Genomic DNA, 56,843 nt, shown 5'->3' on the forward strand with positions numbered 1-56,843 from the left:
GTCCTGAGGACACGGGCCGCCGCGCGTCTGCCGTCAGGAGGTAGGTCGTGGATGGGAGGATGAGCGACGTGGCAACGCAGGGACCGGGGCAGCAGAGTCAGAGCAAGCGCGTACGCGGTCCTCGGGCCCCCCAGGGTCCGGGGCGACGGCCGCGTGCCCCGATCCCGGCCCGTCCGGCATCGGTCGGCGGCATCGAGGCGCTGCGCAAGCGGCTGCGCCGGCCCAGGCTGACCGGCCGGGCGATGATGATCATGGTCGTGGCCGCCGTGCTGGTGATCTCCTACGCCTCCTCGCTGCGTGCCTACCTGCAGCAGCGCCACGACATCAACGCGCTCCAGACCGAGATCGCCGAGCGCAAGGAGCACATCAAGCAGCTCGAGGAGCAGACCCGCCGCTGGGAGGACCCCGCCTACGTCCAGCAGCAGGCCCGGGAGCGGTTCGGCTTCGTGATGCCGGGCGAGACGGCGTACGTCGCCCTCGACGAGAACGGCGAGCGCATCCAGACCGAGCCGGAGCTCACCGACCCCGGCAAGGTGGGCAGTGCGGAGCATCCGAAGGCGTGGTGGGACGATGCATGGGGTTCCGTCCTGCTGGCCGGTGACCCACCGGAGCAGACAGGGAACGGGCCGGAGTCGGAGATCGACCCGCCCGGTCGAGAAGCAGAGCAGAAGAAAGACTGAAGACATGGCGATCGATCCCAAGGACGTGGCCGCGATCACGGCACAGCTGGGACGCGAGCCACGGGGGATCCACGAGATCGGGCACCGCTGCCCGTGCTCGCTGCCTGATGTGGTGACCACCGAGCCGCGGCTACCCAACGGCACGCCGTTCCCGACGACCTTCTACCTCACCTGCCCGCGTGCCGCTTCCAAGATCGGCACCCTCGAGGGCACGCACGTGATGAAGGACATGGAGGCGCGGCTGGCCACCGACGAGGAGCTCGCCGCCGCCTACGCCAAGGCCCACGAGGCCTACCTCGAGGCTCGTTACGAGCTCGGCGACCCACCCGAGATCCACGGCATCTCCGCAGGTGGGATGCCGAACCGGGTCAAGTGCCTGCACGTCCTCGCCGGTCAGGCCCTGGCCCAGGGCCCGGGCGTCAACCCGCTCGGCGACGAGGTGCTCGAGCGCCTCGGCGAGTGGTGGAAGTCCGGCCCGTGCGTCGACCTGGAGCTCGAGGACGAGGAGCAGTGACTCGGGTTGCTGCGATCGACTGCGGCACCAACACCATCAAGCTGCTGATCGCGACCGTCACCGCCGACGGCCTCACCGAGGACGTACGCGAGGCCCGCATGGTCCGCCTCGGCCAGGGTGTCGACCGGACCGGCGTGCTCGCGGAGGAGGCGCTCCAGCGCGCCTTCGGGGCCATCGACGAGTACGCGGAGCTGATCCGCGAGCACGGCGTCGAGAAGGTGCGCTTCGTGGCCACCTCGGCCACCCGGGACGCCGCCAACGCATCGACCTTCACCGACGGCGTACGGGCTCGTCTCGGGGTCACGCCCGAGGTCGTCACCGGGGCCGAGGAGGCGGCGCTCTCCTTCGGCGGCGCGGCCCGCAACCTGCGTGGCACCCCGCAGCCGCCGGTGCTGGTGATCGACATCGGGGGTGGCTCCACCGAGCTCATCCTCGGCGACGGACCGACGCTGGGTGTCAGCGAGGTGGACAGCATGGACATCGGCTCCGTGCGTCTCCACGAGCGTCACCTGCGCTCCGACCCGCCCACGCGGGAGGAGATCGAGGCCTGCGTACGTGACATCGACGCCCACCTCGACGCCTGCCCCGTCGACCCGGCGAGGGCCCGGACCGTGGTCGCCGTCGGCGGCACCATGATCCAGCTGACCATGGGGCTGCTCGAGCTGACCGCGTACGACCGCACCGCCACCGACCACGCCGAGGTGGCGCCGGACGACGTCCACCGGCTGGTCGACCGACTGCTCGCGATGACCGTCGACGAGCGGCTCGCGCTGCCCTGGATGCACCCCGGGCGGGCCGACGTGATCGCCGCCGGTGGGGTGATCCTCAGCCGGATCCTGAAGCGCTCGCGTGTCGAGTCCCTGCTCGTCTCCGAGTCCGACATCCTCGACGGAATCGCCTGGTCCGTTAGAGACTAGGCATGTCGGGGGACTTGATCTTGTGTTTGGCGCCTAGGTTTGGGTTCACCGGCGTACCCATAAAAACAGAACCAAATGCTGTCTCTCGGAAGGTCAAGAAGTGAAAAAGCTCATCCTGCTTGCCATCGCTGCCGTCGGTGTCGGCGTGCTGGTCAAGAACAAGTCTGAGCAGCTGAAGGCCGGCGCGAACAAGGTCACGAGCGACCCGCGCGTCCAGTCGGCCCTCGCGACCGCCTCGGAGAAGGCGGCGCCCATCAAGGAGAAGGCTGCTCCTTACGCCGAGGCCGCCATGGCCAAGGCCGGTCCTTACGCCGCCACGGTGAAGGAGAAGGCCGGTCCCTACGCGGAGCAGGCCAAGGAGAAGGTCACGGCTGCGGCCGGGGTCGCCTCCGAGAAGCTGCACCGCAACGGCTCGGTCCCCGAGTCCGCCCCGGAGGACGTCGCGGCGTCCACCCCTGAGCCCGCCGCCGACAGCTTCGTCGCCGAGCCGCCGGCCGCCCCGGAGGCCCCGGAGGCGACGAAGGACTCGTCCTCGGCCAGCGAGTACGGCGGCTACCCGCCCGCTCCGCCGGCACCGCCCACGCCGTCCGCTCCGCAGTCGGGCGTCACCGGTGACCCGCTGACCGACCCGATCGCGCCGGCCGACCCCTACGCGACCGAGGTCCCGGCTCCGCCGGCCGACCCCGACAAGACGTCCTACGACGACCTGGGCGGCGGCGACACCGCGGTCAAGCCCACCCCGGAGAACGCGTCGGAGAACGCATCGGAGAACGCTCCCGAGTTCGCTCCGGAGCCGGTCGATTCCCCCGAGGAGGGGAAGGACAAGTGGTTCCGCGGCTGAGCCGGAGCCAGAAGAGGTCCATCTGAGTCACCCGCGGTCCGCCATCGGCGGGCCGCGGGTGACAATGGTTCGGTGACCATCCACGCCATCACCGTCCTGGGACACGACCGCCCGGGGATCATCGCCGACACCACCGCCCGTCTCGCCGGACTCGGACTGAACCTCGAGGACTCGACGATGACCCGGCTCCGAGGTCACTTCGCGATGACGCTGCTCTGCGCGGGAGAGGCGACCACCGAGGCGATCCGCGCCGACCTCGAGCCGATCGCGTCCGACGGCACCCTGACGGTCACGGTCTACGAGCTCCCCGAGGAGCAGGCTCCCGCCGTCGCCGGCCGGCTCTTCGTACTCTCCGTGCACGGGGGTGACCGCCCCGGCATCGTCTCCACAGTGACCGCCGAGATCGCCGCCGTCGGCGGCAACATCACCGACCTGACCACCCGTCTCTCGGGTGAGCTCTACGTCGTCGTCGCCGAGCTCGAGCTGCCGGCGGACGCCGATGTCGCCGTGCTCGAGGCGTCGGTCAAGCGGGTCACCCAGGAGCTCGGCGTCGACGCCACCCTGCGGCCGATCGAGGCCGACGACCTGTGAGCATCAATGAACGGGTGCTGTCCTGGACCGAGGCGGAGCTGGGTGTCGAGGGCAAGGTCCTCGATGTCGTACGCGCCCCCGCCCACGTCCTCTCCGTGCCCGGCAAGGACGTCGACCCCGCCGCCCCCGAGACCGTCCAGCTCGCCGCCGACCTGATCGCGACCATGCGGGTCTCGCCCGGCTGTGTCGGCCTGGCCGCCGACCAGGTCGGGGTCTCGGCCCGGGTCTTCTGCGTCGACGTCTCCACCCACGTCAAGACGAGGACCCACCACGGCACGTACGTCCTGTGCAACGCCGAGGTCGTCGAGGCCAGCCGGAACGAGAAGGCCCGTGAGGGCTGCATGTCCGTCCCCGACCTGACCGGTGACGTGAAGCGTGCCTCCCGCTTGAAGGTACGCGGCCAGCTCCCGGTCACCGGCGAGACCGTCGAGATCGTCACCGACGCGTTCGAGGCCCGCTGCCTGCAGCACGAGATCGACCACACCAACGGTCTGCTCTTCATCGACCGCGTCGCCGGCGCCCACGCGCTGCATCAGCGCCAGACCTACTTGTGACGTCGGCCTTGATGGGTGGTTGGTGCGGGCGGTGGGATTCGAACCCACACATTCGACAGGACTTTTAAGGTCCCCGGCTCGCCGTTGGCCTACGCCCGCTTGCGATTCTTGCCCCGATACGTGGGTGTCTGAGCGTGACAGTTCGGACAGTGCAGTTCAAGGTTCTCGAGCTGGTTGTTCCTCGGGTTGCCATCTCGATGATCGAGTTCCAGCGGTATCGGCTCGCCCAACCATTCCATGCCGCCGCACTTGTTGCACTTCGCGGAGAAGATGCCCTCGTTGATCAGCCGCAGCCGCAGCCTGTGCGAACTGATCGGGTAGGTGTTGGACAGGTAGGCGTCAAGCGTCCGTCGGGCCCCGAGGACGACGTTCTTGCTCCACGCCTGACCGTTGAAGTGGGACGTATCCAAGCCTGCCTGAGCGATCGCGTTGCGGATCGTGGCGTAGTTGCGGCCTGCGGCCCGAAGGCCCAGGCGACGAAGTACTTCAGCGAGGGTGAACGACGCGGACACAGCGTGTTCGAGATCCGCTGCGGTCCATCCTCGGGTGCGACCCGGCATACCAATTAGTATGGGCACGCTAGACCGTCTGCCGTTTGCCCTGATTGTTGTGTCGCTTGGAACCTCCAGGGTTGTCCTGCGATGACGGACAAGGACCGTCGGCCGCCCCTTCTCAGCTCGCGACCCGTTCGGGCTGTGCCGTCAGGCGAGGGGTGCTCCTGTTTCGCTGGGCGCCGATCAGGCCGCTGCCGAGGAGCACGTGGCCGACCATGATCGGATAGATCACGCCACGCTCGAACAGGCCGACGTTCCACATCCATCCGGTGAAGACATCGGCCATGAAGACGGGGAACGTGACCAGGCCGGCGATGCCGAGCACGATGCTCGCGATCGACCGGCCGTGGCTCAGCCCGATCCGGGTGCCGTTGGCGCCGACGACGATCGCCATCACGTTCCCGGCGAGCATCACGCTCTGGGCGCCGACGGTGTGGAACGCGATGAGTCCGGTCTCGACGTTCGCGTTCGATCCTTGGAACGTGCCGACGAGTGCGACGCCGACACCGGCGATCGTCGCCAGGATCGCAACGACGATCGGGCGTGCTCCCCTGCGGACGTCGAAGACCAGGAACGTGCCGACGATGAGCAGCAGGCCGTACGTCACCCAGCCGGCGTCCATGACTGCCCCGAGCGGCGAGTTCCCGACCTGCCCGAACGCCGTCTGCGGGGCTCCTGTCAGCCCGAGATGGCTGACCCAGTTGTACAGCGGCGCGTACGGCGGGTCCTGCCAGGCAGCGGCCGTGATGAGTTCGGCGACCCACGACAGGAGCGGACCGATCAGGAGCAGGACCGCTCCGGCACGGCCTGCCGCGCCGGAGCGGACGATCGACGTCATGACAGCGCCATCCCGGGGACGCGCTGGCGGATCGCCTCGAGCTCGGCCTCGTCGGAGATGCCCTGCCAGTCGTACCGCGGGGTGTAGGGCGCCTCCAGCGCCCGCACCTCGTCGTCGGTGAGCTCCACGTCGAGCGACGCGACGGCGTCGTCGATCTGCTGGATGGAGCCGGCGCCGACCAGCGGGGCGGTCACGACCGGCTGACGGTGCAGCCAGGCGAGCGCGATCTGGGCCCGGCTGACCCCGTGGGCGTCGGCGACCCGGCCGACCGCATCGATGATGGCGCGGTTGGAGGCCTCCTGCTCCGGCGAGTAGAGCATGTCGGCGTATGCGCCGTCGGTCTCCGATCGCGCGGTCGAACGGGCGTCGTCCCAGGCGCGGGCGAGGCGGCCGCGGGCGAGCGGCGACCAGATGATCGTGCCGACGCCGTTGTCCAGGGCGAGCGGGATCATCTCCCGCTCCTCTTCGCGAGCGAGCAGGTTGTAATGATCCTGCATCGACACGAAGCGGGCCCAGCCGTTGACCTTCTGCAGGTGCAGCGCCTTCGCGAACTCCCACGCGTGCATCGAGGACGCACCGAGGTAGCGCACCTTGCCCGCCTTCACGAGGTCGTTGAGCGCTTCGAGGGTCTCCTCCCACGGCGTCGAGTGGTCGTTGCGGTGGATCTGGTAGAGGTCGATGTAGTCCGTTCCCAGCCTCCGGAGCGAGTGGTCGACCTCGGTCATGATCGCCTTGCGTGACAGCCCCCGGCCGTTGGGACCCAGGCGCATCGGGTGCCGTAGCTTCGTGGCGATCACCACCGCATCGCGGTCCGCGAAGTCCTTCAACGCGCGGCCGAGGATCTCCTCGCTGGAGCCGTTGGAATACAGGTTCGCGGTGTCGAAGAAGTTGATCCCCGCCTCCAGCGCGTGCTTGATGAGCGGGCGGGCCTCGTCCTCGCCCTTCGACCAGACCGGGTGGCCGCGATCCGGCTCGCCATAGGTCATCGCGCCGATCGCGATCGGGGACACGTCGAGGCCGGTCGTGCCGAGCTTGATGTACTGCATGATGCTCCTCTAAAGTATGTGGAGAGTTCTCCATATATGTTAGTGGAGAGTTCTCCACATAGCAAGAGGAGACGTCCATGGTCCGTTCCGACGCCCGGGAGAACCGGGCACGCATCCTCGCGGCGGCCCGCGAGGCGTTCACCGAGGACGGCGCCACGTCGATGAACCAGGTCGCACAGCGTGCCGGCGTCGGCGCCGGCACGCTCTACCGCAACTTCCCGACGCGAGAGGCGCTGGTCCTCGCGGTCTACCAGGACGAGGTCGCGCGGATCATCGAGACCGCACCCAGGCTCTTGGGTGAGATGGAACCGCTGGAGGCGCTGCGTCACTGGACGAACGATCTCGTCGAGGCGATGCGACGGAAGCACGGCCTCGGCGACGCCCTCAGCCCGAGCGCGCACCAGGCGATCACCGAGCAGACCTATGGACCCGTGGTCGCCGCGATCCGCGAGCTGTTCGACGCGGGCAAGAAGGACGGCAGCATCCGTCAAGACGCCGAGCCGGCCGACTTCCTCCAGCTCACCGGCGCGCTCTGGCGAGCTGCGCCGGGCCCGGAAGATCGCTCGCCGCACATGCTCGCTCTCATCCTCGACGGTCTCCGCGCGCAGCGACCGCGCTAGTCGCGTGCATCACGGAACCTCAGGGTTCTCCCGGACGTTGAGCGAGGTACAGGGCCGGTACGCTGGCCACAGGAGCCGCCACCGTGGCGGAACCTTTCACGTCGCTTTCGAGGAGTGACCCCCAGATGCAGAGCAACAACCCGGTGTTCCGTAGGGCAGAGGGCTTCGGGCAGCCGTCGCACAACGCCTACGGCAACGCGACCTACGGCGGCAACGGCGCTGCGTACGCCGGCTACGGGCAGGACCCGAGCCAGTGGTCGACCGGCGGCCCGCAGGCGCCCATCACGAGCGCCCCCATGACGATCGACTCGGTGGTGCAGAAGGGCGCGATCACGCTCGGCGTCGTCTTCCTCGCCGCCATCGCGACGTGGATCATGACCCCCGACATCGACTCCACCGCCAACCTCGCGCCGCTCTACCTGGCCGCGACCGTCGGCTCCGGTGCTGCCTTCATCCTGTCGCTGGTCAACTCGTTCAAGCGCGTGGTCAGCCCGGCGCTGGTGCTGGCCTTCGCGGTCGCCGAGGGCGTTGCCCTGGGTGCGCTGAGCAAGACCTTCGACGCCGTCTTCGGTGGGGGCATCGTCGTCCAGGCCGTGATCGGCACGTTCGCCGCGTTCGCGGGCACCCTGGCTGCGTACAAGTTCTTCAACATCAAGGTCGGCAACAAGTTCCGCACCTTCGTGATCGCCGCGATGTTCGGCATGGTGGGCCTGAGCCTGATGGAGCTCGTGCTCGGGTTCTTCGGCGCCAGCTTCGGCCTCTTCGGCTTCGGCACCCTCGGCCTGATCACCGCCATCATCGGCCTCGCGCTCGGTGTGTTCATGCTGATCCTCGACTTCGACCAGATCGAGCAGGGCGTACGTGCCCAGCTCCCTGAGCGTGAGTCGTGGCGCGCCGTCTTCGGCCTGACCGTCAGCCTGGTCTGGATCTACACCAACCTGCTCCGCCTCCTGGCGATCTTCCAGCAGGATTGATTGACGGCGATCAGGTCGAGCGAGCGCAGCGGGTGAGCCTGCGAACCCGCGAAGCGGGTCGAGACCTGGGTCGCTGACAATCAACAACCGCCCCGTGCCTACAAGGCGCGGGGCGGTTCTCATTTCGTCGAGGCGTCACCCCGGTCGGTCGAGGCGTCACGCCCGTCGGCCGAGATGGCAATCTGGCGCCAACTCGGCCGGCCTACGTGACGCCTCGGCCGACGTACGTGACGCCTCGGCGGGGTGGGTCAGCGCTGGGACTCGGCGAGCGGGGGAGTCTCGGCGGGGCGCTCGCCGCGGCGGGGCTCGCGCTGCTCGTTCTCGAAGGAACGGGCCCGGGCCCAGTTGCGGCCGACGCGTCCACGGGGGCGCGGGGCGGGGTCGATCTCGGTTCCTGGCCGGATGACGGCACGCAGGGAGGCGGCGGCGAGCGGCATCACGTGCTTGCCGTTGTAGGTCTCCAGGATGGCGTTCTCGTCGCCGACGAGGCCCAGCACGGTGAGCGTCGGCGGGACCAGGACCTCGCCGAGGGCGTGGTAGCCGGCAGCGGAGGGGTGGAACAGGTCGGCGCCGAACCAGAACGCGGGGGTGGCCTTGAAGGCCGGACCGAGGACGTCACCCAGGGACACGGTGTGGCCGCCGGCGCGGATGACGTGGAAGATCTGGCCGGCGGCGATGCGGATCGACCAGGCCCGCATGATCGAGCGCAGCGGCGGCAGGATCGGCGTGGCGGTGCTGAGGTCGGGGACGGTGCCGACGAGCACCTTCACGCCCGCCTCCTGGAGCCGCGTGACGGCCTGAGCGAGGTGGCTCACCGCGACCCGTGGACGCACTCGGCGGATGACATCGTTGGAACCGACCAGGATGACCGCGATGTCGGCGTCGGCGGCGATCGCCTTCTCGACCTGCGGGTGCAGGTCGGAGGACTTCGCGCCGATCTCGGAGAGGTCGTGCAGACGCACCGGCCGGTGTGCCTTCTCGGAGACGCCGGAGGCGAGGACCGCGCCAGGCGTGTCCTCGACCTCGGTCATCCCGTAGCCTGCGGCGCTCGAGTCACCGAGCAGCGCGATGTTGATCGGACGCCCCGGGTGACGCGCTCCGTACCACCCCGTCGGGGACGGTGCGACCGGCATCTTGACCTGATGGGTCGCCCGGACGGCAAGGGCCGCTTCCGCGACGAGGATCCCGGCGAACGCGACCGTCGCGGCCAGAACACCCCCGCCGGCGTACGCGGTCTTGCGAGCCAGACTCTTCTTCGCCACGGGGACCACTCTAAAGTCTTTGCCCTCATACCGGGCACTCAGTATCGGGATATAGGGGATCTCACCTAGTGGACATACGCTGTCGCCATGGAGTACGTGGACTCGCTTCTCGACCTTATCGGCAACACTCCGCTCGTGCGGCTGGGGCGTGCGCTGGACGGCGCCGGCGCCTCTGAACCCGGCCAGGGACCGCTGGTTCTGGCCAAGGTGGAATACCTCAACCCGGGCGGTTCGGTGAAGGACCGCATCGCCACCCGGATGATCGAGGCGGCCGAGGCATCGGGCGAGCTCAAGCCCGGCGGCACGATCGTCGAGCCCACCTCCGGCAACACCGGTGTCGGCCTCGCGATGGTCGCCCAGCGACGCGGTTACAAGTGCATCTTCGTCTGCCCTGACAAGGTCAGCGAGGACAAGCGCAACGTGCTGAAGGCCTACGGCGCCGAGGTCGTGGTCGCGCCCACGGCCGTGCCGCCCGAGCACCCCGACTCCTACTACAACGTCTCCGACCGGCTCGCCTCGCAGCCGGGCGCCTGGAAGCCGAACCAGTACGCCAACCCGAACAACCCGCGCTCCCACTACGAGGAGACCGGCCCCGAGATCTGGCGCCAGACCGAGGGGAAGATCACCCACTTCGTGGCCGGCGTCGGCACCGGCGGCACGATCTCCGGGATCGGCCGCTACCTCAAGGAGCAGAACCCCGACGTCCAGGTGATCGGCGCCGACCCGGCCGGCAGCGTCTACTCCGGCGGCACCGGCCGCCCCTACCTGGTCGAGGGCGTCGGCGAGGACTTCTGGCCGGACACCTACGACCGCGACATCGCCGACCGGATCATCGAGGTCTCCGACGCGGACTCCTTCGCCTACACCCGCCGGCTCGCCCGCGAGGAGCAGCTGCTCGTCGGCGGCAGCGCCGGCATGGCCGCGTACGCCGCCAAGCAGCTCGCCACCGAGCTGGCCGGCACGCCGGAGGGCGAGAACGCCGTGATCGTCGTGCTGCTGCCCGACTCGGGGCGCGGTTACCTGACCAAGGTGTTCAACGACGAGTGGCTGGCGCAGTACGGCTTCGCGACCGGTGAGGCGGCCAAGCAGACCGTCGGTGACGTGCTGCGCGGCAAGTCCGGCCGGCTGCCCGACCTGGTCCACACCCACCCCGGCGAGACGATCGCCGAGGCGGTGCACATCCTGCAGGAGTACGGCGTCTCGCAGATGCCCGTCGTGCGCGCCGAGCCGCCGATCGTGGCCGCCGAGGTCGCGGGCTCGGTCTCGGAGCGCACCCTGCTGGAGGCGCTGTTCACCGGCAAGGCCAAGCTCACCGACTCCGTCGAGGAGCACATGTCCCCGCCGCTGCCCTCGATCGGCTCCGGCGCCGATGCTCACGATGCCGCCCACACGCTCGGCGACTCCGACGCGCTGCTGGTGCACGAGGACGGCAAGCCGGTCGGTGTCCTCACCCGCCAGGACCTGCTCTTCTTCCTGACCAGCTCCTGACGAGCTGATCAGCGAGGTCGCCGATACCCTCCCCCTGGCGGGGGAGGGTGGCGTACGTCATGATGCGTGGTCATGATCGCGTACCCCCACATGCGCCGAAGCGGAGCCCGAGTCGGCCGGCATCGCCGGTCGGCCATCGCCGCGGCCCTTCTGACCACGCTGTTCTCGCTGACCGCCTGTGGTGGCGGTGACGGCGGCAGTGGGGGCGGTGATCGTCCCAGCGTCGCGGACATCAAGGGTCAGATCTCCCAGAGCAGCGGCGACCAGGTGACCGACGAGCAGGCCGTCTGCCTGGCGAAGACCTACTACGAGTCGGATCTCTCCGACGAGGCGGTACGCCTCCTGGTCGAGGCCGAGGACGTCTCCAAGATCAGCCCGGAGGATCTCTCCGAGGCGGACCAGAAGGCCAGCAAGGCGCTCTACGACCCGTTGGTGAAGTGCCTGACGCCCGCTGAGTAGTCGCCGTTCGGCACGGGCCGCAGCCAGGTGCTCGCCACCCGGGCGAGGTCCTCTCGACCGGAGACCCCGGTCTTGCGGCTGATGTTGTGCAGGTGGGTCTCGACGGTGCGGGTGCTCATCTCCAGGTCCGCGGCCAGCGAGGCCGTGGTGGGGCCGTCGGGCAGCAGCCGGAGGACCTCGCTCTCTCGTGCGGAGAGCCCGATGTGGACCGCCGCACGGCGGAACAGGCCGGATCGGCTGCCGGAGATCTCGGAGCGTTCCCAGGCGAGGTCGAGCGTCTCGGCGGCTTCGGTGAGGTCGCCCGCCTCGCGCTGCAGGATCGCCAGCGAGATGGCCGCCCGGGTCACGAACACCAGGGCCCCGGCATCGGCGAGGATCACGATCGCCTCGCGGAGGGCGTCGATGTCGCCGGCGGCGGTGGCTGCTGCGTACGCCCCCATGCCCTGCAGCAGCGGGCTCTCGGTGCCTGCCGCGAGGCTGGCGGCCCGGGTGATGTGCTTGTTCTCGTTGGCACCGCGCTCGATCGCCTCGACGGCGAGGAAGATGCCGCCGGTGACGTAGCCGGCATCGAGCCGCTGGCCGACGAGCTCGCACAGCTCCTTGAGGCTGGGCATCCGGCCGCTGGCCGGGGCCATGATGCTGGCCACCATCCCGGGCCACGGGCCGAAGGCGACCTTCGCGCCGCCGATCTGCGAGGCGAGACTGCGGGCGTACTCGGGGCGGCCCTGCGCCATCGCGATCTCGGCGCCGAGCGTCAGGATGCCGGTGTGGGCGACGTCGCGGTAGGCCGCGACGCTCGAGGAGGAGAGGCTCTGGAACGCCGCCTGGCTCGCCTCGGTCAGCCGGCCAGCGATGCTCAGGCCGAGCACGCAGAGGTAGGCGTGGGCCTGGATGAGCATGGCGCTCGAGCTCTGGTTGGCCTCCTCGAGCTGCTCGCGGGCGAAGTCGATGCCGCGGTCGAGATCGCCGCCGAGCACGTCGGCCAGCCCGACCAGGAAGGCGTGCAGGCCGGCCGGGTGCGGGTTCTGCGGGTGCTGGCTCTCCAGCAGGTTGCGCGCCTGCTCGACCATCCCGGCGGAGAGGAGGCGCTCGGCGGCGACGACGGCGAGCATCTCGGGACCGACCGTGTCACGCGGGTCCGGTTGGACGTCGGGCAGCTCGGGGACGTACTCGGTCTGGAACTGCAGGTGTGCCCGAGAGGCCTCGAGCGTCGCGGCGAAGGTGGGCAGCCGGGTCAGGCCGTCGTCGAGCACGGCCTTGGCCGCGTCCAGATCGCCCAGCTCGACCGCCTTCCAGGTGGCGAACCAGGCCAGCATCCACGCCGACTCCTGGGTGTCGGTCAGCGGGGTGCGCCGCTCGACCTCCTCGATCTGGTCGCGGGGCGCTGCGGTGTTGCGAAGTGCGATGAGGAGCGGAAGCGCGGTCTCGGGCGAGGGCATCTCGGTCCAGGAGCGGCGCGCGCGGGCGACCTCGTCGGCCATCTGACGCAGCGAGCGCTGGTGGAGCAGTGCGGCGTCGGCGCCACGTGGCCGGTGGGTGCGCTGGTCGATGAGCCGCTGGTCGGCGGCGAGGTGGTTGCGCGCGATCACCAGGCCGAACGCCGAGCCCTCGGTGATCAGGTAGTCGCCGATGAGCGGCGGGTAGAGACCCACGACGCCGCTGCCCGGGCCGTCCTCGCTGTGGCGCGCCAGTCCATGGGCGAAGAGCGCGTCGAGCACGCGGCGCTCGAGCAGCTTCTCGGCCTCGTCGAGCGGCACCGGACCCGTCACAGCGAGGGCGGTGGCGCCGTCCCAGGCGTCCTGGTCGAGCCCGGCGACGAGCGGCTCGACGGCCGAGGCCAGCTCCGGAGCCCAGCCCGTACGCCGCGGCAGCCGCCACAGCCCGTCGAGCTGCTCCAGCACCCCTGCCCGGGGCCCGACGGTGGCGATGGCCCGCACCAGCCCGAGCAGTCCGCCGGTCGCCATCGCGATCCGCGCCAGGGACCCGGCCTCCACCGGGCCGCCCAGGATCGCCCGGCACACCTCGTGCACCTGGTCGACCTCGAGCGCGGGGGAGCGCACCTGGACCGACGGGGCGATGCCGAGCATCAGCGTGTCCTCGGCGACCGGGTGCTGGTGGCGGCTGCTGGTCACGGCCAGAAGGCGTCGCTGGCGGTGGATGTTGCGCAGGGCGCCGACCGAGTAGGTGTCGAGCGCGTCGGCGTCGTCGATCACCAGGACGGTGCCGCTGCCGAGCTGCTTGCTCAGCGCGTCGGTCATCTCGCCGATGGTCCGCCGGGGCCCGGGTGGTGCCGCGCCGCCGATGCCGGCGGCGAGCAGCGCGGCGAACGGCTCGTTCTGCCAGGCGCGGTGGCCGCTGAGCTGGAAGACCGACAGACCCTCGTCCTCGAGCCGGTCGGCGACCAGGGCGCAGAGCTCGCTGCGCCCGGAGCCCCGTGGGCCGACCAGATGCACGCTCAGGCCCGCACCGACGTAGTCGGTGACCTCGTCGACCACGCGCGCGAGGACACCTTCGCGATCCGACATGGTCACCCCCCACCTCAAGGTACATCCAAATGCATACCGGATTTTCTGTGGGAGCGCTGTATCGCCCGCGTATTAGGTCTACTGATACGCAGGTTACCTGTTTACAGTACGTAAACAGTCCGTCCGCGACCGCAACCTCTGGCCGCAGATGATGAGATAGTGATCTCACGGGCTGAGGTTCGCCTCGGCCTGCACCACTGAGTGACCACCAGGTTGCCGCATCAGCTCCCCCATCTGATTGCGGCCCTGGTGGCACGAAGACCTACGGAGCCCGGCCGTCCCGGACTCGAGGTCGCGATCATCCCCCCGCGGTCGTGACCTCGAGCCCAGGGCGGCCGGGTTTCTTCTGTTCGTTCGCGAGTGTGGTTGGTGGCCCGGTTCACAAGGGACGTAAGCCACGACACACGGGACGAACGCCTACAGAGGGGGTGCTGTGGCCGCTGTGGCAGCAGTGACATAGTGACTGCCGTGGACAGCGTCCTGGAGTTAGCCAGGTGGCAGTTCGGCATCGTGACCGTCTACCACTTTCTGTTCGTCCCACTCACGGTGGGACTCACCATGCTCGTCGCCGTGCTGGAGACGATCTGGCTGCGTACGAAGAATCCTGAGTGGCTTCGGCTCACCAAGTTCTTCTCGAAGCTCTTCCTGATCAACTTCGCGCTCGGTGTGGTCACCGGGATCGTGCAGGAGTTCCAGTTCGGGATGACCTGGTCGGACTACTCCCGCTTCGTCGGGGACGTCTTCGGGGCGCCGCTGGCGATCGAGGCGCTGCTGGCGTTCTTCCTGGAGTCGACCTTCCTCGGCCTGTGGATCTTCGGCTGGGACAAGCTCCCGAGGGCGCTGCACAACGCGTGCATGTGGATCGTCCACCTCGGCACCCTGGCGTCGTCGTGGTTCATCCTGGCGGCCAACTCCTGGATGCAGCACCCGGTCGGCTACAAGTTCAACGAGGTCACCGGGCGCGCCGAGCTCACCGACTTCTGGGCGGTGATGTTCAACAAGGTGCAGCTGGGCACGTTCCCGCACGTCATCCTCGCGGCCTACCTGACCTCGGCGGCCTTCATGCTCGGCATCCTGGGCTGGCTCTACCTGCGCCGGCCGGGGCTCGACGGCGCCGACCGTCCGATGCACCGGCGCGGCATGGTGCTGGCGGCCTGGATCATGGTCGTCTCCGGTCTCGGCGTGGCCATCTCGGGTGACGTCCAGGGCAAGATCATGACCGAGGTCCAGCCGATGAAGATGGCGGCCGCGGAGGCGCTCTGGGAGACGTCCGACTCGTGCGCGCCGTTCTCGGTCCTGACCATCGGCACCCGCGACGGGAAGCACGAGAAGTGGGCCCTCGAGGTGCCCTGCGTGCTGTCCTTCCTCGGCACCGGTACGTTCGACGGCAAGGTCGAGGGCATCTACGACCTGCAGGAGAAGTACCGCGCGACGTACGGCGCGACGCCGGGGGAGACCTACTACTCACCGGGGGACTACACCCCCAACATCCCGGTCACCTACTGGACCTTCCGCTGGATGATGGGCCTCGGCGTCGTCGGTGGTCTCGTCGGCCTGGCGGTGCTGTGGCTGACCCGCCGGGGACGGACGCCCACCGGGTTCGTCGGCCGGGTGCTCCCTGCGCTGGCGATCTCGGCGCCGGTGATGGTGCTGCTGGGCAACTCGATGGGCTGGATCTTCACCGAGATGGGCCGCCAGCCGTGGGTGGTCTTCGGGGTGCTGACGACCGCTCAGGGGGTCTCGCCGGGTGTCGAGCCCTGGGAGGTGTGGATGTCGCTGCTGGGGTTCACGCTGCTCTACGCCGTGCTCGCGGTCATCGAGGTCGGGCTGCTGATGAAGTATGTGAAGAAGGCGCCGGACCCGTTCGTCGAGCCACCTTCACCGTCCCTGCGCGGCTCCGAGTCGGATGCCGACGAGCCGATGAACTTCGCGTACTGAGGAGCCTGCGATGGAACTCACGACTGTCTGGTTCTGCCTCATCGCCGTGCTGTGGATCGGCTACTTCGTCCTCGAGGGCTTCGACTTCGGCGTCGGCATGCTGCTTCCGGTCCTGGCCCGCGACGACCGCGAGCGGCGCGTCATGATCAACACGATCGGCCCGGTCTGGGACGGCAACGAGGTCTGGCTGCTGACCGCCGGGGGAGCGACGTTCGCGGCCTTCCCGGAGTGGTACGCCACCCTCTTCTCCGGCTTCTACCTGCCGCTGTTCCTCATCCTGATCGCGCTGATCGTGCGTGGCGTCGCCTTCGAGTACCGCCACCAGCGTCCCTCGGCCACCTGGGCCGGGTGGTGGGACCGCGCGGTGATCTTCGGGTCCTACGTGCCGGCGCTGCTGTGGGGTGTTGCCTTCGCCAACATCGTGCGCGGGGTGCCGATCGACGGGGACTTCGAGTTCACCGGCACGATCCTGACGCTGCTCAACCCCTACGGCCTGCTCGGCGGGCTCGTCACGCTGTCGCTGTTCGTGACCCACGGTGCGCTCTTCATCGCGCTGAAGACCGACGGGGAGATCCGCGGCCGGGCTCGTGCGCTGGCGCTCAAGGTCGGGGTCGTCGCGGCCGTGCTCGCCGTCGTGTTCCTGGTCTGGACCCAGGTGCTCACGGGCAGTGCCGCGACCGCGGTGATCTTCGTCCTGGCGGCGCTCGCGCTCGTGGGCGGGCTCGGGGCTGCGTACGTCGGGCGCGAGGGGCTCGCCTTCGCCGGAACGTTCCTCGCGATCGGGCTGGCCGTGGCCGGGCTCTTCGTGGGGCTCTTCCCCGACGTGATGCCGTCGACCACCGACGTCGCGAACTCGCTGACCACGACGAACGCGTCGGCGACGCCCTACACGCTGAAGCTGATGACGATCGTCGCGGCGGTGTTCACGCCGATCGTGGTGGGCTATCAGGCCTGGACGTACTGGATCTTCCGCAAGCGGATCTCCATCCACCACATCCCGGCCGCGCATTGATGATCCAGCTGTCCTGATGCGCCCGAACGACCCACGACTGCGTGCTCAGCTGTCGGTAGCCCGCCGGCCGCTGACCGCGGTCGTGGCCGCCGGGGTGCTGGGGGCGGTGCTGCTGATCATCCAGACGTACGCCGTCACCGGACTGCTCATCTCCGCGATCCGCGGCACCGGGTCGGTGAGCGGCTGGGCCCTGGCGGTCGTGGCCGTCTTCGCCGGGCGCGCTGTCGTCGGGGTCGTCTCGGACGTGGCCGGTGCCCGGGCCGCCGGTGTCGTCGGGGCAGACCTGCGACGCCGGGTGGTCGGGGCGATCCTGCGTGGCCGGTCGGGCGCCTCGGGTTCGCTGTCGGCCCTGGCGACCCGGGGCGTCACGGCCGCCGAGCCGTATCTGACGCGCTACGTGCCGGCGCTGGTGCTGGCCTGCGTACTGCCCGTTCTCGTGCTTGCCGTCATCGTCTGGACCGACCCGCTCAGCGGTCTCATCGTCGGGCTCACGCTCCCGTTGATCCCGGTCTTCGGAGTGCTGGTCGGGCTGGCGACGCGTGACCAGGCGGCCGGCCAGTGGCGCGCGATGTCGGCCCTGGCCGGCCACTTCCTCGACGTGATGAAGGGCCTGCCGACCCTGGTCGCCTTCGGCCGAGCTCGTGCGCAGTCGGGGGTCATCGCCACGATCACGGACCGCTACCGCCGCCGCACCCTCGAGACCCTGAAGATCGCGTTCGCGTCCTCGGCCGTGCTCGAGCTCGTCGCGACCATCTCGGTCGCCCTGGTGGCAGTCACCATCGGAGTACGCCTCGCCGCCGGCTCGGTCGACCTGCAGACCGCTCTCGTGGTCCTGCTGCTCGCTCCCGAGGCCTACTGGCCGCTGCGTCGCGTCGGGACCGAGTTCCATGCCGCCGCCGAGGGCACGGCCACTCTCGAGGCCACCGCCGACCTGAGCCGAGAGGTCACCCGCGTCGGCCGAGACGTCGCGGGCGTCGGCCGAGACGTCACCGACTGCCAACTCGACCGACGGGAGCGACGTCTCGGCGTGTCTCTCGCGGAGGTGGGGGTGACGTATCCGGGGCGGGATCGGCCGGCGCTCGCCGCGGTGAGTGGGACCATCCCGGAGCGGGGGATCACCGCGATCGTGGGCCCGAGCGGTTGTGGGAAGTCGACGTTGCTGGCGACGATCGCGGGTCTGCAGGAGACGTACGACGGTGCCGTCGAGCTCGACGGACAGACCCCGGCGACCGGCGACGAGTGGCGGCGGCGGTTCGCCTACCTTCCGCAGCGCCCGGTGTTCGTCAGCGGGACGATCGCCGACAACCTCCGGCTGGGGTCGCCGGAGGCGACCGACGGCGACCTGTGGCAGGCGTTGAAGCGGGTCGCGCTCGCCGACCGGATCGCCGAGCTCCCCGGCGGGCTCGGTGCCGACCTGGCCGAGGACGGCCGATCGCTCTCGGCCGGTGAGCGGGCCCGGCTCGCACTGGCCCGCGTCGTACTCTCCGAACGCCCGTGGGTACTCCTCGACGAACCCACTGCCCATCTCGACCCCGACACCGAACGGATCATCGCCGACACCGTCACCGACCTCGCCCGCGACCGTGCGGTCGTCCTCGTCGCCCACCGCCCGGCTCTCATCGAGATCGCCGACCAGGTCATCACCCTCTCTGCCGAGAAGTCGCCCCCGTCGGCCGAGGCGTCACCGCGGTCGGCCGAAGCGTCATCGGCGTCGGTCGAAACGTCACTGCGGTCGGTCGAGGCGTCACTGCCGTCGGCCGAGGCGTCACTGCGGTCGGTCGAGACGTCACTGCCGTCGGCCGAGAGGGCAACTGTTGACGCTTCGAACGACCTAAGTGACGCCTCGGCCAACCGACTTGACGCTTCGAGCGACGGGGGCGACGCTTCGGCCGACGGGCCTGACGCTTCGGCCGACCGGAGCGACGCCTCGGCCGACGGGCCTGACGCCTCGGCGCGGGTGGCGTTGTGGGGGTCGGCGGTGGTCGGCGGGCTGAGCTGGGCATCGGGGGTGGCGCTGACGGCGCTGGCGGGGTGGCTGATCATCAAGGCCTCGTACCATCCGGTGATCCTGACGCTGGTGGCGGCGATGGTGGGGGTGCGTACGTTCGGGATCGCGCGGCCGGTGCTGCGCTACCTGGAACGGTTGTGGTCCCACGACAGTGCGCTGCGACTGCTGGCGAAGCGCCGGGTGGAGATCTACGACGCGCTGGTGCCGCTCGTGCCGGGGGCACTCCCCGGCCGGCGGGGAGACGTGCTCGCGAGCGTCGTCGACGACGTCGACGCGGTGCTCGACGAGGAGCTGAGGGTGCGGCTGCCGGTGCGGGAGTACGCCGTCGTGGCGGCCCTCGCGGTCGTCGCGACCGCGCTCATCGACCCGGTCGCAGCGGTTCTCACCGCAGCCACGGTGCTGGCGGCGGGAGTCGCCTTCGGGATCGCGTACGCAGGAGCAGCACGCGCCGAGAACATCTCGATCACGGTGCGGGCCAGAGTGTCCGAGCAGGTGGTGGAGGCGACCCAGACGGCGACCGAGCGCCGGATGTGGCAGGCGAGCGAGCCGGTGCTGGACGCGCTCGACGACCTGGCCCGCATCGCCACCCGAGCGACCACGACCGCGGCCGTCGCCGCTTCCGCGGCCAAGGCCCTGGTGCTGGTCACCGCCGGCGCGGCGGTCGCCGCGACCGCCGCCTACACGACCGTCGGTGACGGCCCGATGCTCGCGCTCCTCACCCTGGTGCCGCTGGCACTGGCCGAGCCTGCTGCGACGCTCGCCGACGCCGGCGCAGCCAGGGCCCGGACCCGCGCCGCGCAGCGCCGTCTCGACGCCCTCACGAGCCGCCGCCCCGCGGTCACGGCCCCGGACCACCCCCAGCGACCCTCCGGCGACACCACGATCACGGTCACCGGCGTCACCGCCCACCCCGGCGGCCAGGCAGCCGCCCAGACAGCCGCCCAGAAAGCCGGCCAGAACGTCGAGATCCCCGACCTGCACCTCGAGCCCGGCGCACGGATCGGCATCGTCGGGCCCTCCGGGTCTGGCAAGAGCACCCTCGCCGCGCTGCTGCTGCGCTTCCTCGACCCGGACACCGGCACGATCACGCTCGGCGGCCGGGCGACGCGGCAGATGGATCCCCAGGACGTACGGAAGATCGTCGGTCTCGTCGACGACGACCCGCACGTCTTCGCCTCCACCCTCGTCGAGAACATTCGCCTGGCCAAGCCAGACGCCACGGATCAGGAGGTCGAGCGGGCGATCCGGCGCGCCCACCTCGGCGAGTGGCTCGACGCGCTCCCCGACGGGCTGCAGACGCGGCTCGGCGACGGCGCGGCCCAGGTCTCCGGTGGCGAACGGGCCAGGCTGGCCGTGGCGAGGTCGCTGCTGGCCGGGCACAAGGTCCTGGTTCTGGATGAACCTTTGGCTCATCTGGACACTTCGACCGCCGCGTCGCTGGCGCGTGAGGTGCTCGCGCGGGAGGATGACTCGACAGTTGAGACAGTGTTCGGCACACAACACAACGCGGAGCTTGGTCCGCATGGCGGCACGAAAACCGTAGTGTGGATGACTCACACATCGACCGGACTGGGGTTGACCGATACCGTGGTCTCCCTTCAACGAATGGGGGAAGTGAGACGGTGTTGACCGAGACAAGGACGATCCGGGTCTACCTGCTCGACGACCACGAGGTCGTGCGCCAGGGGTTGACGACGCTGCTGGACAGCCATGACGACATCGCCGTCATCGGCCAGGGTGGCACTGCCGCCCAGGCCCGCGAGGACATCGACCGTCTCCAGCCGGACGTCTGCGTGCTCGACGCCCGCCTCCCCGACGGCTCGGGGATCGAGGTCTGCCGTGAGGTCCGGGCGGCCTACCCGGACATGCTCGCGCTCATCCTGACCTCCTATGACGACGACGAGGCGCTCTTCTTGGCGATCATGGCGGGCGCCAAGGGCTATGTGCTCAAGGACATCCGCGGCAACGATCTGGTCGAGGCGATCCGCACCGTCTCCGGTGGCGGCTCGCTGCTCGACCCGCTGATGACCGCGAAGGTCATGGAGAAGATGCGCAATCCTGACGGTGAGTCGCCGCAGATGCAGGCGCTCACGCCTCAGGAGAAGCGCCTGCTCGCGCTCATCGGCGAGGGCCTGACCAACCGCGAGATCGCCGGCCGGATGTTCCTGGCCGAGAAGACGGTCAAGAACTACGTCTCCAGCATCCTGGCCAAGCTCGGCGTCCAGCGGCGCACCCAGGCGGCGCTGATGGCCAAGGAGCTCCTCCACCCCCGCCGGGGCCAGTAGGGAGCTCAGACCCCAGCGCTGATCGGCACCTGCCAGATGAGCTCGGTGCCGCTGGGGGAGCGCGGGCCGATCTCGAGCTGACCACCGAGCTGGACCGCGCGGCAGCGGGCGTTCTTCAGCCCGCTCTCCTCGGCCTCCTCCGGGACGCCGCTGCCGTCGTCGCGTACGACCAGCTTGATCTCGTCGTCATGGAGGCTCAGCTCGATCTGGGCGCTGTGAGCCTGCGCGTGCCGGGCGAGGTTGGAGACCGCCTCACGCAGGACCGGCAGCAGGTGGTTGCGCACGGAGTCGGGCACCGCCGTGTCGACCGGCCCGGTGATCTTGATCTCCGGGGTGAAGTCCATGACGCCGGCGTACTCCCGGACGACCTCGCGCACCTGCGCCCGCAGCGAGGAGGTGTCGTGGTTGCTGAGGTCGAAGATGGAGCCGCGTACGTCTTTGATGGTCTGATCCAGCGCGTCGACCTGCTCCGAGAGCCGCTTGGGCAGGTCCTCGACCCGCTGCGGGTTGCGGCCCAGGGTCTCGAGCTGGAGCCCGATGGCGAAGAGACGCTGGATGACCACATCGTGCAGGTCCCGGGCGATCCGGTCGCGGTCGGTGATGACGGCGAGGTCGGCACGGTCCTCGACCGCGCGGAGGCGGTCCAGGGCGAGGGCGGCCTGGCCGGCGAAGCCGAAGAAGAGCTCGCGCTCGTGCTCGTCGTGGGCGGCGCCGGCGCTGTCGTAGATCGCCAGCAGCGCGCCGCGGCCGGCGAGCGAGGAGCGCACCGGGGCGACCACCACGTAGAGCCCGTCGACCTCGAGGTCCAGCGGCTCGACGATGCGGCGGTCGATCAGCAGCGGGACCTTCTCGGTCACCGCCCGCACCCGCTCCTCTTCGCCGGGCGCGAAAGCGACGCCGGAGACGAGACCGTGCTCGATGCGGGTGCCGGCGCCGACCCCGATCGCGCGCATCAGCGGCAGCGCGGTCTCGCACATCCGCTCGAGGGCGACGGTGTGGTCCAGGGGCGGGGTCAGGGCCCGGCTGAGCTCGGCGCTCGCCTCGAGCCACTTGCGGCGCTGCTCGCTGAGCTCGAGCTCGCGTACCTTGTCGATCTGGGCTCCCGCGGCCCGCGCGAGGGCGACGACGAGCTGCTCGTCGTGGCTGGTGAAGTCGGCGCCGCCGACCTTCTCCGAGAGGAGAAGATGGCCGAAGTCGCGGTCGTCGATCCGCAGCGGCACCTCGATGAACTTGCGCTTGCCGGGGTCGCTCGTACGCAGCGCGTGGCTGCCACCCTCGGGTGTGCGGGGCGCGACCATCAGCAGGGGATCGGGCGCGGTGATGCCTCGGGGCCGGGTCGTCGACGCCGGCTCGTCGTCGGCCTCCGCATCGGAACCGGCATCCAGGCCCACAGCGACATCGGCGTCGACGTCGGCAGCGACATCGGTGTCGAGGCGGGCGCGACGGCCGCGGCTCCTGCCCACGACCTGCAGCGTCGGCTCCTGCTGGTGGCCGTAGGTGATCAGGTCCTGCAGCTCGCCGTCGAGGCCGAGGACGCCGAGGGCGCCGTAGCCCGCCCCGGTCAGCTCGCAGGCGGAGCGGGTGATCCGCTCCAGCATGGCGCTCAGGTCGAGCTCGCTCGACATCGCGATGACCGCGTCCAAGAGCGAGCGCGCCGATGGTTCCAGACCGGTCAGGTCCTCGGTCGCGTCAGTGGTCACTTGTCAGAGTCTGTCGTGTCGGACCCGGTTGCGTCCACATAACGGCAACAGTTTCTCTACTGTCTGCCTCAAACTCACGCGAATGTGTGCGTTTGGATCATTCTTCCGCTACCTCGCCGTCGACGTAGAGCCACCGTCCGGCACGCACCTCGAACCGGCTGCGCTCGGCGAGCACGCCGTCGCCCGACGGAGCCCGGTAGGACGCCCGGAACGCCACCCAGCCGTGGGTGTCGTCATCGAGTCCCGAGCCCTCGATCTCCAGGCCCGTCCACCTCAGCTGCTGGTCATCTCCGGCCACGCCCAGGTCGTCCGGGCGGCTCCGCGGATGCCACGTCCGGAAGATGTAGTCCCAGTCCCCGAGGGCGTACGCGGCATATCGGCTGCGCATCAGCTCCTCCGGTGTCTGGGCCAGGGCGTCCCCACGGTGCAGCCGGCGGCAGCACTGCTCATAGCGGCGCCCGCTGCCGCACGGGCACTCCTGGGGCAGGGGTGATCCGGTGGACGTGCGGCCGAACGGAGACATGGGCCCAGTGTGTATCAGACCGGTCTCTTTTCCTTCCTAGAGCACGAAGGTCACGCACTATTGTTAAGGCCAGGCTCAACTCAGGAAGGCGGGGATACGTCGGTGACGGATGTGAGCATCTGTCTTCTCGGGCCGCTGCGTGTCACCCGCGCAGGGGAGCCCATCGAGGTCCCGGGACGACGTCCGCGCACCCTGCTGGCGTTGCTCGCCATGGAGGCCGGCACTCCCGTCTCCGCCGATGTTCTCGCCGACCGGATCTGGGGCGAGGAGCTCCCCGACAACCCGCGCGGCAGCCTGCACACCTACATCGGGCGGCTGCGTCGCGTGCTCGGCAAGGAGGTCGTACGCCGCGCCGCCGGTGGCTACATCCTCGATCTGCCCCGCTCCTCGGTGGACGCGCTCGCCTTCATCGACCTGCTCGACGCGGCGCAGGGACCGGAGGCCTATGCGCGGCTCGAGGAGGCCATCGAGCTGTGGCGCGCCGAGCCGTTCGACGAGTCGGCCGGCGGGTCGCTGGCCGAACGCACCCGGCCGTGGCTGGTCGACCGCTACCTCGCCGCGCTGGAGCGTCGCGCCGAGCTCGACATCGCCGCCGGCCGGGCGACCAAGGCGGTCGCCGACGTGCGCCGCGTGGTCGGCGACCACCCGCTGCGCGAGTCCCTGTGGGTGGTGATGCTGGACGCGCTGGATGCCGCGGGACGTACGGCCGAGGCGCTGGAGGCCTATGAGGAGGTCCGCTCCCGGCTGGCCGACGAGCTCGGCGCCGACCCCGGTGCGGAGCTGCGCGCGACGTTCACCCGGCTGCTGGTCGGCTCCTCGCCGGCCGTCCCGGAGGCGGAGGCCGCGCCGGGGCAGGCGACCGTGCCGGCGCAGCGGGTCTCCGAGGAGGACCTGATCCCGAGGCAGCTCCCGGCCGACATCCCCAGCTTCTCCGGGCGCGAGGCCGAGCTGCGGCTGCTGGACGCGGTCACCGTCTCCCACGACGCCGGCTGGCCGAGCGTGGTCGCCGTGCACGGCATCGGGGCGGTGGGCAAGACCGCGTTCGCGGTGCACTGGGCGCGCACCCGGACCGAGCACTTCCCCGACGGCCAGCTCTTCATCGACCTGCGCGGCTTCGGGCCGGGCGAGCCGCTCTCGCACGCCCAGGCGCTCACGACCCTGCTGATCGGGCTCGGCGTCGACGTCGCCTCGGTGCCGGCCGAGGTGGACGCGGCATCCGCCCTGCTGCGTACGACCCTCGCGCAGCGGCGCATGCTCCTCGTGCTCGACAACGCTCGCGACTCCGCGCACGTGCGGCCGCTGCTGCCGGGTGGTGACTCGCTGGTGCTGGTGACCAGCCGTAGCCAGCTGCGCGGCCTGGCCACCCGGGAGGGGGCCCGGCGGCTCGCGCTGGACACGCTGGCCCCGGAGGAGTCGGTGGCCTTCCTCCGGCAGCGGCTGATCGACCGGCCGGCGGACGAGGAGGACGTACGCGCCCTCGCGGAGCGGTGCGGACACCTGCCGCTCGCGCTCGCCGTCGCGGCCGAGCGGTGCAGCCGCTACCCGGATCTGCCGCTGACCGACCTGCTGGCCGAGCTCGACGGCGAGACCAGCCGGCTGGCCGCGCTCGAGGCGCCGCTCGATCCCATCTCCGACCTGCGCGCGGTCTTCTCCTGGTCCTACGACTCCCTCGACGAGGAGTCGCGGCGTGCCTTCCGGCTCCTCGGCCTCCGCCCCGGCCACGAGATCGGCATGCCCGCGATGGCGGCGCTCTTCGCCGTCGACATCGCCACCGCCCGGCGCCTGGTCGACAAGCTCGTCGACGCCAACCTGGTCCGTGAGCACCGCCCGGGCCGTTTCGTGCTCCACGACCTGATCCGCGACTACGCCCTGGAGATGGGCTCCGCGGAGGAGTCCGGTGAGGCGATGCTGCGGGTCGTGAGCTGGTACACCCACTCGCTGGTCGCGGCCTCCGAGGCCGGCGGTCGCCACTTCCGGCTGATGAGCCTCGACCCCGTCGTCGACGGGGTCACGCCGTTGAGCTTCGCCACGGCGCAGCAGGCCCGCGCCTGGGGAGACCGGGAGTGGCTGACCATGGGGAGCGCCGTACGCCTCGCCGTGCGCGCCGAGCTGCTCGGCCCCGCCTACCAGCTGGTCAACAAGATGTTCACCCTCTCGATGCGGCACCCACCCGCCGAGATGCTGCCCCTCCAGGAGCTCGGTCTCGACGCCGCCCTCCGCGCCGGTCAGCAGGTCGACGCCGCCTACATCCGCAACCAGGTCGGGATCAGCCGCGCGCGGGCCGGCGACCTGAGCCGGGCGATCTCGGACTTCCGTGGCGCTGCCGCGGTGTTCCGTGAGGCCGGCACCGCCGCCGGCCTGGAGATGGCGCTGTCCAACTGCGGCCAGGCGCTGAGCATGATCGGGTCCCTCGACGAAGCTGTCGCGGTCCTCGAGGAGGCGTACGCCGTCGCGGACGCGGCCGGGATGGACGACCGTGCCCGCGGCAGTCTGATCGGGCTGGCCGAGGTCTATGTCCGGATGGAGCGCTACGAGGACGCCGTGCGGCTGATCGAGGAGGAAATCGGTCACGGGCCGGTCGACGTCGACTCCTCCGCCTCGCCCCGGCTGACCCTGGTCGACGCGCTGATCGGCCTGGGCCGCTACACCGACGCCGAGACCCACCTCCGCCCGGAGCTCGCCCACCACCTCGAGGAGCGCAACCGGTGGGGCGAGGCCAACATCCTCGTACGCCGCGCCGTGATCGAGCGCGAGACCGACCGGGTCGCCCAGGCCCGGGCGACGCTCCATGAGGTGGTCGCGATCCTCGACGAGGTGGGGGAGCTCGACCGCACCGCGCTGACCCGGGAGCGGGTCGAGGAGCTGCTCGCCAGCGTCGGCTCCTCGGCATCGGAGGGCCGGGACGTCGACGCATCGGCCGCCCAGGGGTTGGGCGGCGGCGTAGCGTTGCGTCCGTGACTGCCGCACCCACGATCAGCACCCTGGGCCAGCTCCGCGCGAGTGGCCATGTGTTCAAGTCGCTCCGCGAGGAGATCCGCGACAACCTGCTGGCCAAGCTGGCAGCCGGAGAGGACCCCTGGCCCGGGCTGCACGGGCTGGAGGACACCGTCATCCCGCAGCTCGAACGTGCCCTGATCGCCGGGCACGACGTCGTCCTGCTCGGCGAGCGCGGCCAGGGCAAGACCAGGCTGCTGCGTACGTTGGTGGGGTTGCTCGACGAGTGGACCCCGGTCATCGAGGGGTCCGAGCTCGGTGAGCACCCCTACGAGCCGGTCTCGGTCGGCTCCCAGCGGCTGGCGGCGACCGCCGGTGACGCGCTGCCGGTCGCGTGGAAGCACCGCTCCGAGCGCTACGCGGAGAAGCTGGCCACCCCCGACACCTCGGTCGCCGACCTGATCGGCGACGTCGACCCGATGAAGGTCGCCGAGGGGCGCTCGCTGGGCGACCCGGAGACGATCCACTTCGGCCTGATCCCACGCTCCCACCGCGGCATCGTCGCGATCAACGAGCTGCCCGACCTGGCCGAGCGGATCCAGGTGGCGATGCTCAACGTGATGGAGGAGCGCGACATCCAGATCCGTGGCTACGTGCTGCGGCTGCCGCTCGATCTCCTGGTCGTGGCCTCGGCGAACCCGGAGGACTACACCAACCGCGGCCGGATCATCACGCCGTTGAAGGACCGTTTCGGCGCCGAGATCCGCACCCACTACCCGCGCGAGCTCGCCGCGGAGATGGCGGTCATCCGGCAGGAGGCCGCGCTGGTCGCCGACGTACCCGACCATCTGCTCGAGATTCTCGCCGTCTTCACCCGCCACCTGCGTGCATCCTCTGCGGTCGACCAGCGTTCCGGCGTCTCGGCGCGCTTCTCGATCGCGGGCGCCGAGACGGTCGCCGCCGCGGCGCTGCACCGCGCCACCGTGGCGGGCGAGCCCGAAGCGGTCGCTCGTCTCGTCGACATCGAGACCGCCGTCGAGGTGCTCTCCGGCAAGATCGAGTTCGAGTCCGGCGAGGAGGGCCGTGAGGCCGAGATCCTCACCCACCTGCTGCGTACGGCCATCGCCGAGACCGTCCGCAAGTCCTTCCGGGGCCTCGACTTCGCGCTGCTCATCGACGCCATCGAGGACGGCCGCATGGTCACCACCGGCACCAAGGTCTCCGCCCGCGCCTTCCTGGAGGGCCTCCCCGTCCTGGGCGAGTCCGACCTCTACGACCAGATCGGCGACCGCGTCTACGAGGCCACCGGCGGCCCCCAGAACGACGGCCAGCTGGCCAGCGCCATCGAGCTCGCCCTGGAGGGCCTGTTCCTGGCCAGAAAGATCGGCAAGGACACGGCAGATGGCGAGACGATCTATGGCTGAGCCGGGAGGCGTCAGCCGCGGGTAACACGTCGTTCGTAGGACTACTCGCCCTATCAGAACGACCGGATAGACCTACGAACAGGGTGTTACACGCGTTGAGGAGCACCACGATGAGCCGCTACAAGAAGTACGCCGGGGGCGACCCGCTCGCTCCGCCGGTCGACATCGCCGAGGCGCTGGACGCGATCGGCGAGGACGTGATGTCCGGCTACTCGCCCGAGCGCGCGATGCGGGAGTTCCTGCGGCGCGGGGGACAGGACCAGCGCGGGCTCGACGACCTCGCCCGGCAGGTCGCCGAGAGGCGCCGCGAGCTGCTGCAGCGCCACAACCTCGACGGCACGCTCCAGCAGGTGCGTGAGCTGCTGGACAAGGCGGTGCTCGAGGAGCGCAAGCAGCTGGCCCGTGACGTCACCATGGACGACGGCGATCGCGCGTTCCGGGAGATGCAGATCGACAACCTCTCGCCGAACACCGCGGCGGCGGTCAGCGAGCTCTCCTCCTACGACTGGGCATCGCGCGAGGCTCGTGAGGCCTACGAGGAGATCAAGGACCTGCTCGGCCGCGAGATCCTCGACCAGCGGTTCGCCGGGATGAAGCAGGCGCTCGAAGGGGCCACCGACGAGGACCGCGAGGCGATCGCGGAGATGCTGCGCGACCTCAACGCGCTCCTCGACAAGCACAACCGCGGTGAGGACACCGACGCCGACTTCGACGAGTTCATGGCCAAGCACGGCCAGTACTTCCCCGAGAACCCGCAGAACATCGACGAGCTGCTCGACACCCTCGCGCAGCGCTCGGCGGCCGCCCAGCGGATGCTGAACTCGATGTCGGCCGAGCAGCGGCGCGAGCTGATGGAGCTCTCCGCGCAGGCGTTCGGTTCGCCCGCGCTGATGGAGCAGATGGCGCAGCTCGATGCCAACCTGCAGGCGGCGCGGCCCGGCGAGGACTGGTACGGCTCCGAGGAGTTCGGCGGCGGTGAGGGCCTCGGTCTCGGCGACGGCACCGGCGTGCTGCAGGACATCGCCGAGCTCGACCAGCTCTCCGAGCAGCTCCAGCAGTCCTACGCCGGGAGCCGGCTCGACGACATCGACCTCGACGCGCTCTCCCGCCAGCTCGGCGACCAGGCCGCGGTCGACGCGCGCACCCTGCAGGAGCTCGAGCAGGCGCTGCGCGACTCCGGCCAGCTTGAACGCGGCTCCGACGGCGATCTGCGGCTGACCCCGAAGGCGATGCGCCAGCTCGGCAAGGCCCTGCTCCGCGACGTCGCGAAGCGGCTCTCCGGCCGACAGGGCGAACGCGACCTGCAGCGCGCCGGTGCGGCGGGCGACCTCTCCGGCTCCTCACGGCCCTGGGCCTTCGGCGACACGGAACCCTGGGACGTACCTCGCACGATCACGAACGCCGTCATCCGTGAGGTCGGCGAGGGCCGCCGCGGCCCGGGTGTCCGGCTGACCGTCGACGACATCGAGGTGCAGGAGACGGAGGCGCGTACGCAGGCAGCGGTCGCCCTCCTGGTCGACACCAGCTTCTCGATGGCGATGGATGGCCGCTGGGTGCCGATGAAGCGCACCGCGCTGGCCCTGCACACCCTGATCCGGAGCCGTTTCCGCAACGACGACCTGCAGCTGATCTCGTTCGGGCGCTACGCCCAGACGATGGAGATCGAGAAGCTCACCGCCCTCGACGCGATCTGGGACAAGGGCACCAACCTGCACCACGCGCTGCTGCTGGCCAACCGGCACTTCCGCAAGCACCCCGGTGCCCAGCCGGTGCTCCTGATCGTGACCGACGGCGAGCCCACCGCCCACCTGGAGCCCGGCGGCGACGTCTGGTTCTCCTACCCGCCGCACCCGGTGACGATCGCGCGGTCCGTCGAGGAGCTGGAGAACTCCCGGCGCCTCGGCGCCCAGACGACCTTCTTCCGCCTCGGCGACGATCCCGGCCTGGCCCGCTTCATCGACTCCATGGCCCGCCGGGTCGAGGGGCGCGTCGTCGCGCCCGAGCTGGACGACCTCGGTGCCGCCGTGGTCGGCTCCTATCTGGGCGACAGGACGGCGCGGCGTACGTCGAACTCCTACGGCGGCTATCCGGACGCGTTCGGGGGTCGTGGCTGGTGGGCCGGCTGAGCGGCTGTGAACGCTCACCGAGTTAACTCGGTGAGCATCCGGCCGCGTAGCCTGCGCTCGTGCCCGAGGAGACGCTGAACGTACTTGCCCTTCTCGCCCTCGCGGCGCTGGCCGCCGGCTACGTGGACGCGGTGGTCGGCGGGGGCGGGCTGATCCAGCTGCCGGCGCTGCTGCTGTTCATGCCCGGTGCCGCGCCGGTGCAGATCCTGGCGACCAACAAGCTGGCCTCGGTCTTCGGCACCTCGATCAGCGCCGCGACCTACTACCGGCGGGTGGGGCCGGACCCGAAGACCTTCGTCCCGCTGATGATCCTCGCGTTCGCGGGCTCTGCTCTGGGGGCGGGGGTGGCGTCGTACCTGCCGGCGGAGGTCTTCGAGCCGATCGTCCTGGTCGCGCTGATCCTCGTCGGTGCGTGGGTGCTCTTCAAGCCGTCGCTGGGGGAGGCGACCGAGCTGAGGTACGACGGTCACCGGCACCTGATCGGGGCGATGGTGGTCGGGTTCGCGGTCGGCTTCTACGACGGCGCCCTCGGCCCCGGGACCGGCAGCTTCCTGGTGATCGGCCTCGTCGGCCTCCTCGGCTACTCCTTCCTCGAGGCGAGCGCGAAGGCGAAGATGGCCAACGTCGCCACCAACCTCGCCGCCCTGGTCGTCTTCGTGCCGCAGGGCGCGGTGCTGTGGAAGACCGGCCTGGTGATGGGCGTGTGCAACCTGATCGGTGGCTACCTCGGGGCACGGACGGCGGTGGCGAAGGGCGCGGGGTTCGTACGTGTCTTCTTCATCGTCGTGGTCGCCGGGTTCATCGTCCGCATCGGCGGCAGCGTGCTCGGGATCTGGTGAGATGATCGGATACCTCACCATCGCCCGCGACGGCGCCGCCGAGATCGAGGAGAAGCGCTCGCGGTTCCTGTGCACCCTCGCCCGGGTCGAGAGCGAGGGCGACGCCCGGGAGGTGGTCGAGCGGCTGCGCCGACAGCACTGGGACGCCCGCCACACCTGCTCCGCCTTCCGGATCGGTCCGCCGCCGCAGCCGGTCGAGCGCTCCAACGACGACGGCGAGCCCGCCGGCACCGCCGGCGCCCCGATGCTCGAGGTCCTTCGCGGCGCTGGGGTCTCGGACACCGTCGCCGTGGTGACCCGCTGGTTCGGCGGGACGCTGCTCGGCGCGGGCGGTCTCGTCCGGGCCTACTCCGACGCCGTCCGGACCGCGCTGGGCGAGGTCGGGACGCTCCGGCGAGAGCTCGTCCGGGAGTATTCGATCGAGGCCCCGTACGACGCCGCCGGCCGCCTCGAGACCGACCTGCGATCCTCCGGCGTGGCCGTCCTCGACACCGCCTACGGCGCCGCCGTGACCCTGCGGATCGGGGCCCCGCCAGCCCAGGAGAAACGCCTCGAAGCGCTCGTCGCGGAGCTCACCGCGGGTGCGTCTGTGCTGGTCCCGGGCACGGACCAGTGGGTCGACCTTCCCTGACGTTTGGGAGAATGGGTGGGTGAGCGACCATAGCGAGACGCCCGTGGAACTCCCTACCGGATGGACGACGAAGGTCCCCGACCTCGACGATCTACCCGCTCTTCTGAGGCTCCGAGCAGCCGACAAGACACCCTTCGAAGGGTCTGGAAAGGTCGACGCGGACGCCATCACCGGCGAGATCGCCGGCCCCGCCTCCTGGACCCGCCAGCAGCTCGTCGCGATCGACCCCGAGGGCGACATCCGCGCCTGGGCCATCGCCCACGATCGCGCCGCCGGACGCACCCTCGTCTACCTCTACGTCGACCGGACCGTCACCCAGGCGGCCGAGGTCGCGGCCGGGCTCTACGCCTGGCTCGAGGAGCAGGGCCGGGCGATGGCCGAGCTGCGCGGCATCACCGAGTCCCACCTCGACGCCAGCCCGTTCGCCGACGACACCGTGCAGCGTGAGTGGCTGGCGGCGGCCGAGTTCACCAACAGGCGCACCTGGCTGCACATGAGCCGCCCGGTGCTGCCCGACGAGACCGTGCCCCCGCTCCGCGAGGGCGTGACCATCCGGCCGGTCGAGACCCACGAGAACGGGATGCCCGTCGCAGCCGACCTGCAGACGGTCCACCAGACCCTCGAGGAGTCCTTCCAGGACCACTTCAACTCCTACCGGGAGAGCTTCCCGGAGTTCGTACAGCGCCTCCGCGAGGACCCCGGCCACCGCTGGGACCACTGGTGGCTCGCGTACGTCGACACGCCTGAGGGTGAGCTGCCGGCCGGCTCGCTGGTCGCCTCGGTGCTACCCGCCAACGCGGCCGGGGTCGAGGGGACCTACGTCGAGTACATCGGCGTCAACCGCAACGCCCGCGGCCGCGGGGTGGCCAAGGGGCTGCTCCACGCCGTCATCGGCGACGCGATCGAGCGCGGCCGGGACCGGGTTTCGCTCGAGGTCGACGCCGACAGCCCGACCGGGGCCGACGGGCTCTACAAGTCGATGGGCTGGGTGACCGACTACGTCACCGAGTCCTGGCACAAGGACGTCACCGTCTGATTGGCTGACGATCAGGCGCCGACGTCGGGGAGCTTGAGGTCCAGCGTCGGCGCCTCGGTGCCGCCGTCGACCTCGAGCAGCTTCCCGGTGACGAACTGTCCGGCCCGCGAGGTCAGGTAGACCGCCGCGGCGGCGATGTCCTCCGCCTCTCCGATCCGTCCGAGCGGAGTCTTCGCCTCGATCTCGCCGCGCATGGTCTCGTCGCCGGCGACGAACTCGAGGGCGCTGGTCAGCACCGATCCCACGAAGATGCCGTTCACCCGGATCCGCGGTGCCAGGTCGGTCGCGGCCAGCCTGGTCCAGTGCGCCAGCGCCGCCTTCGCGGTCCCGTAGGCGAGATAGCCGCGCCCGGCGGTCCGTCCCATCATCGAGCTGATCGACACCACCGACTGCTGCCCGTCCGGGCTCTTCACCATGTACGGCACCGCCGCCCGCGTCAGCGCGTGCGCCGTGGTCACGTTGAAGTGGAAGGCCTCCTCGAGATAGGCCTCGTCGGTGTCGAGGAACGTGTTCGGGATCGTCCCGCCGACGTTGTTGACCACGATGTCGAGACGCCCGAACTCCTCGTACGCCTGCTCCGCCAGCCCCGCCGTCGCAGCCGTGTCGGCCAGGTCCGCCGGCACCACCAGTGCCCGCCGCCCCGCCGCCTCGACCTTCTCGGCGACCTCGCGGAGCTGCCGCTCCGTCCGCGACGCGATCACCACGTCCGCCCCGGCCTCCGCCAGCGCCACCGCCGTCGCCGCCCCGATCCCGCGTCCCGCCCCCGTCACGACCGCCACGTGGTCGGTCAATCTGAACCGTTCGAGAATGCTCATCCGTTTCCTCCATGTCGAGACGTCCGGCCGGTCGGCCGAGACGTCGCTTGCGCTGGCCGAGACGTCAGTGGCGTCGGCCGAGACGTCACGTGCGTCGGCCGAAGCGTCGCTCCGGTTGGCCGAGGCGTCGCTTGCGTCGGCCGAGATGGCTTCGTGACGTGTCGACCGACGTACGTGACGTGTCGACCGACGTAGGTGACGCTTCGGCCGGCGCGAGTGACGTGTCGCCCGGCGTACCTGACGCCTCGGCCGACCGTAGTGACGTCTCGCTCATCGGGTGACGAGGCCGCGGCCGGTGATCAGGGGGAGGTCGAGGGGAGAGACGAGGCCGGGGGAGGCGGCGACGACGGCCGGGATGGCGTTGACCAGGCGCTGGGCGGTGACGATCATCCCGGAGACGTTGTGGTCGCCATGCTCGCCGTGGTGGCTGAGCTCGAGGGTCATCGACGGCTCGCCGGTGATCTCGATCCGGTAGCAGCCGTCGCCGGTCGCTGGGACCGGCCAGTCGGGGTCGGAGGCGGCATCGGTGCGGGTCACGTGCTCCAGGGTGATGCGCGGGACGCCGTCGACGGTGCCGGTGACGGTGAAACGTACGGAGCCCTGGGTGCCCTCGGCGATGTCCACCGACACCGTCTTGGTGTCCTGAGCGGCCGGGCGGCGCTCGACGTGCTCGACGAGCGGCTCGTCGAGGGTCACCCCGAGGCCGGCGGCGAGCACCCGGACGACAGGTCCCCACGCCGTGCTCAGCACCCCCGGCTCCCACAGGAACGGCTTGTCCTCCAGCGAGCCCCCGAAGCCGAAGAGGTCCTTCATCACGACCGGCTGGAAGTACGTCGAGTAGTCGGCGATCTCCGACACCTTGAGGTGATCGATCCGCTGCGACAGCGACGTCAGCACCAGCGGCAGTACGTCGTTGGCGAAGCCCGGATCGATGCCGTTGACGTGCAGCGACGCACCGCCCTCCTGCCCGGCCTCGTCGATGCCCGCGATCATCTCGTCCGGCAGCGTCCCCTGCGGGTGCACCAGGATCACCGGCCCGGAGGAGACGACGTTGACCCCGTCCCGGATCAGCCCGGTCAGGTCCTCGATCGCCTCGAACACCCGGTCGTCGGTCATCGCCGCGTGCACGACGCAGTCCGGCGCCAGCGCGAGCAGCTCGTCACGCGACGTGGTGGCCACGACCCCCAGCTCACGACCCAGCCCCGCCAGCTCCCCGGCGTCGACGCCGGCCTTCGCCGGCGTCGAGGTCCAGACCCCGACCAGCTCCAGGTCGGGATGGGCGTCGACCCCCGCGATCGCATGACGCCCCACCGTCCCGGTGGACCAGACGACGACTCGGAGCGGCTTCTCGGGACTCTCGACGGCGAAGGTCATGCGCCAAATCTAGAACGCGTTTCAGTTTCGCGAAAGTGATTCGCCGCGGAAACTCTCCGTCGCTACGTTGGCGACCATGACCGAGGCACTCTTCGAGGACACCCGCCATCCGACCGGCGCACCCTATGTCGCGGACGAGTCCACGACCCTGCGCACGTTCCTCGACTTCCACCGGGCCACCCTGCTCCGGCAGGCCGCGGGCCTCGACCACGAGCAGCTCAACCGGCCCTTCCCGCCGACGACCATGACGCTGGCCGGGCTCCTCAAGCACATGGCGTTCGTGGAGGACATCTGGTTCGGCGTACGCCTGGCCGGCAACGTCCCCTCCGCGCCGTTCGACACGGCTCCCTGGGACGACGACCAGGACTGGGACTTCACCAGCGCCTCCGAAGACGACCCCGAGGCGCTGCGCAGCCTGCTCCGCGACGCGATCGCTCGCTCCAACCAGCTCATCGACGCCGCCGGCTCCCTCGACCGCATCGCGGTGGGACGGACACGGGACGGCCAGGAGATCAGTCTGCGCTGGATCCTGGTCCACATGATCGAGGAGTACGCCCGCCACTGCGGCCACGCCGACCTCATGCGCGAGGCCATCGACGGAAGGACGGACATCTGATGCGGATCCGCGAGGCGACGGCCGTGGACTGGCCGCACATCTACCCGTTCTGGTCCGAGATCGTGGCGGCGGGGGAGACCTATGCCTACCCCGAAGGCCTCACCTCCGAGGAGGCCAAAGACCTGTGGATGTATGACCACGTCGTCGTCGCGGTCGAGGGCGACCAGATCCTCGGCAGCGCCAAGATGGGCCCCAACCGCCCCGGCCGCGGCAGTCACATCGGCACCGCCTCGTTCATGGTCTCCCCGGAGGCCCGCGGCAAGGGCGTCGGCCGGGCCCTCGGCGACTACTGCGTGAGCTGGCACAAGGACAACGGCTTCCACGGCATCCAGTTCAACGCCGTCGTGGAGACCAACATCACCGCCGTACGCCTGTGGCAGTCTCTCGGCTTCCAGATCATCGGGACCGTCCCGGACGCGTTCGACTCGAGGTCGCACGGCCGGGTCGGCCTCCACGTGATGTATCTGCCGCTGACCTGACCTCAGGCGGTCTGCGGGAAGGGGATCCCCGTGTTCGCGTGGCAGCGGTAGCCGTTGGGCACGCGGTCGAGGTACTGCTGGTGTGCGGGCTCGGCGGCGTAGAAGGTCGGGACCTCGCGGATCTCGGTGGTGATCTCGCCGTAGCCACGCTTGGTGATCTCGTCGCCGTAGATCTTGGTCAGCTCCTCAGCGGTCTGCCGCTGCGCGTCGGAGGTGTAGTAGAGCGCCGAGCGGTACTGCGTACCGACGTCGTTGCCCTGCCGCATCCCCTGCGTCGGGTCGTGCACCTCGAAGAACTTCTTGACGAGGTCCGCGTAGGACACGACCTTCGGGTCGAAGACGACCCGGACCGCCTCGGTGTGGTTGGTCTGACCGCTGCAGACCTCCTCGTAGGTCGGGTTGGCGGTGGTGCCGCCCTGATACCCGACGGCGGTCGAGTAGACCCCCGGCGTCTGCCAGAAGATCTCCTCGGCGCCCCAGAAACAACCGAGGCCGAAGTACGCCACCTCGGACCCCTCCGGAGCGGTCCCGTCCTCGGGGGAGGCGAGCAGGGGAGTGCCGAGGACCCGGTGCTTCGCAGGCAGCTCGAAGAGCGCCTGGTCGCGCCCGGCGAGCGTGCGGTCCTCGGGGAAGAGCTGAGTCGGTCGGCCGAACATGCGGAACCTCCAGTGGTCGGGATATCTACCAGTCTCCAACACAGTTCGACGCGCGAACGTTCCCGGATGGGCCGCGCGACGAGATCGGACGTAGGCTCGGACCGTGAGCGAGCAGCAGCACCTCGGCAAGGCCGGATTCGAGACCAAGGCGATCCACGCGGGCTACGAGCCCGACCCGACCACGGGTGCGGTGATCCCGCCGATCTACGCCACCACGACCTACAAGCAGGACGGCGTCGGCGGCCTGCGCAACGGCTATGAGTACAGCCGCTCGGCCAACCCGACCCGCACCGCGCTCGAGGGCGCCCTGGCGGCGGTCGAGGACGGCGAGAAGGGGTTCGCCTTCGCCTCCGGTCTGGCGGCCGAGGACACCCTGATCCGCAGCCTGATGCGGCCCGGCGACCACATGGTCATCCCCGACGACGCCTACGGCGGCACCCACCGCCTCATCGACAAGGTCGAGAGCCAGTGGGGCATCGCGCACACGCCGGCGCAGGTCGCCGACGTCGACGCGGTCGCGGCCGCGATCCAGCCCGGCAAGACCAAGGTGGTCTGGGTCGAGACGCCGACCAACCCGCTGCTCAACATCGCCGACATCTCCGCGATCGCCACGGTCGCCCACGAGGCCGGCGCGCGACTGGTGGTCGACAACACCTTCGCCAGCCCCTACCTGCAGCAGCCGCTCACCCTCGGCGCCGACGTCGTGGTGCACTCCACGACGAAGTACGTCGGTGGCCACTCCGACGTCGTCGGTGGTGCCGTGGTCGTCCGCGACCTGGAGATCGCCGAGAAGATCGGCTACCTGCAGAACGCCGCCGGCGCGATCGCCGACCCCTTCGGCGCCTGGCTGACGCTGCGCGGTCTCAAGACCCTGGCCGTACGCATGGACCGCCACTGCGACAACGCCGAGCGCGTCGCCGACTTCCTGACCTCGCACCCGAAGGTCGGCGAGGTCCTCTACCCCGGTCTGGAGACCCACCCCGGCCACACCGTCGCCCAGAAGCAGATGAAGCGCTTCGGCGGCATGGTCTCCTTCCGGGTGACCGGTGGCGAGGCCCAGGCGCTCGCGGTGTGCGAGCGCACCAAGATCTTCACGCTGGGCGAGTCGCTCGGCGGTGTGGAGAGCCTGATCGAGCACCCGGGCAGGATGACCCACGCCTCCGTCGCGGGCACCGACCTGGAGGTCCCCGCCGACCTGGTGCGGATCTCCGTCGGGATCGAGTACGCCGAGGACCTGGTCGCGGACCTCGAGCAGGCCCTTGACCAGAGCTGATGCGAAGCAAGCGGGGAGCGTAGCGACCGACGCTGCCGCCCCGCAGACCGCCGTCTGCGTCGACTTCGGCTCCACCTGGACCAAGGCGCTCCACGTCGACCTCGTCTCGGGCGAGGTCCTCGGCTCGGCGAGCGCGCCGACGTCGCTGCACGAGGTGATGGAGGCGTACGACGCCTGCCTGGCGACGCTCACCGAGAAGGACGCCCGGGCGGCGACCGCGGAGGTCCTGGCCTGCTCGTCGGCGGGCGGCGGGCTCCGGATCGCCGTGGTCGGCAACGAGGAGCTGGTGACCGCCGAGGCCGGGCGGCGGGTGGCACTGTCCAGCGGCGGCAAGGTCGTCGCGGTGGTCGCGACCGCGGGTCGTGAAGCCGAGAGTGACCTGGGGGCCACGTTGAGCTTCACGACCCCGGACCTGGTGCTGCTCACCGGCGGCACCGACGGGGGCAACCGGGAGGCCATCGTCTCCGCCGCTCGCGAGCTGGCCGCGGCCGGCTGGCGCGGGCCGGTGGTCGTTGCCGGCAACCGTGACGCGAACCCCGAGATCGACGAGATCCTGGCCGACGTACCCCATGTGACCTGCGACAACGTCGTTCCCAAGATCGGCGTGCTCGCGCCCGAGAGCGCCCGCGCGGCGGTTCGGGAGATGTTCCTCGAGCACGTGATCGGCGGCAAGAACCTCAGCAGCCGGGCCGACTTCCGGCGGATCGTCCAGGGTGCCACCCCCGATGTCGTGCTGCAGGGCGTCGAGACGCTGGCCGAGGTGCTCGGCGAGGACGTCGTCGTGGTGGACGTCGGCGGCGCCACCACCGACGTGCACAGCGTGGTCCGCCCCGACCCCGAGGCCGAGCACGTCCGCGAGGAGGTCGTGGCCGTCACCCCGGTGACCCGGACGGTCGAGGGCGATCTCGGCATGCGCTGGTCGGCGACCACGACCCTCGAGGCGGCCGACCACTCCGACCCGAGCCTCGCCGAGTCGGACCTCTCCGGCGAGGTCGAGCACCGGCGCAACCACCCCGACTGGCTGCCCCGCACCGAGCAGGACAAGGACATCGACGAGCTCCTGGCGAGGATCGCGATCTGCACCGCCCTGCAGCGGCACGCGGGACGCTCCCGCGTGGTCCTCTCACCACAGGGGAAGGTCATCGAGCGCACCGGCACCGACCTGCGCCGGGTCGGCGTGATGATCGGCTCCGGAGGCGTCCTGCGGCACGGTCGTGAGGGCATCGAGGAACGGGTGATGCGCTGGTCGCTCCGCGGTGGATGGCAGCTCCCGGAGGCGCCGCTGCGGGCCGTCGACAGCGACTACGTGCTCGCCGCGGTGGGCCTGCTCGCGCGGTCGCACCCGGCCACGGCACGGCACCTTGCGACCCACCTCACGCCCTCCCGGTAGCCTCTGTCAGGTGACGGATCAGGGGGATGCACCCGGGGGCGAGAAGTCGACCGCGAAGGATGGCTTCGAGCGGGTGACAGGGGCGTTCAGGCGTAACCGCGAGGCGCGTGAGGCGCATCGTCATGCCCAGGAGGAGGCCGACGCGCGCGAGTCCGCAGAGGTGGCCAAGGAGGCCGCCGCGGAGGCCCGCGAGTCGGCCGAGAACTTCGCGCTGCGCCTGGTCAACCAGTTCGAGCGCCTGCGCGAGGAACGCCAGGAGCAGCTGGCCGCGCCCGAGCCGGTGACCGCTCCGGCCTCGGTGAGCCGGACCCACGTCCCCTACGGCGTCGAGCTGGCGGCCCAGTGGGGCTGGCGGTTCCTGGTGATCGTCGCCGCCGGCTATCTGATCGTCCGCGCCCTCGGTTTCCTCAGCATCGTCGTGATCCCCGTGGTCATCGCGCTGCTGATCGCCGCCCTCGTCTCCCCGGTCGTCAACGGCCTGGGCCGGATCGGGCTGAAGCGCAGCGTCTCGGCGCTCTTCGTGGTGATCGGCGTGCTCGTGGCGGTCATCGCCATGCTGAGCTTCGCCGGCACCCAGGTCGCCAACGGCTTCAACGACCTCGCCGGGCAGACCGTCAAGGCGCTCGACGAGATCCGCGACTGGCTGATCAACGGTCCGTTCCACGCGAGCGAGACCCAGATCGACACCTGGCTCAACACGGTGCAGACCACGGTGGAGGACTGGGCGGCGGCCTATGCCTCCAACCCGTTCTCCCGGGTCAGCGAGGTCGGTGGGGTGGCCCTCGACGTCTTCGCCGGCCTGTTCATCGTGCTCTTCTCCACCTACTTCTTCTGCGCCGAGGGCGAGCGGATCTGGGGCTGGCTGGTCAGGCTCGCGCCGCGCGCCGCGCGCAGCCGGATGGACAGCTCGGGCCGGGTCGCGTGGGTCTCGCTGACCCAGTTCACCCGGGCCACGGTCATCGTGGCCGCGGTCGACGCGGTCGGCATCATGATCATCGCCGCTGCGCTGCGGGTCCCGTTCGTGGTCGCGATCGGCGTGCTCGTCTTCCTGAGCTCGTTCGTGCCCCTGGTCGGCGCCACCGTCGCCGGTGCGGTCGCCGTGCTCGTCGCGCTCGTCTCCCAGGGCCCGGTGACGGCGCTGCTCATGCTTGGTGGTGTGATCCTGGTCCAGCAGCTCGAGGCGCACGGCCTCCAGCCGTTCCTGCTCGGCCGCTGGGTCCGGGTCCACCCGCTCGGCGTCATCCTCGCGGTCGCCACCGGCATCGTGCTCGGTGGCGTGGCCGGTGCGCTCGTGGCCGTGCCGCTGGTGGCGGCCCTCAACGCGGTGGCCAACCACCTGACCGCGGTTCCGGCCACGACGCCGGACACGACCGCTCCGCCGACGTCGCCACCGCCTCCGATACCGGCCAGCGGCCCGACCTCACCACCCCCACCGAGCCCAGGAGCAGGCGGTGCCTGAGATGCACGCTCAGCCGACGTACGACGACATCCTCGAGGCCCGCGAGCTGCTGCGTGGCCACATCACCGAGACCCCGGTCCAGGGAGCCCGCTGGCTCACCGACATGGTCGGGGACACGGTCATCCTCAAGTGCGAGAACCTGCAGCGTACGGGCTCCTTCAAGGCCCGCGGAGCATTCGTACGCATCGCCCGGCTCTCCGAGGAGGAGCGCAAGAACGGGGTGGTGGCCGCCAGTGCGGGCAACCACGCGCAGGGCGTCGCGCTGGCCGCGACCAGCCTCGGCATCCCGTCCACCGTGTTCATGCCCGAGGGCGCGCCGATCCCCAAGGAGAAGGCGACCCGTGCCTACGGCGCGGAGGTGATCTTCGAGGGGCAGTACGTCGACCAGTGCCTCGATGCCGCGATGGCCTTCGCCGAGCGCACCGGCGCCGTCATGATCCACCCCTTCGACCACCCCGACGTCGTCGCCGGCCAGGGCACGATCGGCCTCGAGATCCTCGAGCAGGCTCCGGACGTGAAGACGGTCGTCATCCCGCTCGGCGGGGGCGGCCTGCTCGCCGGCGCGGCGCTCGCGATCAAAGCGAAGCACCCCGACGTGAAGGTGGTCGGTGTGCAGGCGGAGACCGCCGCCGCCTACCCGGTCTCGCTGCGCGAGGGCCGCCCGATCCGGCTCGACAAGATGCCGACGATGGCCGACGGCATCGCCGTCGGTCTGCCGGGGGAGACCAACTTCCCGATGATCCAGGCCTACGTCGACGAGATCCGCACGGTCTCGGAGGAGGCGATCTCGGGCGCGCTGCTGGCGCTGGCCGAGCGGGCCAAGCTCGTCGTCGAGCCCGCCGGCGCGGTCGGCGTGGCGGCGCTGATGGACGCCCCCGAGGCCTTCGAGGGCCCGGTCGTGGTGGTGCTCTCCGGCGGCAACATCGATCCGCTGCTGCTCAGCAAGGTGATCCAGCACGGCATGACGCTGGCCGGACGCTACCTCCCGGTCGCGGTGACGATCCCCGACCAGCCCGGAGCGCTGGCCACCCTGCTGTCGGTGATCGGTGACACCGGGGCCAACGTCATGGAGGTCGTACACTCGCGCACCAACCCCGGGCTGCGACTCGCCGAGGTCGTCGTGCAGCTCCAGCTGGAGACACGCGGCCAGAACCACGCCGAGCGAGTGCTCGAACAGCTGCGTAGCAAGGGATATCCCGCGATCAGTCCCTGACGTTCCGGGGAACGGTCCCGAGGCCGGATTGCGCAACGTTTCGGTCGCGAACTGTCTTCGGGTGTGGTTGCCTTGTTAAACTGAACCTTCTGACAATCTCCCGCAGAAACGTTCAGCTGGGTGAAATATGCCCGCACAGCAGGGAGAGAAGGCGCCGGTGAATGGGGGTTGACCGGCGCCCCTTACCTATATTCACTACCCATCAGGAGTAACTCGCTATGACTCAGTCGACCGAGACCACGGCTGCCACTATCTGGCTCAGCAAGGGTGCATTCGACAAGCTCACCGCCGAGTTGGAATACCTGAAGGGCCCCCGGCGCCAGGAGATCCTCGCCGAGATCAGCTCCGCCCGCGACGAAGGTGACCTCAAGGAGAACGGCGGCTACCACGCCGCCCGTGAGGAGCAGGGCAAGCTCGAGGGTCAGATCCAGCAGCTCGAAGCGCTGCTGCGCAAGGCGGACACCACCGTCCCCGAGGACGACGGCGTGGTCTCGGTCGGCAAGCTGGTCACCTTCAAGTTCGAGGGCGATGACGACGACGAGGCCGAGACCCGCCTCATCGCCTCGATCGAGATGAAGGAGTACGCAGGCGGCGTCGAGATCTCCTCGGCCGCCTCCCCGATCGGCGCGGCGCTCATCGGCGCCAGCGTCGGCGACACCGTGACCTACGAGGGTCCTCGCGGGCCGCTCAAGGTCGAGATCCTGAAGACCGAGGTCTTCACCGGCTGATCTGCGGGTGGCTGCACGGTCACTCGACCGTGCAGTCACCCCACTCGACGCGCTCCGCGCGGCGCTCGGTCGGGATGGTGATCGTCTGACGGCCCTCGCCGGCGGTGAACTCGAGGTGGCCGACCTTCTCCTCCTGGCCGTCCTCGGCCTCGACCGTGCAGACGGGCTTCGCGTCCTTGTCGTGGAGGCGTACGACGAAGGTCACCTCGACCTCGTTCTCGCTGATCGCCTCCCACTTCTCCAGCCCGGAGGAGACCTCGGGGTGCAGCGCCATCCACAGCGCCCAGCCGAACCAGCCGATCATCGCGACCAGGGCGAGGATCAGCGCGAGCAGGAGTACGCCCGGGCGACGGCGCGGGCCACGGCCGTAGCGGGTCGCGATGCGGGATTCTTCGGCTGACGGCGTGCTCACGGACACATGGTCCCATCCCGCCGAAGAGGACCGCACATCCGTCCCCGGGCGTCTACCACCGACGTTGTCCGCGGAGTGGGAGCGGGTAGCCGAACTGTGAGACGAGGCGTGGTTAGGATTGAACCCATGCCAGAGCAGCTCCAGCAGGCGTTCCGCCTGATGCACGTGCACGCGCACCCCGACGACGAGTCGAGCAAGGGCGCCGGGATCACGGCGAAGTACGTCGCCGAAGGTGTCGACGTCCATGTCGCGACGTGTACGGGTGGCGAGCGGGGCGACATCCTCAACCCGAAGATGGAGCGCCCGGGGATCCTGGAGAACATCCACGAGATCCGCCGCGAGGAGATGCATCGCGCCCGCGACATCCTCGGCATCAAGCAGGACTGGCTCGGCTTCGTCGACTCCGGCTGGGTCGAGGAGTTCATGGAGGTCAAGGACGTGGCGGCCAAGGACTGGTCGCTGCTTCCCGAGGGCTGCTTCGGCCGGACACCGCTCGAGGTGAGCACGCGCCGGCTCGTCGAGATCATCCGCACCTTCCGGCCGCATGTGGTCACGACGTACGACGAGAACGGGGGCTACCCGCACCCGGACCACATCATGTGCCACCGGGTCTCGGTGGAGGCGTTCCGGGCGGCGGGCGACCCCGACCGGTTCCCGGACGCGGGAGAGCCGTGGCAGCCGCTGAAGCTCTACTACAGCCACACCTTCAACTACCCGCGCGCGGTCGCGCTGCACGAGGCGATGAAGAGCCACGGGCTCAGCTCGCCCTACGAGGAGCGCCTCGAGGAGTGGAAGCCTGACCCGGGGTGGGACGAGCGGGTCACCACGAAGGTGGAGTGTGCCGACTACTTCGGCGTCCGTGACCAGGCGCTGCTCGCGCACGCCACCCAGATCGACCCCGACGGCCCGTGGTTCGCGGTGCCCCGGGAGATCGAGAAGGAGGCGTGGCCGACCGAAGACTACGAGCTGGTGACCTCCTACGTGCCGGTGCCCGAGGCCGAGAAGCGCGTGGAGACGGACCTGTTCGCCGGCCTCGACGTCTCCACCGCCGACGACGAGGGAAAGGCCGCGGTCGGTCGCGAGATCACCTTCGGCAAGGTCGTCACCGCCTGAGCCGTTCTCAGGCGAAGGTGAGAGAATGTCCCCATGTCCGGCCTTCCGATGACGACCCTTGCGACGACGCAGTCGTTCCACACCTCCCAGCCCGCTCCTCAGCCCGATCCGCCGAAGGACGAGGACGTGGTCGCGGGCTGGACCGCCTTCGGCATCTTCATCGCGCTCTGCGTCGCCGTCGCGGTGATCGCGTGGAGCATGCTGCGTCAGTTCAAGAAGGTCGAGAAGGCCAAGGTCGAGGGGGTCTTCGGCGAGGAGGCCCAGGCCGAGGCGATCGCCCAGCAGGCCGCCAAGGACGAGATCAAGAAGCTCAAGCGCTAGGTCACAGCGTCGGCGCGATCGCCGGCAGCAGGTCCTGGAACGTACGCCCGTTGCCGATCTCACCCAGCGCGGTCATCGCCCAGCCGCCGTCGTAGCGGCTGACCTTGGCCATGATCTCCGCGGTGTGCGGGCCGGTCTGGCTCAGGTCGAAGCGGGCGATCTCGGTGCGGGTGTTCTCGTCGACGAGGCGGCAGAACGCATTCTGGATCTGGGCGAAGCTCTGCCCGGTGAAGGAGTTGATCGTGAACACGATCTGCGCGACCTCGGGAGGCACCCGGTCGAGGTGGACGATGATCGACTCGTCATCGCCCTCGCCCGCGCCGGTGCGGTTGTCGCCGGTGTGCACGACGGCGCCGTCACGCGACTTCAGCTGTCGGAACCAGGCCTGGTCGATGTGGGTGCCGGACCCGTCGTAGAGGATCGCGGAGGCGTCCATGTCGACGTCGGCGCCGCGGAAGCCGCCGAAGAGTCCCTTTCTGACCGCGTCCCAGCCGAGCGCGATCCGCACGTGCGTCATGCTGCTGCCGTCACCTGTGGTGAGCGAGACCGACTGTCCCTTGGCGAGCGAGACGGACAACTGTTCCTCCGATGGCTGGACCGACGAGGGGGACACGGCCACCTTAGTCAATCGTGACCGTCACCGGTTCGGTTCCGCTCGCCTTGACCAGGATGCGGTTGTGCTCGGCCCTGCCGACGACCCGGCCGCCCTCGACGGCGATGTCCGCGCCGTCGGGGTAGTGGATCGGGCTGACGAAGATCTCGGTCGGCTCGTCGATCTCCGGCGCCGGCCGATAGGTGTAGCGGAACGCGCCGTCGGCGGGGTCGAAGGACAGATCGACGGGCGTGCCGGCCGTGGCCTGGGGGTAGGTGCGGACCAACGTACGCAGCTTCTCGGGCTTCACGGTGGAGAGATCGGCGTCGTCCTCGAACATGCCCTGCGCGCCGTCGGCGGTGGTCGGGTCGTCCCAGTGCTTGTAGGCCCAGTGCATCCACGAGGTGAAGTGGTCGTCGGCGGCGGCGGTGTCGATGGCGAGCAGCTCGGTGTTGTCGGTCGCCCCGAACTCCGACATCAGGTTGGTCGCACCCATCGTCTCGGCCTGGTCGAGGGCCTTCTGGTTGTGGGTCTCGTCGTAGTCCTTGCACCCGCTGACCCCGACCGGGATGCCCTGGGAGTCGAGATAGCCGTAGGGACAGTAGGCGTGCCAGGAGTAGCCGACCTGGTCGTCGTTCGCCGGCCCGAAGCCGGAGTTGGGGACCTGGTTGGCGAGCAGCTGTGACTCGTACCAGACGATCCCGTCGGGATCGGTCTGGCGGATCGCCGCCGTCGCCCTCTCGTACGCCGGCTGGAACTCGTCCCGGTAGGAGCTCGCGCACCCGGTGACCGGGCAGGAGAGCCACTCGCGGCCCGCCCAGGGCTCGTTGATCAGGTCGTAGCCCATCGAGTAGGGCTGGTCGCCCCACCGCTGCGCGACGGCGCCCCAGGCCGCGGCCCAGCCGTCCTGGACACCGTCCTTGTTCGCCCAGAAGTTGTCGTAGACGGTGGCCAGCTCTGGGGTGATGTAGGTCGCCGGGAACGAGAGCTTGATCGGCGGGTGCAGGTTGTAGGGCGAAGGCCGCTTCGCCGCCCAGTCGGGCACGCCCTCGCCGCCGTACGTCTCGTGCCACATGTCCTGGTGGAAGTCGTACTGCATCCAGATGCCCTCGTCGGCGAGCAGGTCGATCACCCGCTGCCAGTCGTCGAGGTAGTCCTCGTCGACCTTCCCGGGTGCGTCCGGGGTCACGCCCGCCCACAGGGTGCCGATCCGGGCGCCGTTGAACCCATGGTCGGCCAGCCATGCGGCGTCGGCGGCGGTGAAGCCCTCGGCCGAGTCGGGCGGGACGTACGGGTCGTGCTTCCAGACCAGGTTCTGTCCGTGGACCAGCACGGTCCGGGCGTACTGGTCGACCAGCCAGCGTCCCTCGCGGGACAGCCGCGGCGTCTCCGCCGGGTCGGCGCCGGCTGGTCCTACCGGGCTCAGCAGGGAGGTCCCGAACGCGAGCACAGCCGCCGCGGCGGCAACGATGGCGAAGCTTCCCGAGCGAGGTGACATGTGCGGAACCTAGTGCTCTTCGTCACGTACGACAAGAACATGTTCTCATTCTGGGCGGCGAACCGGACGTGCAGGGCATTCGGACGAGATCCGCAGTGGACAGGGGCGGCCTCTCTGCGGTTGAGTCGGATGAGGAGCGTTGGGGGAGAATGTCACCTGTGAGAGACGAAGCGAGCGGCTGGTCGGGGACCTGGGTGGCCGAACGTCTGGGCGTGCGTCTGCGTACGACCGACGCGCCGAGCGGGATGATGATCACCGATCTCGTCGGCCTGGCGGTGCGACGCAACCCCCGCCGTGCACAGCTCCTCGTCTCCTCCGTCCTCGGCAAGCACGTCCCGACCGATCCGCGCCTGGTGACCGACGCCGGGCTGCGCCTGGGCGCCAAGGCCCGGGCCGCGGTCACCGGCGATGCGGTGGTGCTCGGCTATGCCGAGACCGCGACCGCGCTGGGCCATCTCGTCGCCGACGCGCTCGGGGCGCCCTATCTGCACTCCACCCGCCGGGTCGTCGACGGCATCGAGTCCGTGGCCGACTTCTACGAGGAGCACTCGCACGCCACCTCCCACCGGCTGCTCCCCGCCGACCCCGCCTTCCTGGCACGTGCCGAGACCCTGGTGCTGGTCGACGACGAGGTCATCACCGGCAAGACGATCGTGAACACGATCCGGGCGCTGCACAAGAAGTTCCCGCACAAGCACTACGTCGTGGCCACTCTCGTCGACCTGCGTTCGGAGGACGACCGCGGCCGGATGGAACGCTCGGTCAAGCGGCTGCGCGCCACCCTGGACGTCGTCTCCCTCGCGAGCGGCGAGATCGAGCTGCCCGAGGACCTCGCCGACAACGGCAACCGGCTCATCGACACCGTCGAGAACCTCCGTCAGCTGGCCGGGGTCGAGCCGAGCCGGCGCCCGCGCGGTGAGGTCGTCCAGGTCGTCGCGACCTGGCCGCGCGCCGTACCCGAGGGTGGCCGTCACGGTTTCACGCCCAGCTCCTCCGGCTCCTACGAGTCGGCCGTCACGGTGACCGCCGCGGCCGTGGCCGGCCGCATCCCCGACGGCCCGGTGCACATCCTCGGCACCGAGGAGCTGATGTACGCACCGCTGCGGATCGCCTCCGCGCTCGCCGACCGGCGTGCGGCCGAGGGCCGGCGCCACGAGATCACCTACTCGACGACCACGCGTTCGCCGGTGCTCGACGTCGACGACCCGGGCTACGCGATCCGCACGGCGATCACCTTCCCGTCCCACGACGCACCCGCCGACGGCGACGGACCGCGCTTCGCCTACAACCTGCGCGAGGGTGTCTTCGAGGCGATCGTGCTCGTGGTCGACGAGCCGGCCGACACCCCTGCGCTGCACGCGGAGGGTGGCCTGGTCGACCAGCTCGCCCGGATCGCGCCGCGGGTCGTGGTCGTCACCATCCCCGCGTTCGCCCCGGAGCCGCGCCACGACCAGCCGGCCCTGCAGCTGCCCGCCCCGCTGCACGGTCCTGCGTTCGGCTCCTACGACCGCGACGACGTCGCCTGGCTGCTCAAGGACCTGTCCACCGACAAGGACGAGCCGGCGGCCGACGAGGACGCGGAGGCCCATCGGGAGCTCTTCGAGGAGGCGCTGAGCGGATCTGCCCAGCGGGTGGCGTACGCCATCGGCCTGCTCACCGAGCAGGTGCTGGCCCGGCGCGGGCAGGACGCCGTGCTGGTCTCCCTGGCGCGCTCCGGCACCCCGATCGGCGTGCTGATGCGGCGCTGGGCGCAGCGCGTGCACGGGCTCGACCTGCCCCACTACGCGATCTCGCTGGTCCACGGCCGCGGTATCGACCAGACCGCACTGGCCTACCTGGCCGCGCACCACGACCCCGCCAAGGTGATGTTCGTCGACGGCTGGACCGGCACGGGTGCGATCACCCGGGAGCTGGGCGCGTCGGTCGAGAAGGCGAACTCCACGCTCGACGCCCACCTGGCCTCACCGTTCTCGCCGGAGCTCGCGGTCCTGGCCGACCCGGGGCGGAGCGTGTCCGTCTACGGCACCCGCGAGGACTACCTGATCCCGTCGGCCTGCCTCGGCTCGACCGTCTCGGGACTCGTCTCGCATCCGGTCCTCGACGACGACCGGGTCGGTCCCAACGACTTCCACGGCGCGGTGTTCCACGCCGGCCTGGCTCCGGCCGACGTGTCCAAGAAGTTCATCGACACGGTCGCGGCCCGGTTCCCGATCGTACGCACCAAGGTGATGCTCGACCTCGCGGCTCACCTCGGCGGTGACCACACCCCCACCTGGGCGGGCTGGGACGCGGTCGAGGGGGCTGCCGAGAGGTTCGCGGACGGTGACGTCAGCCTGGTCACGGCCGGTGTCGACGAGACCGTCCGGTTGCTGCTCCACGGCGAACCGGCGAAGATCCTGGTCAACCCGGCGCGGGACGCCGACGTGGTTCAGGTCAAGAGGCTCGCCGAGGCGCGCGACGTGCCGTTGGAGCGGGTCTCCGACCTGCCCTACTCCTGCATCGGCCTGCTGCGTCCCTGATGCCGGTGCGCTCGCCCCAGGACCTGGTCGTCGTCGGGAGCATCAACGTCGACCTGACGGCGCTGGTCGAGCGGCTGCCCGGGGCGGGGGAGACCGTCGGCGGTGGACGGCTGCGCCGTGACGTCGGTGGGAAGGGCGCCAACCAGGCGGTCGCCGCGAGCCGGCTCGGGGCGCGGGTACGCATGGTCGGCGCCGTCGGCTCCGACGCCGACGGCGCCTGGGCCGTCGAGACGATCCGGGACGCCGGTGTCGATGTCGCAGACGTCGAGACGGTCGGCGCGCCCACCGGCACGGCCCTGATCGCCGTCGACGAGGCCGGGGAGAACCAGATCGTCGTCTGCGGTGGCGCCAACACGCTGGTCGGTGCCGAGGGCATCGCTGTCGGGCCCGGTGAGGCGGTGCTGATGCAGCTCGAGCTCTCGTTGGACGTGGTCCGGGCCGTGGCCGAGCGGGCTCCCGGGTTCGTCGCGCTCAACGCGGCCCCGGCGCAGCCGCTCCCGGCCGACCTGGTCGAGCGGGTCGATCTCTTCATCGTCAACGAGACCGAGTACGCCGCGATCCCCGAGCTGCGCGCGGCCAGGCGGGTCGCGGTGACCTATGGCGCCTCGGGTGCGGCGATGTTCGTCGACGGTCTCGAGGTGGCGAAGGTGCCCGCTGCCCCGGTCGCCGAGGTGGTGAACACCGTCGGCGCCGGCGACGCCTTCTCCGCGGCGCTCACCCTCGCGATCCTCTCGGGCGCGCCGGACGAGCAGGCGCTGCGTACGGCCTGCGCGGTCGGCGCGGCCGCCGTCGCCCACCCGAGCGCCCAGCCGCCGCTCGACCGGCTGGAGACGTACGCCTAGCCCAGCTGCTTGCGGAAGAAGTGGGTGGCGTGGGGGTTGTCGTTGTAGCGGTCGATGCGCTCGTAGCCGGCCCGCTCGTACATCCCGATCGCCTCGGTGAGGACGTCGCGGGTGTCGAGGCGTACGACCCGGTGACCCAGCCGCAGCGCCTCGGCCTCCAGGTGGCGCAGCAGGCGTGAGCCGAGACCGGCACCGCGCCAGGCGGGGTCGACCCACATCCGCTTGATCTCGCCGGTGCCGTCGAACTCGCGCACCGCGCCGGAGGCGACCGGGGCGCCGTCGCTGGCGGCCACGAAGAAGGCGCCGTGGGGCGGCCGCAGGGAGGGGTCGTCGCCGAAGCCCTCGTCGCCGACGGTGAACCCGAAGCGGTCGCCGATCTCGGCGAAGTAGTGGCCCATCGCCTCCTGTGCCATCGGGTCGCGCGGGTCGACCTGCTCGATCGTGATCGTGGCGGCCCGCACCAGCAGGTCGGCCGTGGCCAGGGCGTCGTTGAGGCGGTCGCGCTGCCTCGGCGTCAGCGGGTCGAGCAGGAGATGGGCGCGCTCCTCGGAGCGGCGCTCGAGGTCGTCCCACTGCTTGACGCCGTCCTCGGTCAGTGCGACCAGCCGGCGCCGGCCGTCGGTGGGGTCCTGGTGCATCGTGACGTACCCCTTGCTCTCCAGGGTCCGCAGCATCCGGCTGACGTAGCCGGAGTCGAGGCCGCCGAGGCGGCTCCTCAGGTCCTGCACCGTGCCTGCACCGAGGCCGATCTCGTAGAGGATGCGAGCGGTGCCGTAGGGGAGGCCGCTGCCGAGGAAGGACTCCTCGAGCGCTCCCACGCGCCGGACGTAGCTCATGTTGAACTTGCGCATCACCGAGGTGTCCACCGTCATGTACCTGACTTTAGTCAGATAATTCCGGGATTCCAAGGGGGCCCGATAAGCAGTTGTGCCGGCACCGCGGTGCGTCAAGAGTTGGGGCGGCACCGTCGGACGGAGAAAGGCATCCATGACCCCCGAACAGACTGGTCGCATCACCGAGCATCCGGTGCCGGGCCGAGGACCGTACGCCATCGCGACCGGCCCGGATCAGGCGCTGTGGTACACGCTGGAGGGCAGCGGCGAGATCGGACGCCTCGTCCCCGGAGGATCGCCCGCGACGTTCGAGGTGGCGGCCGACTCCGGTCCGACGATCATCGTCCCCGGGCCGGACGGCGCGCTGTGGTTCACCGAGTATCACGCGCACCGGATCGGCCGGATCGCCGTCGACGGCACGGTGACCCAGCTCGCGTTGCGGGAGTGTGGTCCGTACGGCATCGCCGCAGGTCCGGACGGGGCGATCTGGTTCACCGAGACCACGACCGATGCCATCGGGCGCATCGCCACCGACGGCACGATCGCCGAGTTTCCGCTTCCGGTCGGCGAGGCGTTCCCATCGGCGATCGTGGCCGGACCCGATGAGGCGCTCTGGTTCACGATGAACCGTGCCAACGCGATCGGCAGGATCGGGCTGGATGGTGCCGTGACCGTGCACGACCTCCCCACGCCCGACGCGGCGCCGGTCGGCATCACGCTCGGACCCGACGACGCACTGTGGTTCGTCGAGATCGCCGCCGGCCAGATCGGCCGTATCACGGTCGACGGGAATATCACCGAGCATCCCCTGCCCGACCGTGGCGCGCGCCCGCACGCCATCACCGCCGGCGCCGACCGCCTGTGGTTCTCCGAATGGGGCGCCAACCGGATCGGGTCGATCACCGAGGACGGCGTGATCGAGTCCGTCGCGCTACCGACCCCGGGCTCCGAGCCGCACGGACTCACCCTCGGTCCGGACGGCGCGCTCTGGGTCGCTCTCGAGCACGGCGCGCTGGCCCGCATGCCGATCTGAAATGACGAACGGCCCGTCCTCTCGGACGGGCCGCTCAGATGGGTGCACCCCTACTGTTGGGACCTACACGCTTGGTCAGGGCGTGGCGTCCGGCACGACGACGAAATCCAGGCCCTGAAGTCGAATCCGCAAGTAGGCCTGGTCCTGCGGGCCGAAGCAGTCGCCGAACGAGTCCATTAGTGGCATCGGCAGACGGTTCTCTCGGTCGTCGTCAACACCGTTCTCGAGGCCAGTGTCAAGGCCGTGCTCGATACGCCAGTTCACGTACTCGTGGACGTAGGCGTAGAGCTCATCTTGGGTTATCTCGACTTCGGTAACCCAATGCTGTTCGCCCCAGGTCAGGCTCAAGCCGCGGGCCGTATCATCGACGGTTCCCCATCTGGCCATGAACCGGCGCAGGCGTGCCCAGAGCTCTTCGGTGTCAGGGACCCTCGACAACGAGGATGCATCGTGCTTGTTCAAATCCGAGTGCCTTCACAGTATCCGGAGTTGGTACTACGGACGACCCACGATATGTGCGCGCCAACGTGCACGCGGGGAAAGCGAAACCGGCCCCTGACCTCTTTGCCAAGGTCAGGGGCCGGTTTCATCGGGGTGAGCGACGGGGCTTGAACCCGCGACCCTCGCGACCACAACGCGATGCTCTACCAGCTGAGCTACGCCCACCATCGACCCGGACAGCGCATGTCCGAGCCAGCAGAAAGCATAGGGGAATCAGGCCGGATCTGTGGAATCGGCGGCCTCGGGATCGGTCAGGCCGGTGATCGAGGCACCGTGGCGGGCGGCGATCTCCTTGGCCGTGTCGGAGTCCGGACCGGGCATCGGCACGAAGACCGCCTCGCGGTAGTAGCGGAGCTCCTCGATCGACTCCTGGATGTCGGCGAGCGCGCGGTGGTTGCCGCGCTTCGGGGGAGCGGAGAAGTAGGCCCGCGGGAACCAGCGTCGCGAGAGCTCCTTGATCGAGGAGACGTCGACGTTGCGGTAGTGCAGGAAGCCCTCGAGCTCGGGCATGTCCCGAGCCAGGAAGTTGCGGTCGGTGGCCACCGTGTTGCCGCCCAGGGGCGGCCGGGAGTCCTTGCCGCAGTGCTCCCAGACGTACGCCAGGACCTGCTCCTCCGCCTCGCGCATGGTCACGCCGTTCTCGAGCTCGACCAGCAGGCCGGACTTGGTGTGCATGTCGCGGACGAAGTCGTCCATCTGCTCCAGCGCCTCGGCCGGGGGTTTGATGATGATGTCGACCCCGTCGCCGAGCACGTTGAGATCGAAGTCGGTGACGAGGGCCGCCACCTCGATGAGCGCGTCGTTCTCGAGGGACAACCCGGTCATCTCGCAGTCGATCCAGACCAGACGTTCGTTCAGTGAAGCCACGCAGAGCACCATAACGCCGCTGGTCAACGGCTTTGCGGAGGGTTAGGAGACGATGCGATAACGGTTCCCATGGCGTGGTTTCAGCATGCCCTCAGGAGACCGACCTATGTTGGCTCCATGAGCACGGATTCAGCCAGCAGCCACTCGCGCAAGGAGAAGCGTGAGGCGCGCGCTGCCAAGGCCGCCGCAGAGCTCGAGGCTCTGCGCAAGAAGCAGGCCCGCAAGTCGATCCTCACGGTGGCGGCGGTCGTTGCCGTCATCGCCGTGGTCGTCGGCGGCCTCGTCTGGTTCAGCCTGAATCGTTCCGAGGGCGACAAGGTCGTCGCGGCCGACGCCGGCAACAGCGCGCACGGCCTGGTCATCGGTCCCGACGACGCGCCTCACAAGGTCGTCATCTACGAGGACTTCCTGTGCCCCTACTGCGGTGATTTCGAGGCCGCCTCCCGCAAGGACCTCGCCGAGCTGGCCGCCGACGGCAAGGTGCAGGTCGACTACCGGCCGTTCGTGCTCCTCGACCAGATCGGCCCCTACTCCGAGCTCGCCACCTCGGCCTTCGCGGTCGTCCAGGAGGAGGCGGGTGCCGAGGTCGCCAAGAAGTTCCACGACCTGCTCTACGAGAACCAGCCCAGCGAGTCCGGCCCGTTCCCGAAGGCTGCCGACCTCGTGGACCTCGCCGTCGAGGCGGGCGCCGAGGAGTCGGCGGTCAAGGACCGCATCGAGAACCTCGACGGCAAGGCCTGGGCCGACGCCGCCACCAAGGCGGCCGCCGCCGACGGCGTCCACGGCACCCCGACCATCCTGCTCGACGGAGAGCAGTTCCAGGACGGCAACAGCATCGAGGAGTACGCCGCCAACCTGGTCGAGCAGATCTCCTGACGCTCCTGGTCCGATTTGCGTCGCCCAGGGTTGGGCTGCCGTTTCGGTAGGCGCCTTAGGGTTCGGCGACAGCCGATGGCGGCTGGGCCGGAAGACCCCAATGCGAAGGTGCTCGAGATGGCGTACGCGACGACCGAAGACGGCCATCGGATCTACGTGAAGCCGACCGATCCGCGGGCGCTCGGCCTGATCGCCAACAAGGGACGGATCATCCGTGGCTCGCTGGAGCTGTGGCGGGTGGCGTTGGGCCTGCACGAGTGGCAGACCGTGATCGACATCGGCGTGAACTACGGCGAAATGCTCGTCGGGGTGGAGATCCCGGAGGGTGCGGAGCTGATCGGGTTCGAGCCGAACACGTCGCTGCACAAGGTGCTGCGCAAGACCCTCGACGCCCGCGGGATCGCGATCGATCTGCGCTCGCAGGCCGTCGCCGACAGGGCCGGCACGGCGCGGTTCGCGGTCGACCGGACCTGGTCGGGGACGTCGTCGCTGTACGACGAGCGCCATGACGGCTCGGCGCGCTGGCAGCTCCGCGACGTCGAGGTCACCACGCTCGACGAGGTGCTCGGCGGCTCGGGGCGGTCGTTCTGCGTGAAGGTGGACGTCGAGGGCTTCGAGCGGGAGGTGGTCGACGGTGCGGCCGCGTCGCTCGACGGCACGGAGCGCTGGGCGCTGATGCTCGAGATCGAGCACATGGACCGTGGCTACCTGGCCGAGCTGGCCCGGACCCACGACGTGTTCGTCAAGGAGAAGGACTCGACCGTGCTGCGCCGGGTGCCCGGTGAGCGCATCGCCGTCGAGGAGCTGCTCGACGACCCCACGCTGCACCGCCAGGACTGCCTGGTACTCAGCCCTGCCCTTGCCGGCCGATCGGCGATAGCGTGACGGCATGACCGAGATCCAGATCGTCGAGCAGTTCCTGGCCGCGCTCGAGACCGGAGAGGTCGACGCGGCGCTCGCGTTGTGTGCGGACGACGTCACCTACCAGAACGTGCCCCTGCCGCCGGCCCGCGGCCTGTCCGAGGTCGGGCGCCAGCTGCGGGTCATGGCGAGATACACCACCGGCTTCGAGGTCCGGATGATCAACATCGCGGCCAACGGCCCGGTGGTGCTCACCGAACGTATCGACGTGCTCAGCCGCGGCTCCGTCTCCGCCGAGTTCTGGGTGTGCGGCACCTTCGCGGTGCGCGACGGCAAGATCGTGCTCTGGCGCGACTACTTCGACTGGACCACCTTCATCGCGGCCGGTATCAAGGGCGTCGGCCAGGCTGCGTTCGGCGCGATCCGGAAGGCCGTCGGGCGCTGAGCCGTTGTGCGCACCGCACGAGGCACCTCGTGCACTGTTCTTGTGACGTGAGTCACAACGAGCCCTAGGCTCGGAGACATGCCCCGTGCGTCAGCCGCTCTTCTCGCCCTGCTCCTGACCGCGTCCGCGCTGGTCGCCTCGACCGGCCTGGCGATCGCCGACCCCGAGCCACCCGGTGACCAGCCGCTGCCGGGCTACACGATCAGCAACCCGGCGGTGGCGCCGATCGTCGTCGGCGGCGCGGAGACCACGGTGCGTCAGGGCGTGCACGAGCACGCTGCGTACATCCTCGAGGTGCCGGCGGACTGGAACGGCGAGCTGGTGATGTGGGCGCACGGCTACCGCGGGCTCGGCTACACGCTGACGCCCGAGACCCCGGGCTTCGGGCTGCGGCGTACGTTCCTCGAGCAGGGCTACGCCTGGGCGGCGTCGAGCTACTCGACCAACGGCTACGACGTGGGGGCGGGGGTGCGCTCGACGCGGGACCTGGCGACGTACGCCTCCGAGCTGCTGCCCCACGAGGCGACCCGCATCTATGTGACCGGGGTGTCGATGGGCGGGCACGTGATCGGGCGCTCGCTCGAGCAGTATCCCGGCTTCTACGACGGCGCGATGCCGATGTGCGGACAGCTGGGTGACGTGGAGCTCTTCGACTTCTTCGTCGACTACAACCTCGGCGCCCAGGCGCTCGCGGGCCACGACGCCTACCCCTACACGAAGGACTACCAGAGCGTCGACGTCCCGGTGATCAAGGAGAAGCTGGGGCTGAACGGCGCGCTGACGCCGGAGGGCGAGCAGCTGCGGGCGATGACGATCGAGCGCAGCGGGGGACCGCGCCCGGGTGCGGCGGCGGCCTTCGGGCAGTGGAAGGACTTCCTGTTCACGCTGCCGTCGGTCGACGACGGTGGCACGCTGGCCTTCAACATCGGCCGGGTCGCGACCAACCGGGACACCGTCTACACGCCCAGCTCGCCGGTCGATCTGGATGCCGAGATCGAGCGGGTCGACCCCACCGATCCCGCCGGGCGCTACAGCCACCGGCTCGATGCGCCGTCCCGGATCTCCGGCCGTCCGACCGCTCCGGTGGTGAGCCTGCACAACCTCGGCGACATGTTCGTGCCGTTCTCGATGGAGCAGATCTATCTGCGTGAGGTGAACCGCCATCACCGCGGATCCATGGTCGTCCAGCGGGCGATCCGCTCGGCCGGGCACTGCGAGTTCAGCCCGGCCGAGGCCTCGACCGCCTGGGGCGACCTGGTCGACTGGGTCGAGCACGGCGACCGCCCGGCCGGCGACGACGTGCTCGACCGGGCGGCCGTCGCCGCGCCCGACTACGGATGCGCGTTCACCGATCCCACGGCGTATGGGACCGGGTCGCGGCGCCTCTTCGCGCGGTGCCCCTGACCGGGGCCTTGGCCGAGGTCAGCGGACGACGTCGTAGACGAGCTTGAGGATGCCGTTGGCGTAGGCCTCCGACTCGACCAGCTTCAGCATCTGCTTGTCCTTGTCGGTCTCGCTCCACATCGACTTCCCGGCACCGAGGACGACGGGGAAGACCAGCAGGTGGTAGCGGTCGATCAGGCCGGCGTCGGAGAGGTTGCGGGCGAGCTCGGCGCTGCCGGCGACCAGGATCGGGCCGCCGTCGCCCTGCTTGAGCTTCTCGACCTCGTCCAGCGACCGCAGCACGGTCTGCGGGCCCCAGCCCTCGACGAGCGCGTCGTCGCCCAGAGAGATCGAGACGACGTACTTCGGGATCTCCTTGACCACCGCGAAGTCCTCGATGTCGGGCCAGATCGGCGCGAAGGCCT

54 protein-coding genes and 2 tRNA genes (1 of these 56 running past the window's edge) are annotated in these 56,843 nt (G+C 70.1%); 37 read left to right on the plus strand and 19 right to left on the minus strand.

The window, feature by feature from the left end; translation table 11 throughout:
- The first annotated feature begins 68 nt into the window (after window positions 1-68).
- From UG56_RS04190 to def, 6 genes are all read left to right on the plus strand, one after another.
- Entirely contained in the window at window positions 69-680 is a 612-nt protein-coding gene (locus tag UG56_RS04190) for an FtsB family cell division protein (protein WP_256206420.1), read from the plus strand.
- 4 nt (window positions 681-684) lie between these two features.
- Window positions 685-1,194: a DUF501 domain-containing protein gene (locus UG56_RS04195; protein WP_045549685.1), complete on the plus strand. Its 510-nt coding sequence runs from the start codon at window positions 685-687 to the stop codon at window positions 1,192-1,194.
- Window positions 1,191-2,111 carry a Ppx/GppA phosphatase family protein gene (locus tag UG56_RS04200; RefSeq protein WP_045549686.1) on the plus strand — a complete coding sequence of 307 codons (921 nt, stop codon included), beginning with the start codon at window positions 1,191-1,193 and terminating at the stop codon, window positions 2,109-2,111. Before UG56_RS04195 ends, UG56_RS04200 begins: the two co-directional genes overlap by 4 nt.
- 100 nt (window positions 2,112-2,211) lie before the next feature.
- Window positions 2,212-2,952, plus strand: coding sequence for a hypothetical protein (locus UG56_RS04205; protein WP_045549687.1), 741 nt, complete (start codon window positions 2,212-2,214; stop codon window positions 2,950-2,952).
- Between the two features lie 72 nt (window positions 2,953-3,024).
- A complete protein-coding gene (locus UG56_RS04210) occupies window positions 3,025-3,543 on the plus strand; it encodes a glycine cleavage system protein R (RefSeq protein ID WP_045549688.1) in 519 nt (172 codons plus the stop codon).
- Complete coding sequence (gene def, locus UG56_RS04215; protein WP_045549689.1) at window positions 3,540-4,097, plus strand: peptide deformylase; 558 nt, start codon at window positions 3,540-3,542, stop codon at window positions 4,095-4,097. The genes UG56_RS04210 and def overlap by 4 nt, the downstream gene beginning before the upstream one ends.
- A 20-nt stretch (window positions 4,098-4,117) precedes the next feature.
- Here the strand turns inward: def and UG56_RS04220 are convergent.
- The 4 genes from UG56_RS04220 to UG56_RS04235 form a co-directional block, all read right to left on the minus strand.
- Window positions 4,118-4,196 (minus strand) — tRNA-Leu (locus tag UG56_RS04220).
- Complete coding sequence (locus UG56_RS28780; RefSeq protein WP_045549699.1) at window positions 4,187-4,657, minus strand: HNH endonuclease; 471 nt, start codon at window positions 4,655-4,657, stop codon at window positions 4,187-4,189. Before UG56_RS28780 ends, UG56_RS04220 begins: the two co-directional genes overlap by 10 nt.
- A gap of 112 nt (window positions 4,658-4,769) precedes the next feature.
- Entirely contained in the window at window positions 4,770-5,489 is a 720-nt protein-coding gene (locus tag UG56_RS27445) for a DUF998 domain-containing protein (RefSeq protein WP_084100477.1), read from the minus strand.
- Window positions 5,486-6,535, minus strand: coding sequence for an aldo/keto reductase (locus tag UG56_RS04235; RefSeq protein WP_045549690.1), 1,050 nt, complete (start codon window positions 6,533-6,535; stop codon window positions 5,486-5,488). The genes UG56_RS27445 and UG56_RS04235 overlap by 4 nt, the downstream gene beginning before the upstream one ends.
- A gap of 77 nt (window positions 6,536-6,612) precedes the next feature.
- Between UG56_RS04235 and UG56_RS04240 the strand changes: the two genes are divergently transcribed.
- Both UG56_RS04240 and UG56_RS04245 read left to right on the plus strand, forming a co-directional pair.
- Entirely contained in the window at window positions 6,613-7,155 is a 543-nt protein-coding gene (locus UG56_RS04240) for a TetR/AcrR family transcriptional regulator (RefSeq protein WP_045549691.1), read from the plus strand.
- Window positions 7,156-7,280: 125 nt separating this feature from the next.
- Entirely contained in the window at window positions 7,281-8,129 is an 849-nt protein-coding gene (locus UG56_RS04245; protein WP_045549692.1) for a Bax inhibitor-1/YccA family protein, read from the plus strand.
- Window positions 8,130-8,377: 248 nt separating this feature from the next.
- Here UG56_RS04245 and UG56_RS04250 read toward each other — a convergent pair whose 3' ends face one another.
- Window positions 8,378-9,391 carry an SGNH/GDSL hydrolase family protein gene (locus tag UG56_RS04250; RefSeq protein ID WP_256206422.1) on the minus strand — a complete coding sequence of 338 codons (1,014 nt, stop codon included), beginning with the start codon at window positions 9,389-9,391 and terminating at the stop codon, window positions 8,378-8,380.
- Between the two features lie 87 nt (window positions 9,392-9,478).
- Here UG56_RS04250 and UG56_RS04255 point away from each other — a divergent pair, with 87 nt between their 5' ends.
- Both UG56_RS04255 and UG56_RS04260 read left to right on the plus strand, forming a co-directional pair.
- Window positions 9,479-10,879, plus strand: a complete 1,401-nt coding sequence (locus UG56_RS04255; RefSeq protein WP_045549693.1) for a cystathionine beta-synthase — start codon at window positions 9,479-9,481, stop codon at window positions 10,877-10,879.
- Between the two features lie 72 nt (window positions 10,880-10,951).
- Complete coding sequence (locus UG56_RS04260; protein ID WP_045549694.1) at window positions 10,952-11,338, plus strand: hypothetical protein; 387 nt, start codon at window positions 10,952-10,954, stop codon at window positions 11,336-11,338.
- Here UG56_RS04260 and UG56_RS04265 read toward each other — a convergent pair.
- Window positions 11,299-13,863 (minus strand): LuxR C-terminal-related transcriptional regulator, encoded by a 2,565-nt coding sequence (locus UG56_RS04265; protein ID WP_071326869.1) that lies wholly within the window; start codon window positions 13,861-13,863, stop codon window positions 11,299-11,301. The genes UG56_RS04260 and UG56_RS04265 overlap by 40 nt on opposite strands.
- 468 nt (window positions 13,864-14,331) lie before the next feature.
- On the opposite strand from UG56_RS04265, the gene UG56_RS04270 reads away from it, so the two are divergent.
- From UG56_RS04270 to UG56_RS04285, 4 genes are read left to right on the plus strand one after another with little or no spacing between them, the layout of a single operon-like run.
- Window positions 14,332-15,801 (plus strand): cytochrome ubiquinol oxidase subunit I, encoded by a 1,470-nt coding sequence (locus UG56_RS04270; protein WP_045549696.1) that lies wholly within the window; start codon window positions 14,332-14,334, stop codon window positions 15,799-15,801.
- A gap of 10 nt (window positions 15,802-15,811) precedes the next feature.
- Window positions 15,812-16,813 (plus strand): cytochrome d ubiquinol oxidase subunit II, encoded by a 1,002-nt coding sequence (gene cydB, locus UG56_RS04275; RefSeq protein WP_045549697.1) that lies wholly within the window; start codon window positions 15,812-15,814, stop codon window positions 16,811-16,813.
- Window positions 16,814-16,829: 16 nt separating this feature from the next.
- A complete protein-coding gene (gene cydD / locus UG56_RS04280; RefSeq protein WP_256206425.1) occupies window positions 16,830-20,450 on the plus strand; it encodes a thiol reductant ABC exporter subunit CydD in 3,621 nt (1,206 codons plus the stop codon).
- Window positions 20,444-21,106: a response regulator transcription factor gene (locus UG56_RS04285; RefSeq protein WP_045551914.1), complete on the plus strand. Its 663-nt coding sequence runs from the start codon at window positions 20,444-20,446 to the stop codon at window positions 21,104-21,106. The genes cydD and UG56_RS04285 overlap by 7 nt, the downstream gene beginning before the upstream one ends.
- A gap of 5 nt (window positions 21,107-21,111) precedes the next feature.
- Here UG56_RS04285 and UG56_RS04290 read toward each other — a convergent pair whose 3' ends face one another.
- Together UG56_RS04290 and UG56_RS04295 are read right to left on the minus strand one after the other, a co-directional pair.
- Window positions 21,112-22,806, minus strand: a complete 1,695-nt coding sequence (locus tag UG56_RS04290; RefSeq protein WP_045551913.1) for a sensor histidine kinase — start codon at window positions 22,804-22,806, stop codon at window positions 21,112-21,114.
- Window positions 22,807-22,903: 97 nt separating this feature from the next.
- A complete protein-coding gene (locus UG56_RS04295) occupies window positions 22,904-23,329 on the minus strand; it encodes a YchJ family protein (RefSeq protein WP_045551912.1) in 426 nt (141 codons plus the stop codon).
- 102 nt (window positions 23,330-23,431) lie between these two features.
- On the opposite strand from UG56_RS04295, the gene UG56_RS04300 reads away from it, so the two are divergent.
- From UG56_RS04300 to UG56_RS04325, 6 genes are all read left to right on the plus strand, one after another.
- Entirely contained in the window at window positions 23,432-26,287 is a 2,856-nt protein-coding gene (locus UG56_RS04300; RefSeq protein WP_143054900.1) for an AfsR/SARP family transcriptional regulator, read from the plus strand.
- Window positions 26,284-27,687: an AAA family ATPase gene (locus tag UG56_RS04305; RefSeq protein ID WP_045548407.1), complete on the plus strand. Its 1,404-nt coding sequence runs from the start codon at window positions 26,284-26,286 to the stop codon at window positions 27,685-27,687. Before UG56_RS04300 ends, UG56_RS04305 begins: the two co-directional genes overlap by 4 nt.
- A 110-nt stretch (window positions 27,688-27,797) precedes the next feature.
- Window positions 27,798-29,813, plus strand: coding sequence for a vWA domain-containing protein (locus UG56_RS04310; RefSeq protein WP_045548408.1), 2,016 nt, complete (start codon window positions 27,798-27,800; stop codon window positions 29,811-29,813).
- Between the two features lie 59 nt (window positions 29,814-29,872).
- Complete coding sequence (locus UG56_RS04315) at window positions 29,873-30,652, plus strand: TSUP family transporter (RefSeq protein WP_045548409.1); 780 nt, start codon at window positions 29,873-29,875, stop codon at window positions 30,650-30,652.
- A 1-nt stretch (window position 30,653) separates the two neighbouring features.
- The gene (locus UG56_RS04320) at window positions 30,654-31,283 is read left to right on the plus strand and encodes a YigZ family protein (RefSeq protein WP_045548410.1); all 630 of its coding nucleotides are present in this window, start codon (window positions 30,654-30,656) and stop codon (window positions 31,281-31,283) included.
- A 43-nt stretch (window positions 31,284-31,326) separates the two neighbouring features.
- Window positions 31,327-32,319: a GNAT family N-acetyltransferase gene (locus UG56_RS04325; protein ID WP_256206426.1), complete on the plus strand. Its 993-nt coding sequence runs from the start codon at window positions 31,327-31,329 to the stop codon at window positions 32,317-32,319.
- Window positions 32,320-32,330: 11 nt separating this feature from the next.
- Here the strand turns inward: UG56_RS04325 and UG56_RS04330 are convergent, their stop codons facing one another.
- Window positions 32,331-33,134, minus strand: coding sequence for an SDR family oxidoreductase (locus UG56_RS04330; RefSeq protein ID WP_045548412.1), 804 nt, complete (start codon window positions 33,132-33,134; stop codon window positions 32,331-32,333).
- On the opposite strand from UG56_RS04330, the gene UG56_RS28220 reads away from it, so the two are divergent.
- Window positions 33,127-33,291 carry a hypothetical protein gene (locus tag UG56_RS28220; RefSeq protein WP_177191417.1) on the plus strand — a complete coding sequence of 55 codons (165 nt, stop codon included), beginning with the start codon at window positions 33,127-33,129 and terminating at the stop codon, window positions 33,289-33,291. The genes UG56_RS04330 and UG56_RS28220 overlap by 8 nt on opposite strands.
- A 113-nt stretch (window positions 33,292-33,404) precedes the next feature.
- Here UG56_RS28220 and UG56_RS04335 read toward each other — a convergent pair whose 3' ends face one another.
- The gene (locus UG56_RS04335; RefSeq protein ID WP_045548413.1) at window positions 33,405-34,508 is read right to left on the minus strand and encodes an NAD(P)H-dependent amine dehydrogenase family protein; all 1,104 of its coding nucleotides are present in this window, start codon (window positions 34,506-34,508) and stop codon (window positions 33,405-33,407) included.
- A gap of 76 nt (window positions 34,509-34,584) precedes the next feature.
- Here UG56_RS04335 and UG56_RS04340 point away from each other — a divergent pair, with 76 nt between their 5' ends.
- The gene (locus UG56_RS04340; RefSeq protein ID WP_045548414.1) at window positions 34,585-35,124 is read left to right on the plus strand and encodes a DinB family protein; all 540 of its coding nucleotides are present in this window, start codon (window positions 34,585-34,587) and stop codon (window positions 35,122-35,124) included.
- On the plus strand, window positions 35,124-35,603 hold the full coding sequence (locus tag UG56_RS04345; RefSeq protein WP_045548415.1) for a GNAT family N-acetyltransferase: 480 nt from the start codon (window positions 35,124-35,126) through the stop codon (window positions 35,601-35,603). Before UG56_RS04340 ends, UG56_RS04345 begins: the two co-directional genes overlap by 1 nt.
- A gap of 2 nt (window positions 35,604-35,605) precedes the next feature.
- Here UG56_RS04345 and msrA read toward each other — a convergent pair whose 3' ends face one another.
- The gene (gene msrA / locus UG56_RS04350; protein WP_045548416.1) at window positions 35,606-36,259 is read right to left on the minus strand and encodes a peptide-methionine (S)-S-oxide reductase MsrA; all 654 of its coding nucleotides are present in this window, start codon (window positions 36,257-36,259) and stop codon (window positions 35,606-35,608) included.
- A gap of 103 nt (window positions 36,260-36,362) precedes the next feature.
- Between msrA and UG56_RS04355 the strand changes: the two genes are divergently transcribed.
- From UG56_RS04355 to greA, 5 genes are all read left to right on the plus strand, one after another.
- Window positions 36,363-37,532: a cystathionine gamma-synthase gene (locus UG56_RS04355; protein ID WP_045548417.1), complete on the plus strand. Its 1,170-nt coding sequence runs from the start codon at window positions 36,363-36,365 to the stop codon at window positions 37,530-37,532.
- Window positions 37,519-38,922, plus strand: coding sequence for a glutamate mutase L (locus tag UG56_RS04360; RefSeq protein ID WP_045548418.1), 1,404 nt, complete (start codon window positions 37,519-37,521; stop codon window positions 38,920-38,922). Before UG56_RS04355 ends, UG56_RS04360 begins: the two co-directional genes overlap by 14 nt.
- A gap of 10 nt (window positions 38,923-38,932) precedes the next feature.
- Window positions 38,933-40,381 (plus strand): AI-2E family transporter, encoded by a 1,449-nt coding sequence (locus tag UG56_RS04365; RefSeq protein ID WP_256206427.1) that lies wholly within the window; start codon window positions 38,933-38,935, stop codon window positions 40,379-40,381.
- Window position 40,382: 1 nt separating this feature from the next.
- Complete coding sequence (ilvA, locus tag UG56_RS04370) at window positions 40,383-41,594, plus strand: threonine ammonia-lyase (RefSeq protein WP_045548420.1); 1,212 nt, start codon at window positions 40,383-40,385, stop codon at window positions 41,592-41,594.
- Between the two features lie 218 nt (window positions 41,595-41,812).
- Window positions 41,813-42,322: a transcription elongation factor GreA gene (gene greA, locus UG56_RS04375; RefSeq protein WP_045548421.1), complete on the plus strand. Its 510-nt coding sequence runs from the start codon at window positions 41,813-41,815 to the stop codon at window positions 42,320-42,322.
- A gap of 19 nt (window positions 42,323-42,341) precedes the next feature.
- Here the strand turns inward: greA and UG56_RS04380 are convergent, their stop codons facing one another.
- Entirely contained in the window at window positions 42,342-42,734 is a 393-nt protein-coding gene (locus tag UG56_RS04380; RefSeq protein ID WP_143054901.1) for a DUF4307 domain-containing protein, read from the minus strand.
- Window positions 42,735-42,860: 126 nt separating this feature from the next.
- Between UG56_RS04380 and mca the strand changes: the two genes are divergently transcribed.
- Window positions 42,861-43,847 carry a mycothiol conjugate amidase Mca gene (gene mca / locus UG56_RS04385; RefSeq protein WP_045548423.1) on the plus strand — a complete coding sequence of 329 codons (987 nt, stop codon included), beginning with the start codon at window positions 42,861-42,863 and terminating at the stop codon, window positions 43,845-43,847.
- 33 nt (window positions 43,848-43,880) lie between these two features.
- On the plus strand, window positions 43,881-44,168 hold the full coding sequence (locus tag UG56_RS04390; protein ID WP_045548424.1) for a hypothetical protein: 288 nt from the start codon (window positions 43,881-43,883) through the stop codon (window positions 44,166-44,168).
- 1 nt (window position 44,169) lies between these two features.
- Here UG56_RS04390 and UG56_RS04395 read toward each other — a convergent pair whose 3' ends face one another.
- Window positions 44,170-44,745, minus strand: a complete 576-nt coding sequence (locus tag UG56_RS04395) for a TerD family protein (protein WP_045548436.1) — start codon at window positions 44,743-44,745, stop codon at window positions 44,170-44,172.
- Window positions 44,746-44,788: 43 nt separating this feature from the next.
- Entirely contained in the window at window positions 44,789-46,258 is a 1,470-nt protein-coding gene (locus UG56_RS04400) for a cellulase family glycosylhydrolase (RefSeq protein ID WP_045548425.1), read from the minus strand.
- 149 nt (window positions 46,259-46,407) lie between these two features.
- Between UG56_RS04400 and UG56_RS04405 the strand changes: the two genes are divergently transcribed.
- Window positions 46,408-48,777, plus strand: a complete 2,370-nt coding sequence (locus tag UG56_RS04405; protein WP_045548426.1) for a phosphoribosyltransferase domain-containing protein — start codon at window positions 46,408-46,410, stop codon at window positions 48,775-48,777.
- A gap of 5 nt (window positions 48,778-48,782) precedes the next feature.
- Window positions 48,783-49,619: a ribokinase gene (locus UG56_RS04410; RefSeq protein WP_143054902.1), complete on the plus strand. Its 837-nt coding sequence runs from the start codon at window positions 48,783-48,785 to the stop codon at window positions 49,617-49,619.
- On the opposite strand, the gene UG56_RS04415 is transcribed toward UG56_RS04410, so the two are convergent.
- Window positions 49,616-50,491 (minus strand): bifunctional helix-turn-helix transcriptional regulator/GNAT family N-acetyltransferase, encoded by an 876-nt coding sequence (locus UG56_RS04415; protein WP_045548428.1) that lies wholly within the window; start codon window positions 50,489-50,491, stop codon window positions 49,616-49,618. The genes UG56_RS04410 and UG56_RS04415 overlap by 4 nt on opposite strands.
- A gap of 115 nt (window positions 50,492-50,606) precedes the next feature.
- Here UG56_RS04415 and UG56_RS04420 point away from each other — a divergent pair, with 115 nt between their 5' ends.
- Window positions 50,607-51,485, plus strand: coding sequence for a Vgb family protein (locus UG56_RS04420; protein WP_045548429.1), 879 nt, complete (start codon window positions 50,607-50,609; stop codon window positions 51,483-51,485).
- 75 nt (window positions 51,486-51,560) lie between these two features.
- Here the strand turns inward: UG56_RS04420 and UG56_RS04425 are convergent, their stop codons facing one another.
- The 3 genes from UG56_RS04425 to orn form a co-directional block, all read right to left on the minus strand.
- Window positions 51,561-51,947 (minus strand): hypothetical protein, encoded by a 387-nt coding sequence (locus UG56_RS04425; protein ID WP_143054903.1) that lies wholly within the window; start codon window positions 51,945-51,947, stop codon window positions 51,561-51,563.
- Window positions 51,948-52,078: 131 nt separating this feature from the next.
- Window positions 52,079-52,151, minus strand: a tRNA-His gene (locus UG56_RS04430).
- 48 nt (window positions 52,152-52,199) lie between these two features.
- Entirely contained in the window at window positions 52,200-52,865 is a 666-nt protein-coding gene (orn, locus tag UG56_RS04435; protein ID WP_218145134.1) for an oligoribonuclease, read from the minus strand.
- A gap of 105 nt (window positions 52,866-52,970) precedes the next feature.
- Here orn and UG56_RS04440 point away from each other — a divergent pair, with 105 nt between their 5' ends.
- The 4 genes from UG56_RS04440 to UG56_RS04455 all read left to right on the plus strand — a co-directional run bounded on the left by UG56_RS04440 (window position 52,971) and on the right by UG56_RS04455 (window position 56,439).
- Window positions 52,971-53,729, plus strand: coding sequence for a DsbA family protein (locus UG56_RS04440; RefSeq protein ID WP_256206429.1), 759 nt, complete (start codon window positions 52,971-52,973; stop codon window positions 53,727-53,729).
- A 117-nt stretch (window positions 53,730-53,846) separates the two neighbouring features.
- Window positions 53,847-54,614, plus strand: coding sequence for an FkbM family methyltransferase (locus tag UG56_RS04445; RefSeq protein WP_045548432.1), 768 nt, complete (start codon window positions 53,847-53,849; stop codon window positions 54,612-54,614).
- 4 nt (window positions 54,615-54,618) lie between these two features.
- Window positions 54,619-55,035 carry a limonene-1,2-epoxide hydrolase family protein gene (locus UG56_RS04450; protein ID WP_143054904.1) on the plus strand — a complete coding sequence of 139 codons (417 nt, stop codon included), beginning with the start codon at window positions 54,619-54,621 and terminating at the stop codon, window positions 55,033-55,035.
- Window positions 55,036-55,113: 78 nt separating this feature from the next.
- Window positions 55,114-56,439, plus strand: a complete 1,326-nt coding sequence (locus UG56_RS04455) for an alpha/beta hydrolase family protein (protein WP_045548433.1) — start codon at window positions 55,114-55,116, stop codon at window positions 56,437-56,439.
- A gap of 18 nt (window positions 56,440-56,457) precedes the next feature.
- On the opposite strand, the gene UG56_RS04460 is transcribed toward UG56_RS04455, so the two are convergent.
- On the minus strand, window positions 56,458-56,843 hold the 3' portion of the coding sequence (locus UG56_RS04460) for a dihydrofolate reductase family protein (RefSeq protein WP_045548434.1). Its footprint extends 196 nt past the window's final position; 386 of the gene's 582 nt are visible here — the last part of the coding sequence; the start codon falls outside the window, past its right edge; the stop codon is at window positions 56,458-56,460.

This window comes from Nocardioides luteus (genome assembly GCF_000960475.2).
Classification (GTDB): domain Bacteria; phylum Actinomycetota; class Actinomycetes; order Propionibacteriales; family Nocardioidaceae; genus Nocardioides; species Nocardioides luteus_A.

Coding starts and splice junctions, on each gene's coding strand:
- UG56_RS04265 (WP_071326869.1), bottom strand. CDS start 13,863: ATGTCGGATCGCGAAGGTGTCCTCGCGCGCGTGGTCGACGAGGTCACC.
- UG56_RS04390 (WP_045548424.1), top strand. CDS start 43,881: ATGTCCGGCCTTCCGATGACGACCCTTGCGACGACGCAGTCGTTCCAC.
- ilvA (WP_045548420.1), top strand. CDS start 40,383: ATGCACGCTCAGCCGACGTACGACGACATCCTCGAGGCCCGCGAGCTG.
- UG56_RS04405 (WP_045548426.1), top strand. CDS start 46,408: ATGTCACCTGTGAGAGACGAAGCGAGCGGCTGGTCGGGGACCTGGGTG.
- UG56_RS04330 (WP_045548412.1), bottom strand. CDS start 33,134: ATGAGCATTCTCGAACGGTTCAGATTGACCGACCACGTGGCGGTCGTG.
- UG56_RS04340 (WP_045548414.1), top strand. CDS start 34,585: ATGACCGAGGCACTCTTCGAGGACACCCGCCATCCGACCGGCGCACCC.
- UG56_RS04415 (WP_045548428.1), bottom strand. CDS start 50,491: ATGACGGTGGACACCTCGGTGATGCGCAAGTTCAACATGAGCTACGTC.
- UG56_RS04320 (WP_045548410.1), top strand. CDS start 30,654: ATGATCGGATACCTCACCATCGCCCGCGACGGCGCCGCCGAGATCGAG.
- UG56_RS04345 (WP_045548415.1), top strand. CDS start 35,124: ATGCGGATCCGCGAGGCGACGGCCGTGGACTGGCCGCACATCTACCCG.
- mca (WP_045548423.1), top strand. CDS start 42,861: ATGCCAGAGCAGCTCCAGCAGGCGTTCCGCCTGATGCACGTGCACGCG.
- orn (WP_218145134.1), bottom strand. CDS start 52,865: ATGGTGCTCTGCGTGGCTTCACTGAACGAACGTCTGGTCTGGATCGAC.
- UG56_RS04195 (WP_045549685.1), top strand. CDS start 685: ATGGCGATCGATCCCAAGGACGTGGCCGCGATCACGGCACAGCTGGGA.
- UG56_RS04310 (WP_045548408.1), top strand. CDS start 27,798: ATGAGCCGCTACAAGAAGTACGCCGGGGGCGACCCGCTCGCTCCGCCG.
- UG56_RS04260 (WP_045549694.1), top strand. CDS start 10,952: ATGATCGCGTACCCCCACATGCGCCGAAGCGGAGCCCGAGTCGGCCGG.
- cydD (WP_256206425.1), top strand. CDS start 16,830: ATGCGCCCGAACGACCCACGACTGCGTGCTCAGCTGTCGGTAGCCCGC.
- UG56_RS28220 (WP_177191417.1), top strand. CDS start 33,127: ATGCTCATCCGTTTCCTCCATGTCGAGACGTCCGGCCGGTCGGCCGAG.
- UG56_RS04235 (WP_045549690.1), bottom strand. CDS start 6,535: ATGCAGTACATCAAGCTCGGCACGACCGGCCTCGACGTGTCCCCGATC.
- UG56_RS27445 (WP_084100477.1), bottom strand. CDS start 5,489: ATGACGTCGATCGTCCGCTCCGGCGCGGCAGGCCGTGCCGGAGCGGTC.
- UG56_RS04295 (WP_045551912.1), bottom strand. CDS start 23,329: ATGTCTCCGTTCGGCCGCACGTCCACCGGATCACCCCTGCCCCAGGAG.
- UG56_RS04450 (WP_143054904.1), top strand. CDS start 54,619: ATGACCGAGATCCAGATCGTCGAGCAGTTCCTGGCCGCGCTCGAGACC.
- UG56_RS04245 (WP_045549692.1), top strand. CDS start 7,281: ATGCAGAGCAACAACCCGGTGTTCCGTAGGGCAGAGGGCTTCGGGCAG.
- UG56_RS28780 (WP_045549699.1), bottom strand. CDS start 4,657: ATGCCGGGTCGCACCCGAGGATGGACCGCAGCGGATCTCGAACACGCT.
- msrA (WP_045548416.1), bottom strand. CDS start 36,259: ATGTTCGGCCGACCGACTCAGCTCTTCCCCGAGGACCGCACGCTCGCC.
- UG56_RS04445 (WP_045548432.1), top strand. CDS start 53,847: ATGGCGTACGCGACGACCGAAGACGGCCATCGGATCTACGTGAAGCCG.
- UG56_RS04255 (WP_045549693.1), top strand. CDS start 9,479: ATGGAGTACGTGGACTCGCTTCTCGACCTTATCGGCAACACTCCGCTC.
- UG56_RS04420 (WP_045548429.1), top strand. CDS start 50,607: ATGACCCCCGAACAGACTGGTCGCATCACCGAGCATCCGGTGCCGGGC.
- cydB (WP_045549697.1), top strand. CDS start 15,812: ATGGAACTCACGACTGTCTGGTTCTGCCTCATCGCCGTGCTGTGGATC.
- UG56_RS04335 (WP_045548413.1), bottom strand. CDS start 34,508: ATGACCTTCGCCGTCGAGAGTCCCGAGAAGCCGCTCCGAGTCGTCGTC.
- UG56_RS04440 (WP_256206429.1), top strand. CDS start 52,971: ATGAGCACGGATTCAGCCAGCAGCCACTCGCGCAAGGAGAAGCGTGAG.
- UG56_RS04455 (WP_045548433.1), top strand. CDS start 55,114: ATGCCCCGTGCGTCAGCCGCTCTTCTCGCCCTGCTCCTGACCGCGTCC.
- UG56_RS04400 (WP_045548425.1), bottom strand. CDS start 46,258: ATGTCACCTCGCTCGGGAAGCTTCGCCATCGTTGCCGCCGCGGCGGCT.
- UG56_RS04240 (WP_045549691.1), top strand. CDS start 6,613: ATGGTCCGTTCCGACGCCCGGGAGAACCGGGCACGCATCCTCGCGGCG.
- greA (WP_045548421.1), top strand. CDS start 41,813: ATGACTCAGTCGACCGAGACCACGGCTGCCACTATCTGGCTCAGCAAG.